Raw genomic sequence first — 57671 nt, 5'->3', positions numbered from 1 at the left:
GGCGACTCGTCGCGACCAGAGCACAGCGGGAGACGCTCGTGGCCTTCTCTGTCTTTTATTTCTTCGTCGGTGGGCTGACGAACTTCTTCCCGACGCTGCTGGTGGCTGGTGGATTTTCGGAAGCGATCGGTGGGGCGGGCTTTGCGTTGCTTTTCGGGACCGGGGCGCTGACGAAACCGGTTGCTGGGGAGGTGAGCGACCGGTTCCCCCGACTGCTCGTCGGTGCCGCCGGGCTGGTCCTCGCAATGTTCGGGCTAGCCCTGATTCTCGTTGCGCCGGCGCTCCCTGTCGTTGCTGTCGGGACGGTGCTGACCGCGGTTGGCTACAAGACGCAGTTTCCGATCGCAGATACGGTCGTGATGGATACCGCACCTGATGGTGCGATGGGTAGCGACATCGGGGCGGCGCGAGCGGTCTTTCTCACCGCGAACGCACTCGGTCCGGGAATCGTCGGTGTGATCGCCGAGATTGCTGATTTTCAGACTGCGTTCTGGGTGCTCGTGGGCTCGCTGTCGATCAGTGTCGGATTGCTCGGTCGACAGTATCTGCGTGAGAGGTAGTTCGGGATGGTGGGGTAGAATTTTCGAACAGCCAGAAAGCCCCGAGGCTCTGAACTCGGGGGGCTCGTTGCGCTCCTCATAATGTTTGTTGCGAGTCTTTACCGCCGTAGTGTAACAAGACATCGGTTACATGGCGTGAAACACCGATATTTGTAACGTGGTCACGAAAATTACCGCAACAAACACTATCACTCCCTCTGGTCGTTGCGGTGCTTACATCACCCGCCTTCGTTCAGAGCCTCGCCCCTTTCGGTCCCACCCATATCGGCTGGCCGGCCAAGCTGCGGGGATGGGTCTGATAGTGTTTGTTGCGGTAATTTTTGTGACCACGTCACAGATATCGGTGTTTCACACCGTGTGACCGATATCTTGTTGGACCGTCGCGGTAAAGACTCGCAACAAACACTATGAAAGGGGCCGGTCGCTTTCTTGTTGTCTCTAACGCTTTTTAATTCGGTTCTCTCATCGGATAGCTTCAGAATCGTCTAAATCCCCTCTCTCCCAGCACACCACTCAAAACCCACAAGTCCGTACAGCCCTTCTCTCAACCAAGACTGATGGGTGTCCTCGATCAACTCGCTGCCGAACAGTTACCCTTCGATCCCGCCGGTGTCTCCATCGACGATGAGGAGGTCCTGCAGCGACTGGAACCGGTCGTCCAGGAGTGGTGGATCGAGCAGTTCGGCGAGTTCGTCCCTCAGAACGAGGGTTTCTTCACCCCACCTCAAAAAGAAGCCATCCCACTGATCCAGGACGGGACGAACACGCTCGTCTGCTCACCGACCGGATCGGGGAAGTGTGTCCGACCAGATACACCAATACTCGTCGAAGAAGACGGCAATGCGTCGGTCAAGCGTGCGCAGAATATTCGCAAACAAAGTGGCGAAAAGTTATCTGACGTTGACGATGGAACACTGTACAATAGCAATTTTACGGCATATTCTTTGGACGAGAAAGAGGGAACAGTCACCAAGCAGGATGCGATGGTGTACACGGAGCCATACAAAGGGCGGTTGAATCAGATAAAGACGGAATACGGACGGATGGCAGAGGTAACGCCAGACCATCCACTTTTAGTCGAAACGAGTGATGGAACCGAGTGGCGGCCAAGTGATAACATCGAACCGGGTGACAAGGTTGGAATACCAAATCAAATTACCCTACCGGAAAGAGAAATCATATTAGATGTCGAGTCAGCGATTGAAAAATTACGCGAGCGACACCCGATAGTTCTCACAAAAAAAGACGGACAAGAACTCCAAGACGAACTCGCCGCCGCATCAGGACTGTCCGATCTGACGGAGACACAGCGGAGAGAGGCTATTGCGCTTACTGGAAAAACGTTCCACGAGATCGCAGCGAAAACTGGCATCGGAACAGCAACGGTGTACAAACTTTGCACAGGTGAATCCACGCACTGTGAACAGGAGTTTCTCGCTGTTCTCGAATCCAAACTCGAGGTACCGAGGGTAAATGAAGTAGTCGTCAAAACCAACGGGGGCAACGTTTCGCGGTTCACATACGAGGAGACGATGACGCCCGCAATCGCTCGCATAGCGGCATTCATTCTTGCGGAAGGGTTTATTGGAGAGTATGGTTCAAACGCGAGAGTCAGTATTTCGCAGTCGCTCCGCACGGAATTGCTCGATACGGTTTTGACAGATTTCGAGAAAATATTCGATGTTCCGTTCGAGCAAAAAAGCGATATCGATTACGTGATCAACAATACGGCGTTCGCACAGTTTTTGAGTGAGCTGCTCGGTATCGATTCAGGCAAGGGCCGGTCGGTGGAGTTACCGGACTGGGTTCTGAATGCGGAGAAGCATATAAAAAAAGCGTTCGTGTCGACGTTTCTTTCCCTGGAGGCAGAGATACGAGAAAACGAGCTTCGGCTGACCCAAGCTAACGAACTGAAGATCGAGCAACTGAATTACCTGTTACTGTCTTTTGGCATTATCTCAGCTCGGAATACAACAAGAAAAGCCGCAACGAATACTGACTCACAGACCGAGCGACAGTATTACGAAATTACCGTTCGGCAAAAAAAGAACCTCGAGACTCTGATTTCAGTGTTCAGCGTTCGCCATCCGAATCTCAGTGTGATGGAATCGTACGTAGAAAATGGGGGCGGCGGTGGGAATTACGTGGGCAAGTACGCATTCGACTACAAGGATATTCGTGCGCTATCCGAATACTATGACAGTGACGCGGAGTTCAATGACCGGGTGGGGAATATATATGAGGTTGTTCGCCGGTCCGGATACATTACGGACCGGGCGTTGTCAAAACTCTCCGAAGAGTTAGATCAGTTGCCGGCAGGCGGGCCAGCGGCAGACATCCGAGAGAAAATACATCGGATACAGTCACAGGAGATTGTCTGGCTCACAGTAGAGGAAATAAATTCTGTGGAATATGACGGTGAAATAATTGATCTCAGCGTTCCAGAGACACAAAATTACATCGGCGGTCGTGGTGGATTGTTCATGCACAACACCCTCAGCTCGTTCACCAGCATCATCAACGAACTGTTCCGGCGCGACCGGGCCGAGGGGCTGGAAAATAGCGTCTACTGCCTGTATATCTCCCCACTCAAATCGCTGGCGAACGATATCCACCGGAATCTGGAGGTTCCCCTCGACGGAATCACCGAGAAACTCGACGATCGCGGCGAGGACGTGGAGATCAGACACGCGATCCGCCACGGCGATACGAGCGATAGCGACCGACAGGCGATGCTCGGGGAGACGCCGCACATCCTCAACACGACACCCGAGACACTCGCGATCCTGCTCAACTCCCCGAAATTCAGGGAGAAGCTCCGAACTGTCGAGTACGTTATCGTCGACGAGATCCACAGCCTCGCCGAGAACAAACGCGGGACCCATCTCTCGGTCTCGCTGGAACGACTGGAAGCACTCGCCAACGAGTCCCCGACGCGGATCGGCTGTTCGGCGACCGTCGAACCCCTGGAGACGATGGCGGAGTTTCTGGTCGGCTGCGACGGCTGCTCGGATGACGACGAACTGCCCGAACCACGGGAGTACGAGATCGTCGATACTCGCTTCGTCCGGGAGTTCGACATGCAACTGACCTGTCCCACCGACGATCTCATCAACACACCCTCAGGACTCGTCAACGACCGCTTCTACACGGAACTGAACGACCTGATCGAAGAGCACACGAACACGCTCGTCTTCACGAACACTCGCTCTGGAGCCGAACGCGTCCTGCACAACCTCCGGGAGCGTTTCGATGGCTACGACGAATCCAACTCCGGCTGTCACCACGGCAGCCTCTCGAAGGATCGGCGCCAGGAGATCGAGGAGGCACTGAAGGCCGGCGAACTGGATTTCGTGACGACCTCGACGTCGCTGGAACTGGGGATCGATATGCCCGAACTGGATCTCGTCGTCCAGGTCGGCTCGCCGAAATCCGTCGCCTCGCTGCTCCAGCGGGTCGGCCGCGCCGGCCACCAGCTCGGCGAGACCGTCACTGGCAGAGTCTTCGCACTGGATCGGGACGAACTCGTCGAGTGTGCGGTGATGCTCAAGAAGGCCGAAGACGGTTTCGTCGACCGCGTGTTCATCCCCGAGAATGCGCAGGACGTCGCCACCCAGCACGTCTACGGGATGGCGATCAACGGCCCCCGGCCAGAGGCGGAGATCCGCCAGATCCTGACCAGCGCGTACCCCTACCGCAACTACGGCGACGAGGCCTTCGAACAACTCATGCGCTATCTCACGGCCGACTACGAGGGGATGGAAGACAAGAACGTCTACGCGAAAATCTGGCGGGACAGGAACGATCCGCCGGATGGCGAGCACCACTACGAGGACTTCGACGTCGGCGCGGAACTGATCGGCAAGCGTGGCCGACTCGCCCGCGTCATCTACATGACGAACATCGGAACCATCCCGGACTCCTTTAGCTGCGATGTCTTCACCCGGTCGAGTGACGACTGGGTGGGCCAACTCGACGAGGGGTACCTCGACACGCTCGAAAAGGGCGACGTGTTCGTGCTCGGTGGCGACCGGTTCGAGTACCAGTACCGTCGTGGATCGAAGGTGTACGTCGACCGGACGAGCGCCCGCCCGACGGTCCCCTCGTGGTTCTCCGAGCGACTGCCCCTCTCGTACGATCTCGCCCGGGAGATTCTGGATTTCCACAGGGAGTTGCTCGCCAGACTAACCAAGGATGGCAAGTCCGCTGTCCGGGTCTGGCTGCGGGAGTTCCCCCTCGACGAGAACAGCGTCCGAGCGATCACGCGGATGTTCGACGAGCAATGCCGGTACACCGGCCCGGAGAGTGTCAGTACGGACCGCCGACTCGTCATCGAGGAGGAACTGGACCACGACGAGTACGAGCGCCACTACTACGTCCACTCGAACTACGGTCGGCGGTTCAACGACGGTTTCTCCCGACTGCTCGCCTACCGCTGTGCCCAGGAAGCAAACGCCAACGTGAAACTCGCCGTCGCGGATCACGGCTTCACGCTCTCTTTGCCCCTCAATCGGAAGGTCGATTTGACGGGGATCCTCGAAGATATCGATCCCGAAGACGCACGCGATGACCTCCGCGCGAGTCTCGACGGGACCGATCTCCTCCAGCGCTATTTCCGGATCAACGCCACCCGGTCGCTGATGATCCTCAAGCGGTACAAGGGCTACGAGAAATCCGCGAGTGAACAGCAGGTCAGCAGCGAGATGTTGCTCGGATTTGCGGAGGATCTCGACGATTTCGCCGTGATCGAGGAGACCTATCGCGAGATTCTGGAGGACAAACTCAACATTACTGGAATCGAGACAGTCCTGGCCGGGATTCGGGACGGGGAGATCGAAGTTTCGACAGTTCACGTCGACTCGCCCTCGCCCAAATCGTTCGGACTGGCGACGCTGATGGCCTCGGACGTCGTCTTGGCCGAGGACGAATCACAGGTCCTCCAGGAGTTCCACCAGCGCGTGCTCGACGAAATTGAGGGGAGTGGGGAGTCTACGGCGGGTGACTAGGTGGAGTGATCTGTTGTACGATATCGGTTTCTGAGATTACTGCGAACAGCAAGAAAGCCCCCGCTCGTTCGCTGGCTGCGACTCGCTGCGCTTCACTGCGTTGCGGTGCTTACCTCGTCTCGCTTAGCTGGCCGGGGCTTTCTTGCTGTTTTGAAAAGCTCCTACTCAGTATCTCGAAGTGAACTACCCCACCCTGCTCGCGCTGACGCGCTCGCTGAGGGTGGGGCTTCCTGCTTCCAAGACGCGCTTTGCAGGAACAACCGCAGTTCCCGTAGGGAGCGCAGTCTCCACAGGCGTTGATTCGGAGTGACCCACTCCTAGTTTGGTGAGTCCGCGAGAAAGAATGTTCCACGCTGCGTTGGCGTCCCTGTCCGCCTCGAAGCCACAGGCAGGACAGGAATGTTCACGCACCCACAGCGGTTTCTCGGTTTCGACGCCACAGTTGGCACACTCTTTGGTGGTGCCCTCAGGGTCAACCTCCACGAAGTGCGTCCCTTCGCGTTTGCACTTGTATTCGAGTATATCGGTGAAGGTGTTCCACGCCGCAGACGCTGTGTTGCGGCTGTTTCTCGGCGATTCAAGCATGTCTTTCACCGTGAGGTCTTCGACAGCCACCAGTTCGTACTCCCGAGCGTAGTAGGCCGAGAGTTTGTGCAGGAAGTCACGCCGCTTGCGCTTGATTTGTCGGTGACACGCAGCGACACGCCGACGTTGTTTCTCCCAGTTGTTCGATTCATGCTCTTTGCGCGAGAGCTTCCGTTGCTCTCGTTCAAGCCTGTCGCGTTCCTCTGAGAGGTCGAGTGATTCGACCGCTGTGCCCTCTGTATCGTGGGCATACTTCAGAATGCCCACGTCAATCCCGACTATCTCGTCAGTGTCAATCTCCGCCAGCGGTGGCTTGGCTGGTGGTGCTGTGTCCATCTCGATACCGAAGATGGCGAACCACTCGCCGGTTTTCTCCTTTTTGAGTGTGACTTCTTTGACTGTGGCATCCTCGGGCAGCGGTCGATGAAATTCGAGAGGAATATCCGCGAGTTTCGACAGCGACAACACGGTCTGGCCACTCTTCTTGTCGAGTTCGAAGCCAGACTGATTGTAGGTGAAACTGCGAAACTCCCGAGGTGACTTCCACCGGAGTTCACCGATCTTGTAGCCCTGTTCTTTGAGCTTCCCGAGTGCGTTGATGTTTTTCGCAATCCGCATAACGGTGGGCTGAAGCACCTTCGAGTAGATATCAGTGAGTGCGTCCCACCAGTCTTTGAGGTCGGGAAGTTCGTCACGAATCGTGCGGACACGCTGTTTGACCGTGCCTTCGGATTCAGGAATCTGGTTGAATCGGTAGAGGGCGTGGTTGTAGAGTTGGCGACAGGTATCGCGGTGATAGTCCAGCGTCTCACGCTGATCTTCAGTCGGCGTGAGGCGATACCTGTAGTTGTAGTTCATGCCCCGTGGGTCATGGGAGGGGTGACTGGCATATCAACGTTGGCCGCCCGGAGTGAAAGTAGTCCATGGGCCTGTGAGCCAGCAACAAGAGCGTGCAAGCAGACGAAGACGACGGTGTATCCCCTTCCTACTGCGTTACTCGCTTCGCTGCGTTACTCCTTGAGGAAGGGGGCTTACCGTCTGCAATCAGCTAAACACTCCCAATCCAGCAGACAGATTTTCGTCTCTCCCGTCCGTACTCGAACCAACTCCTGATGCTCTCGAAACTCCTCAACTACATCCGCGGGCGGTTCCGGACCGGCAAGAGCAACGCCGAGATGAACCCGACCGAGGTCCCGCAGTACGGTGAGTCGGTCAACTACCTGCCCTGCGACGAATGTGGCGAGGGATCGATGCAGTACGATCCCGACGTCGGGGCGGCGAAATGTACCGTCTGCGGTGCCATCGACGAGGGCCCAGATCAGTAGACTTCCTGAAAGCAATCCTGTCGGTTATCTCGCCCAGTCGACCATCCGTCCGTAGGTATCATCTGTCGCCAACGCCGCCTCGTCACCGATCAACACGAGGGCCTTCTTCGCACGGGTGAGCGCGACGTTCATCCGCCGGTAATCCTCGAAAATCGGGCCGTCGAGCGAGCCGGTCGCCACGAAGGAGACGATGATCACCTCCTTGCTCGATCCCTGGAACCGGTCGACGGTATCGACCGCGACGTTCCCGGGCAGTCGGCTGCTGATCTCTGCGACCTGCGCGCGGTAGGGCGCGATGACACCGATCGACTCCGCCGGGATACCGGCCTGTCTGTATGCTCCGACCGCCTCGACGACAGCGTCGGCCTCCGTCGAATTCGTGTTTCCCTGCTGGTGGCCATCTGGGTCGACGAAGGCGACGGTATCCTGCAGATGGTCGGGTAGCGAGTCGAGCGACACGCCGGCGATGTCGTCGATCCGCTGGCCAGCCACCGCGCCGGTCGCCGGCCGGAGCTTGCTGTCGTAAAATTCCCTCGACGGAAATGCCTGGATGCGCTGGGCCATTCGGTACTGCTGGTCTAACATCGTCCCCGCCTCGGGCGCTAGCTCGGTGAGTCGCTCGAACAGCGAGGTGTCGAGATCCGCCTCGGACTGGACCACCGGCGGGAGCTGGTGGTGATCCCCGACCAGAACGAACCGATCCGCGAGGCCGACCGCCGCGAGTGTGCCGGGTTCGGTCAACTGCCCGGCCTCGTCGACGACCGCGACGTCGAACTCCTGCGTCCGAAGCGCCCGTGAGCCACAGGTCGCTGTCGTTGCCGCGACGATCCCGGCATCCTGGAGGTTGCTCGCACACTCCGCTGGCGGTCCCGACGTATCGAGCCGGTAGGACTGCATATCCTCCCGGACGCCACTCTCGGTCCCCACCCGGACCATCTCCGTGATGCCCTGGTCTTCGAGCGCTTCCATGGCGTTGTCGACAGCCCGGTTTGTAAACGCCGAGACGAGGACGCGCTCGCCACGGGAGCGGAGTTCCTCGATCAGTGTCGCGAGCGTGTAGGTCTTGCCCGTCCCGGGCGGGCCGTGGATCAGCGCGAAATCCTCCGCAGCCAGCGCCCGCCGGACTGCCTCGTCCTGGGCCGGGTTGTTGTCGATAATCTCCTCGTCGATTGCCCCGAACTCGGGCTCTCGACGGCCGAAGAGCGGGTCTTTCCACTCGGCGGGCTGGGTGAGCAAGGCGTCGTGCAGCGCGGTCAGCAGTCGGTCCGTCGACAGTTCGGAGGGGTAGACGTCGAGTCGCCGGAGTTCGACCGGCTCGTCGGCCGTGACGACGATCTCCTCGCCGCCGGTGCCGAGGCGTTCGACACGGGCGAGTTCGGCGTTGCCGCCGACAGGGTCGCCGTCGCTTGCCAGCACGAGATTCCCGACGCGGATCTTCGAGACTGCCCCGGTCGAACGCGCTCGAAGCTCCCACCGGCCGTCGTCGAGTTCAGTCTGCCCGGTGGGTTCGAGATTGACCAGCGCGCGGTCGTCGTCCGCCCGCTCGTCGGCGGTCTGTTCCCACAGTTTGGCGTACTCGCGGTGGATCGCCCGGCGCTCCGTCTCGATGGCCTCGTAGAAGCGTTCGAAGTACTCCCGTTCTTCCTCGGGGATCGCGGTGCCGACCTGGCCGGCCTTCGACTCCTGGGCGAGCCGGCCCGAGATCGCCATGCAGGTGTCCTGCTCGAAGCAGTACTCGCATTTCGCGTCGGCCTCGTATCCCGTCGGGATACCCATCCCGTGTTCCATCGCAGCGAGTTCGTTGCGCGCCCGGACGACGAAGGCGAGAAAGCCACCACTGATCGAGAAATCCTTCGCCGGCGAGAGATCGCCCGACTCCTCGGTCCGCTCGACGGCCGCATTTTTCGTATACAGGAGCGTGCCGGTATCTGGATGGCCGTCGCCACTGTTCTCGCCGAGGACGAGCGCGTAGCAGGCAGCCTGCACCTTGTCCTGAAAACGGGGGTCCCGTTTCGTGTTCTTGCCCGTCTTGAGTTCGACTGGCATCCCGCGGCGGACCGCGTCAGCACGTCCCTTGAGTCCGAACCGTTCGCTGACAAGCAACTGCTCTGACCGCCACTCGTCGCGTTCGGTTAGCGTCCCCTGCTGGAGCCAGCCCTCGATCGCCTCGGCGTGCTGGCGGACTGTCTCCGTCATCGCTTCGGGATCGATCCCGAGCAAGCCGAGGTCCAGTCCGGCCTCGGAGACGCGTTCGCTGACTGCCTGCTCGACGTCCGTCCCGCGCAGCAGATCGCCGAAGACCTCGTGGACGATCGTCCCCTTGACGACCGGTTCGGCGAGTTCGGTCCCGCCGAGTTTGTTCAGGTAGTACATCCGCGGGCACTGGATCCACGCACGGATGTCGGTCACGTCGACTAAAAATTCGGGTTCGACGACGACCATCGTCTCCGAACTCGTCGAGTAACGCGTCTCGCCCTGGTACTCTTTCTCGTCGGCCTCGTAGACGGCGAGTTCCATCCCAGGCTCGAGATACTCGCCGGTCTCGGTCCACTTGCCCCACAGCGTGACTGTCGTCGGCTCGGCGGCTCCCCGCTCCGGTCTGACCGTCACCTCACAGAGGTCGGACTCGCCGTACTGTGTGTTGACAGTTCGTTGCTCGCCAACCTCGGTGACGACGCCGCGAATGTTCACGCCCGAGCACACGGACTGCCAGTGAAAAACGCTGTCGGTCCGATCTGTCACCGGCTGTTCTTTCAGCTGACTAACCGTTACATTGATAATCGACACTACCCAAGCATGAGTGTGTCTCACAATGTCTATGGGAGCATACGACGACGAGGAGCACGAGCGTCGTGAACGGAAAAACAGCGAGGTCGACGCCAGCTTCGACGACGAGCGCCACGAGTATCGGGGGGAAGTAGAGTACGAAGGTGGCGATTCGACGGAGGACCTCCTCGACAAGTTTCAGGAGATCCAGTCGAAGTAAGCTGGTTTTTCCGAGCTGTCGGTACTGACTGCGCAGCGACTCCTACCTAACTCCGGCTCTACTTTCGGCCAGCAGTGAGCAGTATCTCTATATGTCGGCGGCTGGATACCGGGATATGGACGAACCGGAACTCGTCGATCAGACAGATCCGGAAACGGTATTCACTGCGCTTTCGGACAGCAGCCGTATCGAGATCCTCCAGGCGCTGCGGGAGATAGGCGGGACGGCGACGTTTTCGGAACTCAGAGAGGCTGTCGGGACGCGGGATTCGGGCAAGTTCAACTATCATCTCGACAAACTCGTCGGCCAGTTCGTCACAAGAACCGACGCTGGCTACGAACTCACACAGGCTGGAAAGCAGATACACGGTGCGATCGAGGCCGGGGCGTACACGGTCACTGCGACGATCGAACCGATCGAACTCACAACGCCGTGTCCGGTCTGCGGTGGGTCGCGAACGCTCTCCTACGCGGACGAGACTGTTACCGTCGACTGTGACTCCTGTGCGGCCGTGGCGGCGTTCGGCGTCCCGCCCAGTGTCTTCGCCGACTGTGACCGCGAGGCGATTCCGGACATCGCGGGCCGGTATCTGCGGACGACTTTCCGGAAGATTACCAGCGGCTTCTGTCCGTTCTGTGATGGCCCGATCGAACCGACCGTCCGTCCGATCTCCGAGGCATTCGATGGCCATCTCGAAGACACTGGCAACGACCTCGCAGCGCAGCCCGACGATATTCCACACGTCGAATACGATTGCACGCAGTGTGGCGCGACACCGACGGGTGGGCTCGGACTCGTCTGTTTCGATCATCCTGCCGTCGTGAGTTTCTACTACGACCGCGGCGTCGACGTTCAGGAGGAATCGATCTGGAACGTTATCGGCTTTCCGCCGGATCGCCAGACGATCCGGGCCACCGACCCCCTCGAAGCGGCTGTCTCCTACACCGCGGACGGGGAATCGATTACCGTCGTAGTCGACGAGACACTCGACGTCGTCGCGATCGAACAGTAGCCTGTGATCCCTCCACTTTTTGCGTCGGGTGCGCTCACTCCGTTCGCGCATCGCCCCTTAAAAAACGTGGGCGAAAAAAGCCGCGACTCACTGCGTTCGTCGCGGGAGAACCGCCTCGCTTCGCTCGGCGGATGCTAGTCGCCGACAGCTTCTTCTACAATCTCGATTTCTTCGTCGGTCAGCCCGTACAGTTCGTAGACGATCTCGTCGATCAGATCGTCCGTCCGCTGGATTTTTTCGTCCAGCTCTTCGGCCCTCTCTTTCGTCTGGAGATAGCTCTCCAGACCGCTCTCGACATCTGCCACGGCGGGGAGGGTCAGTCTCCGCAGGCGGTCGACCAGCGAGTTCGTCTTCGTCGCTGTCTCGCGGAAGTCGGCAAACCCACCGGCTTCGTCGACGGCGACGGGAACGAACGCCTCGATTAGCTCCGCCTCCGTCGCGGTGAGATCGGTGATCCGCAGCGCCGGCAGCGGCTCGGTCTCGGTGTATCCCCACCGGTCTGTCTCGTGGGTGTCTTCATCCTCGGGCTTGTATCTGGCTGTCAGCCGGATCTCGACCGTGCTGTCCGATTCGCGGGCAACGGTGGCCTCGCCGACGCGGAGGTTCGGGCGCTCTTGGGCGGTCTGCTGGAGAACGGAATCCGCCGAGCCCTCCGGCGGCTGGGTCAGGCCGATCTCTGCGAGTTGCTGGCCCTCGGAGTACGAACCGAGGTGGTCGCGGAGGGAGAGGTTGAGATTTAAATAATTTTCACGACTGTCCCGGATTGTTGCCGCTGCTTCGATCAGGATATCGTGGATTGGGTTCTCTGAATCAATCTCACTGGGTACTTCGATCTGTTCGTCTTTTAATGAGCGCTGTTTGTCGATATTATGAACTGGTATTCGTGCCAAGGCGTTCCCGTAGTATTCGTAGTATCCATCTCGTTTTAATTTTGCAGTGTTTTTGTGATAAAACTCTCCGAGAGTCGAATTTAAAATTGCAAGCGTGTATCTAAGATCGACCGATGCACCGTCATCAAATATTGCTCGTATGTCACCCCCATCATTGAACCGGCTTTCGTTGTCTATCGCAAATTTATTACTTGTTGACATAAATGGTGTGAGTATTCGAGCTTCTCCACTTGCGAACAAAGCAGCATTGCGCGGATTACTGATTTTCCACCACTCGGCATTCCGCTGTTTGATATCGTATCTCTCACGGAGTTCTTCTTTGTATTCGAGTAGATACTGTTTTGTATTGGGATACAGCTCAATATCCTCTACTTCTGTCCACAGTACATATTCACCTAGATCTTTGATCAAATATCTCCGTACGTTCTTTGTTTTTGCAAGCTTTTTTACAATCTCTCTTTCAATATTGTATTCTTCGATTTCCTCCTCGGTCACGACTAAAGCTTCGTTATGTCCCGTTTGCATTGATTGAACTATCTTGTATCGTTCTCCGAGTTCCCAACCACTGTCTTCCATCTTTTGTTTTATTTCCACGGTCTGTTCGTCTATTAGATTCCATGGATCCGATGACAATTCTGTAGAGTTCATCTCGATTTTTGAAAATATATCACCGTCTTCAGATTGCAGTCCATTCGCAATATCTTCTGCAGAGCAATCGTCTTGTTTGAGTTTCAGTATCGTTGTCTGATATTCGTCTATTTTCTTATTCTTTTGACAGAATACGATATTGGTCAGAACATCGACACCGGGAAACGCCTGGAAATTTCCAAAGTCCACTACTTTTGAGATCTTTCCTTTTTCGAGCAACTGGGCTCGTACTCCCGAACCATACTGTGCTGTTGCAAAATACCGTGCAACGATAAGACCAAACATTCCACTATCGCAGAGAACAGTCAGACTTTTTGTCAAAAAGTAATATAAAATATCACTGTTTCCAGCATACACATTCTGATACGCGTTAGATAGATACTTCTGTGTTTCATCGCCAACAGATGACATATTGACGTATGGTGGATTCCCGACGACAGCATCGAATCCGGCATCCTCGCGTTTGTTTCCGTCAACATCGAAGAAGGCCTCGGGAAATTCGAGTTCCCAGTGGAAGAAATCCTCGCCGCCGGCCATCGCCTGCGCGGTGGCAAAGTAGTCCGAATCCGCCCGGATCGATGCCCACTCGGATCCGTCTTCGATCGCGCCGGCCATCTGCTCGTAGGCCTCGGCGGGCACGTCGAGCCCGAACTGCTCGGCGGTGTGGACGTTCGTCAACTCGAAGAGGCGTTTGTAGAGGGGATCCGCACGGATCTCGTCGTAGATTTCCTCCATCGATTTGATGTCTTCGAGCGTTTCGTTGTCGATATCCAGCAACTCTTGCATCCGATCCATGACGTGATCCAGCGTCTGCCGGCGGGTCCGGGCAAACGCCTGCGTCAGCGTTAGCTGCCCACTCTCGCCGTCGCCGTCGGAGAGCACCTCCGTGATGTCCGACCCCACGAGCGAGTTCCCCGTCTTGAGGTGGTGATCCAGAAAGGCCAGTGGCTGGTCCGCAGCCAGCGTCTCCAGCCACATCGACAGCTTGGCGAGTTCGACCGCCATCCCGTTGATATCCACCCCGTAGATACACTCCTTGGCGATATCCCGCCGGAGCTGTTGCTCGTCGTAAGACTGGATCTCCTGCTCGCGGACGACCTCCATGACGTGTTCGGTCAGATATCCCGTCGCCTTCGTGAGAAAGTGGCCACTCCCCATCGCTGGATCGAGGATCTTCAGATCGAGGATGCGCTGCCAGAACCGCCGGAAATACTCGCTTTCGTGTGGCTCCAGCCCGTCCGCTTCCAGATCCGCCCGGATCTCCTCGACCAGCGGATCGACCGTCTCCTCGACGATGTACGCGACCACGTAATCCGGCGTGTAGTACGACCCCGTCGCCTTGCGCTCACCGTCGTCGTTGACCACGTACAGCTCTCCCGCGTCGACAGTCTCGACGGCGTCGGCGACGCTGACTTCCGTCGCTGGCTTCCAGATCTGCCCACCATCTTCGGCAACCGCGGCGTACTGCTCGGGTGCGATCCGGAACTCGTGTTCGAGCAACCCCTCGTAAATCGAACCCAGGTGGCGCGTATCCAGATCGGCGTAATCCGCCGGGACGAACGAGCCGTCCTCGTTTTCCGTCGTCGCAATCCGGTAGATCACTTCCGCGATATACCGATTCGAAACGGCGTTCTCCGAGAGAAACTCGTGGGTGTCGTCGTCGAACAGCCCGCCGTTGTACGGCGGCACACCCAGCGACTCCTCACCCTCGTCGATCAACCGGAACAGATCCTCCAGTTGGCCCCACAGCTGTGTGGAGTGCTCGCTGAAATCGGAAAACGCCGCACCTGCGGTAATTTCTTCGTGGATCTCGTGGCGCAGCCGGTCGAGACTAAAATTCACCTCGTACTCGTCTCTCGCGTCGGGGTCGTCCGGATGGATCAGGCCACGGGACTCCGCGTAGAGGACGAACATCAACCGGTAGAGCAACACCAGCGACTGCTCTCTTAGTTGCTCGCGGGCAGCCTCGTCCTCGGGATCGACATCCAGATTGTTCGTCTCGACGAACCCCTCGCCCAGCACACGCAACGCAGTAAAAACGTTGTCCTGGAGATCCTCACCCAGTTCCTGTGCTGCGGTCTCGCTTTCGGACCAGACTGTATCGAGAAACGACGTTCCGGCCGTCTCGTGAAACGCCTCGGGGCGGAAAAATGCAAAAAAGTACTTGAAACGCTCCAGATCGCCCGATTCGAGCAGTTCGGGGAGATCCACCTCGTAGTACGTCTCCGTCGCGTAATCCTTCGTCCCGTACAGCCGCCACTTGCGGCCGTTCGTGAGAATCCCCCAGTTTACCGCCTCGGGTGTCCGTTCGAGGTAGTACTTGATCTGGTGAGAGGCGTCCCGATACGATCGACGCTCGGCGAATCGCTTCGAAAACGTCTCGTCGTACTGTTTCGCTTCGAGTACCGCGGCGGCGAGGCTGTACATCGCCTCTGTGTCCCCCTCCTTTTTTCGGCGTGCACCCGTGCGCCGAGTCTCTGTCGAATCGAAGAGCAGTCTGTCGTTGTAGCCGTCGCTGTTGGGAAGTGTCGTCTCAGAAAGCGTCCCGAACCCGAGGACATCGAGGATTTCGTCGATCCAGGAGTCGAGTAGCTCGTCTTCGTTGTACGATTCGAGAAGTCCCCCTTCGGATTCCCAGAGCTTCTGTAGTGTCTCGAAGGCCACCTGTGCCTGCTGGTCACACTCCCACCCCTCCAGATCGTGAACCCGCTCGTCGAGATAGTAGCCCGAAAAAAGATCCGAATTGGTGTACGGATCACTGGGACGCGTCGCCTGACTCATCTGTCTGCTGGGTTAGCAGGCAAAAGCTAATAAATACCGGCACACAGAGCAAGTCCGACTTTTTCATTGGACAGGAAAGGTCGAAAACTTAAGCCGCTGACGGGCCAACACAGAGGTATGCAGAACGTATCGCCGCGCAGCCGCCCCGACAGTTCCACACCGACACGGCGATGACGACAGTCGACGATCTGTGGTATCTCGCCGAGGAGGCAAGCCAGCAGGCCGAACAGACCTACCACAGTCTCGTGACACAGTACGAACAGTTCTGGGAGTACGAGACGACCAAGCGCGTCCCAAGATATCGCTTCGAGACAGTCGCGCGCCGGATCGAGGACAACGGTGCACCCTACGGCGCGCACACGCTGACCTACCGCGAGACTGGCGACCTCCTGCTCGTCCGCCACGAGGGTGTCGACATGTGGGTGCTCCCGGGCGGCGAGGCCGACGACGACGAACGGTTCCGGGACGCAGCAGAGCGCGAACTCCACGAGGAAGCCGGCATCGAGGCCAGCTACGAGGGACTCGGTCTCCTCGGTCGCGTCACCTTCTACTCCGGTGAGTACTCGACCTGGGGCGTCTTGCCGATCTTCGAGGCCAGCCCGCGAGGCAATCCGACCGATCTCCGCATCGAGGACCCGGACGAGGAGATCTCCGAGGCGGCGTGGTTCGGGGAGCTTCCCGAGGACACCCGCGACCGCAGCCAGTTGCAACGCTGGCGGGAGCGCAAGTTCGACTAGCTATCGGGGCCGTGGGAGACTCCCTCTTGCTGGTCGGCCCGTTTCCGCCTGATCGCCGCCCGCGCGTTACCGGCCTCGTAGCCAAAGAGTACCGAGTCAGCGTACTCGCTGGCGACTTCCATCGCCTTGATGAGATTGTCGACGTCGATGTTGATCGCGTACAGTTCGATACTGAACGGGGTGTCGAGTCGATCCTCGAACCCTTTTGCGATCACCTCCAGCCAGTAGGTCGTCTCGTAGGCCATATCGTAGATCGGCACGACGAACTCGTCGACGTACTCCGAGAGCGCGTCGACGTCGATTCCACTCCGCTCGTCGAGATGACCGGGATACGGATCGGGATACAGTGTCAGGTAGAGTCGCCCAGGAACGCGCTCGCGAACCTCGGCGACAAACTCCGTGATGACGTTCCGTCGCCAGGCCGCCCGATCCTCGAACTCGCTTTCCTCGAACAGGTCGGTACACCGATCACAGTAACAGTACTCCGCGCGGGGAAAGCCGACGTCGTCGAGCCGGACGTCCTCGTTGACGGCGGCGGCATCCTCGACCATCTCCAGCACCCCCGACCGGTAGGTCTGCTGTGTCGGGCAGACGTAATCCCAGTCGAAATACGGTCGCTCCCGGGTCGCCGGCGCGCCGTTTGCACTCACCGCCGCGAGTGATGGATCTCCCTCGACGGCAGCGTTGTCGCCAAAGGCGGAGATCATGTTGACCGCATCGGCGACCGGATTCGTCGCCCGTCCGGTCACGTCTTTCATCTCGAAGAAGGTCCGGTCGAACTCCGACCAGGTCGTCTCCTCTTCGTTTCGCGTCACAATACCGTACATACACCGTGCAGGTGCTGGAGGACCCTAAGCGGTTCGAGAAGTAGTGGTTGGTCGGGCGGTGCGCGGGGGATCGGAGTCGCTCGTCCGTCGCTAGTCCTTGCTGACGAGTTTGTAGACAAGGGCTACAGCGACGATCGCGATGACGACTTTTGCTTTTGTGGACATCATCTCGTATAACGCAACACCGGGTAATAGAAGTACCGGGAACGGCCCATCTGTTGCCGGTGGTTGCACTGCTTGGCTGGGTCGTCGTATTCATACTGCCGGCTGTACAAAACTGATAAATTTCGCCACTTCGGGGTGGCACATATCTTTCCGAATGTACAGCCGGCAGTATCAGTAACCGTCACGTTCTGGCCACCAGCGGGGACTGTTATCAGAGGCGATTATGTGGGCGGTAGCTTAATCAATGTCCTAGCTGAACCCTCCTGAAAGGTGGGTCACAGATGGATATCTTCCGCTACGTGGTGGCTTCTGGACGAGCGATATTTATGACACAGTCTGACAGCGTGAACACGGGGGGACAGGAATGAGTAGTCCAACAGGCAACAACCGGGAAACCTCGGATCGAGACGAACGACTCCGCGAGTTCATCGCGGTCGTCGAGGCAAACCGCGGCGGTGACCTCGCACAGCGGATGGACGAAGATCACGACGACGAACTGCTCGCGGCGCTCGCCGAAACCTACAACGGTATGCTCGCAGACTGGGGAGACCGGTTCGAGACAGTCGAGGAGTTCGGCGATCAGGTCGTCTCCGCCTCGAACCAGGTGACGGTCCGCGCGGATCGCTCACAGCAGGCCGGCCAGGAGGTCAGCCGCGGGATCGGGGAAATCTCCGACGGTGTCGCCGAGCAAAACGAGTTCATCCAGGATATGTCCGACGAGATGCGCCAGCTTTCGGCGACCATCGAGGAGATCTCCGCCTCGGCCGACGAGGTGGCCGAGGCTGCCGACAGGGCCGCGGAGTCGGGCCAGAGCGGCCAGGAAGCCGCCACGGAGGCGATCGACGAACTCAACGCGCTCGAAACGCAGACCGAAGACACCGTCCAGAACGTCGAGCAACTCAACGAGTTGATGGAAGAGATCAAAGATATCGCCGAGTTCATCGACGATATCGCCGAGCAGACGAACATGCTCGCGCTGAACGCCAACATCGAGGCCGCCCGGGCTGGCGACGCGGGGGCTGGCTTCGCAGTGGTCGCCGACGAGGTCAAAAGCCTCGCCGAGGAGACCCAGGAGGCGACCGGCGAGATCGAAAACTCGATCCAGCGAGTCCGTGAACAGGCCGAGTCGGCCGTCGGCGATATCCACCAGACGCGAGAGAGCGTCACCGAAAGTACCGATACTGTCGACGAGGCCCTCGACGCACTCGAACGGATCGTCACCGAGGTCGAGGACGTCCGGGACAGCATCCACGACATCAGCGACGGGACCGACTCCCAGGCCCGCTCGACACAGGAGGTCGTCGAGATGGTCGACGAGGTCAGTTCGATCAGTTCGGAGACGGCCGCACAGGCCGAAACTGTCGCGACTGCGGCGGAAGAACAGACCTCCTCGCTGACCGATATCCGGACATCTGCGACAACGCTGGTCGAACGTGCCGAATCGCTCGCGGACGAACTGGACGATATCGAGACATCACGCAGAGCCGCGGCCAGCGCCGACGCGACGACGATCAACTTCTGGCACGCGATGAGCGGCGAGAAGGCACTGCTTCTCGACGAGTTTGCCAGGCAGTTCGAGGACGAATCCGACCGCGACGTCGTCGTCGATCTCAGCTCGAAAGGGAGCTATCAGGACACGATGTTCGCGGCGATCAACGCCGCCGAACGCGGCGATCCACCCGCGATCTCCCAGATCTACGAGATCGGGACCAAACAGGCGATGGACAGCGAGGCCTTTGTTCCCGTCGAGAAACACATCCCCCGCTCTACTGTCGACCTCGACTCGCTGCTCGATCCTGTCCTCAACTACTACCGGACCGACGGATTGCTGTACTCGATGCCGTTTAACTCCTCGAACCCGGTGCTCGCCTACAACGAAGATGTGTTCCGGGAGGCAGGACTCGATCCCTCCGATCCACCCGAAACGTACGATGCCATCCGCGAGGCCTCGAAGCGGATCGTCGACTCCGGGGCCGCCGACTACGGGATCACCTTCGCCAACTACTCCTGGTACGTCGAACAGTGGTTCGCCGAGCAAGATCAACAACTGGTCGACAAACGCAACGGGCGTGACGGCGATGCGACGGAGGCCCACCTCGACAGCCAGGCCGCCCAGAACATCTTCAACTGGTGGAACGACCTCGAAGAAGACGGCCTCTATCTCAACCCGGGGATCGAGGCCCGCGGGAAAGCCAAGGATGCCTTCCACGACGGCACCGCCGCCATGCTCATCGGCTCGACGTCCTCGCTTGCGGGGATCGTCGACGGGGCCCACGACGCCGGCTTCGACGTCGGGACGGGCTACTTCCCGGTGCCTGACGACCGCGCGGGCGTGTTAGTCGGTGGTGGCTCGCTGTGGCTGGCCGAAGACGTGCCACGGGAACAGCGCGAGGCCGCAGCCGAACTGATCGGCTGGCTCGCGAAACCCGAACAGCAGGTCCGCTGGCACCGCGAGACGGGTTACTTCCCGGTCCACAAGCAGGCCGTGACGGAACTGGATCAGGACGGCTGGTTCGAGCGGAACCCACACTTCTCGACGGCGTTCGAACAGCTCCAGAACACCAGAGAGACCGTCGCGACGAGTGGGGCACGGATCGGACCGTTCGACACCGTCCGGACGATGATCGCCGAATCCTACGAGGAGATGAGCAACGGTGCGGCTGTCGACGACGCGCTCGGCCGGCTCAACGACAAGGTCGAACGCCAGCTCAGCTCCTACGAACAGCGACGGTCCTGATACTGGTAGCTGTACGAATTTACAGCCACCAGTATGACCCTGCCTGCGGTCCCCCCACGAGATCTACCGTACACATCGCATTTTCCGCAGCTGATAGATACCACGGGATACCACTGACCGCTGTTCTTTTTATGACGTAGCTAGTAGTACAGGTAGGATGTTTCCGGAACCACCATGGATCTCGATGCGAGAATAAAACGGCGCCAAAACCGGAATAACAGGCCCCGTCTAATCCAGGATTACGAACCCCTCTCGCCAGTGGCACACATCGCGGAGCCGACGAACCGTGGTCCGGTGTTCGAGCGACTGCTCGATCATCTCGACCCCGCCTTCGACGGCCGACTCCCGCCAAATGCCTATCTGTACGGTCCGTTCGGTGCCGGAAAATCTGCGATCGTCAAGTCGTTGTTTTCACATCTCCAGCAGCTCTCGACCGAGACGAAATCTGTCATCCACACGAGTACGCGTGTCCGCTCACCCAGCCCGCCGGGCTTCGTCTACGTCGATCTCCGGGAGACACAGACGGGGTTTGCCTTCTATCACACTGTCCTCGACGCACTCGCCGACGAGTCGATCCCGGAACACGGCATCAGTACCGAGACACTTCGGGACAAACTCCGGACCGTTCTCGGGAACGAGCGAACCGGTGTCGTCGTCGCCGTCGATCACGTCGGTGAGGAGACGGACACCGGGGAACTCGTCGAGCTGTTTGCCGGGCTGCCGAGCAACATGAGCTGGCTCGCGATCGGACGCGGGACTCCCGAGGAGACGCGGCTTTCGGAGTACACCGCGACGTCGATCCACGTCGACCGCTACCAGCCCCAGATGCTCGTCGACGTACTGATGACACGTGCTTCCGAGGGACTCGCCCAGCAGGCCCTGAGCCACGAGCTGGCCAGACAGATCGCAAACTGGGCCGACGGGAGCGCCTACGACGCACTCGCGGCGCTGTTTATCGCCGCCGACCGGGCGAATCAGGACCAGCGAACGCGGCTCACCGAGGCGGATGTCGACGCCGCGATCGCGGAGATTCCCCAGCCCTCGGTCTCGCTCGGTCGGGTCCTCGCGTTACCGGACAACAAACAGCTCGTCCTCCGAGAACTGGTCGACCTCGACGAGACGAAACGTGCCTCGGTCACCGAGACGACGGAGGCGATCGCCTCCAACCCGGCTGTCGATCTCTCGCCGGGAACTGTCAAACGGTTTCTCTACGAGATCGCCGAGATCGGTATCGTCGAACGCGTCCAGGCCAGCTCCCGGGACGGGAAAGGCCGCCCGCCGAGCCGTGTCGAACTCCGCTTTCCCCCGACCGTCTTCCGGCGGCTCTACGACCTGAAAAATAGTGAGTAGTGGGTCGTATTTATTCCATCGGCAGTGTACCGGGCAGTATCAAAAACAGCAAGAAAGCCCCCGTCCGCTCGCAGGCTGCGACTCGTTGCGCTCCTCACCCTTCGGGTTGCGGTGCTTACGTCGTTTCGCTCTGCGAGCGGACGGCCCCTTTCATAGTGATTACTGCGAGTCTTTACCGCCGTCGAAACCAAAAACGTGTGTTACACACCTCGACGCATCGAAATCTGCGGCATGATCACGAACATAACCGCAGTAATCACTATCAGTCCCACCCAGCCTGGAAAGTTACATTGGGCGGGACTGAAGGGGCGAGGCTCTGAACTCGGGGCTTTCTTGTCGTTTAAACCGACAATACAGGACATCCACTTTAATTCAGATCCTCGTAGGAGTGACTCGAAGCACATATCAGTGTATTCTGGCAACATTCAGGTACGTGATCAGTTGTGAGCATCGAAGCTGGTGATCGAGTCTTACTCGACTACGTCGGTCGGTTCGAGGACGGGAGCGTATTCGCGACGTCGAGCTACGAGGTCGCGCAGGAACACGAACTCGAAGAGGCACAGGACAAGGAGGAAGCGGACTTCACACCCCTCGCGTTTACCGTCGGGGCCGACGAGGTCATCGAGGGGATCGACGAGGCGGTCCGCGGGATGGACGTCGACGAGAAACAGACCGTGACGGTCCCGCCGGAGAAAGCCTACGGCGAGTATCGCGACGACCGACTCCAGGAGTACGACCCCGAGACTTTCGAGGGGATGGTCGGTACGGCCCCGGAGATCGGCCTCCACGTCGAGGCGAAAAACGATCTTCACGGCGACGTCGTGGCGATCACCGACGACTCCGTCCAGGTGGATTTCAACCACGAACTCGCCGGCAAGACACTCGTTTTCGATATCCGCGTGCTCGCCGCAGAGTAAGCTCGGATTACGAACCTGGGGGTGTACGGTTCCAGTCGTAAAAAAGGTGTTGAGCAAATCTTATGATTGTGGATTCTGTATGTGGGGTAAGACAGAGTTCCCCGATAGCTGCGAGAAAGACAACCGTACACAAAAATGCGCATGGGAAACACATACGTTGGCGCGATCGATCAGGGCACGAAGGGAACACGTTTTATCGTCTTCGACCACAGCGGTACGGTCGTTGCCAACGCCTACGAGCGACATACACAGATCACCCCGGAGACCGGCTGGGTCGAGCACGACCCGATAGAGATCTGGGTCGATATCAAACAGGCTGTCTCCGATGCACTCACCGCTGCGGCGATCGACCCCGACAAACTCGCAGCACTCGGCATCACGAACCAGCGCGAGACGACTGTTATCTGGGATGCCGAGACGGGGAATCCGGTGTACAACGCCATCGTCTGGCAGGACCGGCGCACGACCGACCGCGCCGATCAGCTCGCTGCCGAGGGCAAAGCCGAGTGGATTCGCGAGAGGACGGGGCTGGAGTGTGATGCTTTCTTCTCGGCGACGAAAGCCGAGTGGATCCTCGACAACGCCGATCCGATCAAACAGCAACGCGCCCGGCCCCGCGATCTCCGCGACCGGGCCGAGGCCGGCGAGTTACTGTTCGGGACGATCGACTCCTGGCTGATCTACAACCTGACGGGCAACCACATCACCGACGTCTCGAACGCCTCCCGGACGATGCTGTTCGATATCGAGAAGCTCGAATGGGACGACGAACTGCTCGCGGAGTTCGACATTCCCAGAGCGATGCTCCCCGAGATCCGCCCCTCCTCCGACGAGCGAACGTACGGAACGACCGACCCGGAGAGTTTTATCGGTGCAGAGGTCCCGGTGACGGCTGCGCTGGGTGACCAGCAGGCGGCGCTGTTCGGACAGTGCTGTTTCGACGATGGAGACGTGAAAAACACCTACGGCACCGGCTCCTTTTATCTGATGAACACTGGCGACGAGCTGATCACCTCCGATCACGGGCTGTTGTCGACGATCGGCTTCCAGCTGTCGGGCGAACCGGTCCAGTACGCCCTCGAAGGGCCGATGTTCACGACCGGCGACGCGATCGCCTGGCTCGAAGACGTCGGCTTCGTCAACAACCCGATCGAAACAGAAGAACTCGCGAGCTCGATCGAATCCGCAAACGGCGTCTACGTGGTCCCGGCGTTTGCCGGGCTCGGTGCGCCCTGCTGGAATTCGCAGGCCCGGGGAACGATCCTCGGACTCACCCGCGGGACGAAACGCGAACACGTCGTCCGCGCGACGCTGGAATCGATCGCCTATCTCACCCGCGACGTGACCGAAGCGATGGAGGCAGACACTGGGTTCGACGTGACCAGTCTGCGTGTCGACGGCGGCGCGGTGAAAAACGATTACTTCAGCCAGCTCCAGTCCGACCTCGTCCAGACGGGGATCGTCAGACCGGCCGTCGACGAGACGACTGCGCTGGGTGCGGCGTACGCGGCGGGGCTCGCGGTCGGCTACTGGGACGACCTCGAAGAAGTCGAATCGAACTGGCGGGTCGACAGCCAGTTCAAACCCGAGATGGATCCCGAAAAAGCGGATTCGCTGTACGGTCGGTGGGCGGATGCCCGCGAGCGAGCGCTCGACTGGGCGGACAGTAGTTAGTTCTCTTCGATCAGTGCAGCTTCGAGCAGTTCGAGTGGGTGCCGGATATCGTAGCCGGTGCCGTGTTCCATCTGCATCGCACAGGTCGGACACTCGGTCATCCCGACCTCGCTTTCGGTCCCTTCCTCCATGTGCTCGAACATGTCTTCGGCAATCTTCATCGACTTCTCGTATTTTTCGGATTTCCAGCCGTAGGTACCGGAGATCCCAGAGCAGGAGTCCCCGACGTCTTCCATCTCCGCCCCTTCCAGGTCACCGAACAGTTCGACGGCCTGCCGTTCGAGGCCCTGGTTGCGGGCGTGACACGGCGCGTGGTAGCCAAACTCCGCAGCGAGTTCGCCGTCGACTTCGGCCGCTTCGATCTCACCTTTCAGATCCTCGTGGATCCGGAGGTACTCGACGGATTCGAAGGTGTTGTCGGATACCTCTTCGATACCGTCGATGTCGAACAGTTCGGGGTACTCCTGGCGTAGCGCCAGCGAACAGGAGGTACAGGAGGCGACCGCGTCGTACCCCTGGTCGACCAGATCAGACATCGAGGAGACGTTGACTTCGGCGTGTCGGCGGGCATCGGCTAGCATCCCGTTTGCGAACATCGGCGTCCCGGAACATTTCTGCTCGGGGACGACGACCTCGTAGCCGAAGTACTCGTAGACGTTGACGAGCGCTTTGGCCACCTCCGGCGTGTTGTAGTTCGAGTAACAGCCGTGGAAGTAGGCGACCTTCTTGTCGGCGTCGACCGGTTCGCCGCGGCGTTCGCGAACCTCTCTGGCCCGTTCCCGGGAACCGGTTGCCCCGCCCTGTTTGGCCCACCACTCCTGGAACGTCTCCGTGGCGAACTCCGGGAAGTCCCGCTCTTTGGGGACTTTCAACACCTTGTCCATCATCCAGCGGACTGGACCGAAGTTCATCATAAACGAAGAGGTCCGTGGGAACTTGCTCGCGAGCCACGCCGATGTCCGGTAGTTCGCGAGAATCCGGTTCCGGATGTACTCGATAGAGAATGTATTCAACTCCTCGCTGACGTACTCGCCACGGGCGGTGTTGTGCATCTGTCCCAGCGGGACACCCGACGGACAGGCGCTATCACAGCGCAGACAGTTCGAGCAGTCCATCACCGAGTCGTCGATCGTGTGCTCGCCGTCTGCCTGTTTCAGCCGCCACTGTTCGGGGCCCTGGAACTTCGGTCCCGGGAACTCGTCGTCGACCTCCGCGACCGGACAGTTCGTATCACAGGTAGAACACTTGTAACAGGAGTCCGACCCGGGTCGCAGATCGAAATCGTCACTGTCGGGGAAGACGTCGACGGGCTCGAACTCCTCGCCCGTGTTCGGTGCTGTTGGCTGGAAATCTGTTCCGTCCGCCGGATCGATATTAGATTCTGCGTCGCTCATTGTGCCTCCGTTGCCGCGTGGTTGCCCGCTTCGTAGCCTGTCGCAATCGAAACACCGCTGCCGGATTTCTCCGCAGCGAAGTCGTAACCGCCCAGTACAGAGCCTGCCGCCCGCAGATTCTCGAATTCGAGATCGCCCGAGCCGTCGAGCGGCCGGAGTCGGTCGTCAGTCGTCACACCGAAGCTCGCGAAGGGATGGTCACCGAAGGCCTCGGTGTCGAACCAGTCGTAGCGGTCCTCGGAGTGGTCGATGTGACAGTCGAAGATCGGCTCGAAGACGCCCTCGCGGTCGGAGTTGATCCCCTTGCCGACCAGACCGCCGGTCGCGAGGACGAACTCGTCGGCGCTGTAGGGCACCATGGCCCCGTTTTTCTCGACCAGCACGTGCTCGATGTGACCGTCCTCGGCCTCGAAATCTTCGACCGGGTTGCCGGTTTCGAACATGCCGCCGGCCTCGTCAAGGGCTTCGAATAGCCTGTCTTCGAGTCGCAGTCCCGGGAGCGACGGTGGCCCCATCGGGACCTCGAAGACGTCGGCCCCGATTTTCTCACCGAGTTCCTGGCGGATCTCCGCCGTGTGGTCGTCCCCGAGAACGGCGGGGAAGCCGACACGACTCTCGTTTTCGATCTCCGTGTTGACCAGCTCTGCGATCGCCTCGCGAACCGGTTTCTTTCGGCCCCGGACTGTGACCTCGCTGTTGGTGTCGAGCATCTTCGCGTACCGTGTCACCTTCGCGTCCGCCCGGAGCTCGCCGGGGAACCGGATCGTCTCGCCGCGGACGTCGAACGGGACGCCAGCCGCGTCGAGGTGCGCTGCGGCGTGTTCCGCGTTGAAGTCTGTCATCGATTCGAGTCCGACGAGCAACACGTCACGGCTGTCACTCGCTACTCCGGCACTCGCACCGGCCGGATACCGCGCCGTCGGCTTGATCGTCCCACCGTGTGTCGGGAGCAGGGCGTTCGTGTCCGTGTGCGAGCCACGGTACTGTGGCGTGACCTCGTCGAACAGCTCCATCGACTCCCGGACCGTCTCCAGTCCGACGGTCTTGTACGGATGCTCCGACGGCAGATCGGGAATCGCGTCGTAGGGGTCGGTCAGTGGCCCCTCACCGTTGGGGGTGTAGCCGAGAATATCGACCAGCCCCGACGCGTTTCGGAGCGTACTCTGTTTGTAGGAGACGAGTCGGACGTCCGCGCCCGACCGGGCCGCCGACAGCGCGCTCGTGAGGCCGGCGAGGCCGCCCCCGATGACGAGTACGTCAGACTCAATCGCCATGCTGTCCTCCGTCCGTCGCGACGTCTGTCGCACCGGCGTCGTCGCCTGTCGTCACTGCCTGCCCGTTGTCGAACGCCGAGAAGTCGATCGGCGTGCCGTCCGCTGGGTCGTTGTCGCGGTTCTGGGTGGCCGCGTGCATCGCGTAGTTGAGCATTGCCTGCGAGAGCTGCTGACCCCAGAGGGCGTGGCGCTGGCCTTTCCAGCGCTCCTGCAGCAGTTCGTCCCAGGCTTCCCGGGTCGTCAGTTCGTCGTACTCCCCGTACAGCTCGTTTGCCATCCGGTGACAGCAGAAACCACCCTGACAGTTCCCCATCGAGGAGCGCGTCCGGATGCGGACGGCGTTGAGATCCGAGCCGGACTGATCGATTGCGTCCTGCACCTCCGCGCGAGTGACGCCTTCACACTCACAGACTGTCGGGTTCGGCCCGTCGGTTTTCAGCACTTCGTCGGCCCGCGAGCCGAGCCGTTCGACACTCCGGCGGCCGATCGGCGAGCGAAGACCGAACTCGTCCATGTAATCGCGCAGCACCGAGAAGTCCTCGCTGCCGGGCAGCGGCACGTCGGCGGTCCGACACTCCGCGTCGATGCCGAACTTCTCGCAGACGTGGTCGCTAATCTCCTCGCCCATCATCCGGTAGGTGGTGAACTTCCCGCCGACGATGGAGGTCATCCCCTGCAGGTTGTCACGCTCGTCGTGGTCCAGCAGGAAGTAATCCCGCGTGATGTCCGTCGGATCGTCGCTGCCGACATTTGGCGGCTCGTACAGCGGGCGGACACCCCAGAACGAACGGATCGTCCGGGCGTCCTCGAGCATCGGTACGAGTTCCGAGAGTGTGTCGATCATGTGATCGACCTCCCACTGTTTTTCGGGGTAGTCCTCCGGATCGTCGACCTCCTCGTCGGTCGTCCCGAGAATCGCGGTCGTCTCGTGGGGGACGACGATGTCCGCGTCGCCTTTCGGCTTGCAGCGGTTGATCACGGTGTCGACCTGCCGGATGTTCATGATCGTCATGACACCCTTCGAGGGTCGAACCTCGATGTCGACGCCGGCCATGTCGCCGATGCGGCCGGCCCACGCTCCCGTCGCGTTGACCACGTAGTCGGCGTAGATCTCCTCGGTGCCGCCCTCGACACCGTGGACGTGTTTGCCGGCTCCCGAGGCGTGCTCGACTTCGATGCCAACGACCTCGTCGTCTTCGACCAGGAGATCGGTTACCTTCGTGTGTGTCTCGATCCGCGCGCCGTGTTCCTTGGCGCTCGCTGCGTTTGCGACCACCAGCCGGAAGGGGTCGATCGCCCCGTCCGGAACTGTGATCGCCTTGTCGATATCCTTCGCAAGGTGGGGCTCCATCTGGCGTGCTTCCTCCCTGGAGACAACCTCCGCCGGGATGCCACACTCCTTGCAGCCCTCCAGTTTCTTCTGAAAGTACTCTTCGGTATCTTCCGGGCGTTTGACGAACAGGCCGCCAGTCATCTCGACACAGTGACTGGCGATATCCCTGAGAACGCGGTTTTCCTCGATACACTCCGTTGCGCTTTTCTGGTCAGCAACGGCGTACCGGCCCCCGCTGTGGAGCAGGCCGTGCATCCTGCCAGTCGTCCCGTGAGTCAGGTTCCCCTGCTCGACGAGTGTCACGTCCACCCCGCGCATCGAAAGATCCCGAGCGATGCCTATTCCGGTCGAACCGCCGCCAATAACGGCGATGTGTGGTACCGAGGCCATCTGTAAACCGGTTAGGAATCCACCTACTTTATTTTATCGACGATTTCCTCCTTCTGGTAAATATATTGAATATAGCTACTGGACCAGCAAGAAAGAAACACCTCCCGTCTGATTGTGGCCCGATCTATCGGGCGAAACAGTACACAGTCGGTTGCTATCCTGTGATTTCTCTCTTCGTCACTCGGGCTGTTCTCGGTTGTAGCTACCGAGACCTCGTCGACTACCCGTCGTGTTTATGACGAGAATGTGGTACAATCCTATTGGAAATAATAAATCTGTTGGTTCTCGATAGGACTAACATAGTATTCCCTGAAGCGCGTGTACGCCCAAACTAGAAAATAAATTTAAATCAGGTCGCACGCTCTATCAATCGAGTTGACAGTTGTGCCGAACTGGTGTCTGCTGTCGGCATATCTATTAGATGATTTATGCGATTTTATTGCCATACACCACACTGCTTTTGGTTTATTTAATAGTATTGTTATATATCTTCCAGACACTCTTTTTCAGTTGTCAGTACGTATCTGTCCTGATAATCTCCCATATATTAGTAACTTTTATAATGGTACCCAATATTGTTCACCAACAGGGCGGAGGTACCGATAAACTATCCGCCTTCATGAGGGATACAATATGGCAAATACTTACGTTGGCGCTATCGACCAAGGCACAACGGGGACACGATTCATGGTCTTCGACCATGGTGGTGAAGTGGTCGCTAACGCTTACGAAAAACACGAACAGATCTATCCAGAACCAGGCTGGGTAGAACACGACGCAAACGAAATCTGGGAAAATACGAAGCAGGTCGTCACGGAAGGGCTGGCTGACGCTGGTGTCGACGCCTCGCAACTCGAGGCACTCGGCATCACGAACCAGCGTGAGACGACGATCGTATGGGACGCGGAAACTGGCGAACCGATCCACAACGCGCTCGTCTGGCAGGATCGGCGAACCACGGACCGTGTCGAAGAGATCCAGGAAGAAGACAAAGTCGAGTGGATCCGTGAGAAAACGGGGCTGGAATGTGACGCCTATTTCTCTGCGACGAAGACCGAGTGGATTCTCGACAACGCCGATCCGATCGGGACGGACCGAAGCACCGACGCGCTTCGGGACCGGGCCGAGGAAGGCGAACTCCTGATGGGGACGATCGACACGTGGCTGATCTACAACCTCACCGGGAACCACATCACGGACGTCTCGAACGCATCGCGGACGATGCTGTACAACATCGAGGACCTCGAATGGGACGACGAACTCCTAGAAGAGTTCAACGTGCCAAAAGCGATGGTTCCGGAAGTCCGCCCGTCCTCGGACGAGCAGACCTACGGGACGACGGACGCAGACGGCTTCCTCGGTGCGGAAGTTCCTGTCGCAGGTGCGCTGGGTGACCAGCAGGCCGCACTGTTCGGCCAGACCTGTTTCGACGAGGGGGACGCGAAGAACACCTACGGGACCGGTTCGTTCTACCTGATGAACACCGGCAACGAGGCAGTCGCATCCGACCACGGACTGCTGACGACCATTGGCTTCCAGCGCTCGGGTGAACCGGTGCAGTATGCCCTCGAGGGCGCGATCTTCATCACTGGTGCCGCGATCGAGTGGCTGGAAGATATGGAACTGATCGACGACGCCGCAGAGACGGCGAGTCTCGCCCGCTCCGTCGATTCGACGGACGGTGTCTACTTCGTCCCAGGCTTCACGGGGCTCGGTGCCCCACACTGGGACGGTCGTGCCCGGGGTACCGTCGTCGGGATGACCCGCGGGACGCGCAGAGAGCACATCGTGCGAGCGACGCTCGAATCGATCGCCTACCAGACACGCGACGTCGCCGAAGCGATGGAGGCCGACTCCGGCGTAGACACGACGAGTCTGCGTGTCGACGGTGGGGCAGTGAAGAACAACTTCCTCTGTCAGCTCCAGGCTGACGTCATCCAGACGGAGATCGTTCGCCCAGTTGTCGACGAGACGACGGCGCTCGGCTCTGCGTATGCAGCCGGTCTCGCCGTCGGTTACTGGGACGATCTGGACAGCCTGCGCGAGAACTGGCAGGTCGACAAAGCGTTCGACGTGCAGATGGACGAAGCGGAAGCAAACGACATGTACAGTCGCTGGGACGACGCGGTCGAACGATCCCTTGAGTGGGCGGAAGACGACGGAGGTGACTAACCATGGCTATTGAACTTTCACCAGAACTCACACTTACAGCGATTGACGCACTAGCACAGGCAGGACCACCAGACGGCGGATTCTCCGCCGGTTCGATCGATCGAGTGACAGACGTCCTCGTCGACACACCAGAAATCTGGATCGGCGCGGCAGCGGGTGGCGCGTTCGGTGCCGCGATCGGTGCACTGCCAGCATTCATTTTCACCGGCTTCCTCGTGATCGCCGGTGCGCTCGGCGGCCAGGGCGCAACCGGTGTCGGTGCCGGTTTCGGTCCGGTCTTCGGTCCACACATTTCGTTCGCAGGTGGTGCCGCTGCGGCTGCCTATGCAGCGAAGCAGGGCTATATGGAATCTGGATTCGATTACCATAACGGGAAAGATATCGGGTTCGCATTGGGTTCGAAACCCGATATCCTGGCATCCGGTGCCGTCTTCGGTCTGTTCGGCATCGCCTCGGAACAGCTCCTGCGCAACATGGGCTTCCCGACTGACCCGATCGCGATCACGGTCGTGATCAGCGCGCTCGTTCACCGACTCGTGTTCGGCTACAGCGTGCTCGGTGCCGTCAGCAGCAAAGCGAACGGCCGCTTCGATATGGGTCCATTCGAACGTGAGGAGATGCGCGACGCCGGTACAGTTCCGGGTGACGGCGACAAATCCGGTGAGGACCGACTCGCAGTCGAGCCGTGGCTGCCGAACATGTACAAGTGGTCTCACGTCGCAGCAATCGGTATCGTCGCTGGCGCGATGGCGGGATACATCACCGGTGTTGGCGGTGTGTTCTTCGGCTTCGGTCTCAGCGCGGCGTCGCTGATCTTCCTGAACCTCGGCGTCGAGCGGATCCCGGTCACACACCACATGACGCTGCCCGGTGCGACCGCCTACGTCGCGGTCACCACGAGCGGTGACACCGCGATCGCCGGACTCGGTGCGGTGCCAGCACTGGTTTTCGCCGCGCTGTTCGGCATGATCGGTGCACTCATCGGCGAGGCGTTCCAGCGGATCTTCTACGCCCACGGTGACACTCACGTTGACCCACCGGCTGCGGCAATTTCCCTCTCTGTCAGTATCATCGCAGTGCTGGCGATCGTCGGTGTCCTGCCGACCAGCGTTTGGGTCCCAGGCACCTACGGCGGCTTCTAACTACTGACACTCTCAGTTTTCGTTCTTTTTATTACAACCCGCGTAGTCGAAACACGCCCAGTTTTATTGGCAGATCGCTGTCCCGATAATCAATATTTAAGCCAGTCGACCCACTGTGCTGTTAGTATGTCTGAAACAGGGATCGCCGACTCGGTCGAGCGAGCCGATCGCTTGAGCAAAGTGATCGCGCTGCTTTTTGCACTCGGCGTCTACTATCTGATCTTCCTTGCCACGGACGAGGTCCGGTTCAGTATGATTATCGCGGCGGTCTCGGCGATCGGGGTTCGCTTCTACATTCCGTACCACGCCAGTGTCCAACTGACCGACACGGACGAAGGCGGTATTCACGACCACCCCGCCACGGGTGATTACAACCACGGTGCGGTGGCCGTTGCGTGTTTCCTCGGCCCTGCCCTCGCAGTCGCGCTCCTGCTCGTCTCGTCGGACACGGCAGTGGCACTGTACGGTGGCATCGGGTTCAGTGTCGTCACGTATCTCATCTTCCGACGGATTCTCGATCCGGCGTAATCTGGTGCCAGCGAACAATCAGGACTCTTTCAGTCGGTGTCTCGCTCGGCTTTCAGAAAAATAAACGAACTATTCACCGCGTTTGTCCGACCGCCGACTGACGCCGAGTGGTTTCCGACACTCCTTGCATAGATAGAGATCGTTGCTCCCCCAGAGGTTGAAAGAACCGTCACTTTCCACTTCGACCTCCGGGACTTCGTGTTCTTCGAGGTCGTCGGCCGATTCGATTTCGTGGCCACAGTCGTCACAGGTCAGGGTATCTCCCATAGTTGTATGTAAGACAGTTTACTGTATAAACGCCGCTCCTACCTGCGAGACAACTACACTTCTGAGGAAGCTTCTTATAGAAGGATGCAACTCCAGAAACCACAATGCTGAAATGACTACCCCCAGTCCTTCCAGTATGCTCGAACGGTTCGGGATCGACCAGGACGATCTCCGAAATATGGGGGTGGTCGTCGTCGTTATGACTCTCATAATGACATTTTTGATCGATGCGCCGATCGTTGCTCGTCTTATCGTCGCGTCGATCATGGGCCTGACCTCTGCGACCGCCTTTCTCGTCGTGACTGTTCTCATCAACAAGTTTGGACCGGAGTCCTACTGATCGGCTGCCGTATCTACCAGTAATAATAATTATAGAAAGGGTTATGCCACGAGACTGTCAGCAATATACCAATGGCAGTGAGTCGTCGGGCTGGTGACAGGCGATGAGAGAGTCGAGACGGATTCGGCGTGTTTGTGTCACGATGGGCGCAGTGGCGACGACTGCGCTGTGGTGTCTGTCGACTGCTATCGCGACGACCGATCGGTCGGGTTCGGCCGAACAACTGGACGGAGATGGCTACATCCTGCTGGACGAGACGGCGACTGTTCTGGAGGCCGACCCGTGCGCACAGCGGCTGTTTCCGGCCGCCGAACTGACGCCTGGAACCGAATTGCCCGACGTACTCCCCGAGATAGAACCCCTCGTTTCCGAGGGTCGTCCAGTGGAGCGGACGATTCAGCCGGCTGATCGGCCGGTCAGGGCGACGTGTGAGCGTTTCTCCAGCGACGGCCACCAACTGCTCGTTTTGCAGCCAGCTCCCACCGATCTCCTCGAAGTGCTCCCCGACCACAGCCTGATCCTCGATAGCAGCGGACGTATCACGTTTGCCGACCCCACGTTCGCGGACGAACTCGACTGTCCACCCGGCTCGTTAGTCGGCTCGCAGCTGGAATCGGAGATCCACCCGGAAGAGGTGGACGAGCTCCGACGGATCCTCACACAGCTGCGTGCAGATCCCGACACCCAGCAGCGTATCGAGTTCAGAATTCAGACCAACACCGGCGAGTGGCGGGTACTCGAAGCTGCTGGACGCAACCGCCTCGACGAGGCACCGATCGACGGGCTCGTCTTCAACTGCCGGGATGTCACCGACCGTAAACAGCGCGAGAACATCCTCCGGGAACAGAAACAGCGACTGGAGCGGTTCGCCGAGATCGTCTCCCACGACCTCCGGAGCCCACTCCAGGTCGCGACAGGCCATCTGGAGCGGGCAGCCGAGACCGGGAACGAGGCCGCCTTCCAGAAGGTCAGGCAGGCCCACGACCGGATCGACACCATCATCGGTGACGTCCTCACACTCGCCCGGCAGGGTCAGAACACACAGGAGACGGAACCTGTCTCACTGGCGTCGATCGCACACGAGGCGTGGGCTACCGTCGACACGAAAGAGATGTCGCTGGCTATCAGGGCCGACCGGGAGGTCGAGGCCGACCCCGACCGACTCCAGCAGCTGTTCGAGAATCTGTTCCGGAACGCAGTCGAACACGCCGGCGAGGATGCGACCGTCACGGTGGGGCCGGTCGATCCGATGCATACGTCGACACGGATCGGCGAGCAACTCCCCTCCGGCTTCTACGTCGCCGACGACGGCCCCGGCATCGACGACACACACAGGACGAGCGTCTTCGACTCCGGATTCACGACCGAGGCGGACGGCACTGGCTTCGGGCTGGCGATCGTCGCACAGATCGCCGAAGCGCACCAGTGGAACGTCGAAATACTGGATAGCCGGGCCGGGGGTGCCCGGTTCGAGTTCACCGAACAGCCGGTCGACGAACGCCTGAAACCGAACTGAGTTACTCGCTGTCGAGCTGTTCTTCGGTCCCGATCTTCGGTTCCCATTCGTCCTCCGCGCTCGAGTCGTCCTCGTCGTCCGAACTCTCGTCGTCACCAGCGAATGCCTCCTCGATACTGTCCACTGATTCGTCTGGCTTCGGCTCCGCTTCTTCGATCGCGGCGTTCGCCTCGGCGACAGTGTCCTCGATACTGCCTTCGGCACCCTCTTGCTCCGTTCTGTCTTCACTCGTGGTCGCTTCTTCGTCGCTGTCTGTTTCATCGACGACCTCCTGTTCGTCACCGTCTGTTTCGCCAGCAGTCTCCGCTTCGTCGCTGGCATTGTTCTCGGCGTCTTCGACGGGTGAATCGAACGCGCCTTCCCGAGCACCTGTCGCCGTCGTGGGCGTCGGCTCGTCGTCTGCCAGGCTGTTTTTGTACGCGACGGCACGTTTCTGGAGGTCGTCGATCCGGGGGACCTCGGTGACGTTCGTCAACAGGACCGAGGCGGCGATCAGTGAGTCATCCATCGGCTCGTCACCGGCCCGAACCTCGACGGTGTCTGTCTCCTGTTCGAGCCAGTACCGGCCCGTCTCGAAGCCTTTGCGCGAACAGACGTCCCGTGGCCCGGAGAGGACGAGCATCCCCTTCTCGGTGCTCGTGATCTCGCTCGGGAGGGTCATCTTCGTCTGGACTGTCGACTGGATGAGTTCCTTGATCTGGGTCGCGTCCGTCACCGGCTCGTCATCGTCGGTGGAACGGAAGTACGAGAGCAGCCGGTGGAGCCACCCATCGGGGCGGTCCAGCTCCGTCGTCGCGTAACCGAGCGTCGAGACGCCGCCGGGTTCGAGTGTCCGGATGATGTCACTCGCATCCATCCTGTTCTCTGCGATCGGTGCGTTTTCGAGTTCACCTGCCGCGAGGACGGCGATCACCCGTGTCACCAGCTCGACGTTCAGCCGTTTGTAGGTCTCTTCCAGCTCGCCGTCGGCCCCGTCGTCGTACCAGGCGTTGTTGTCGAACAAAATTGTGTTGTCGCCCAGCTCGACGTACGATTGTAGCGACCGGGAAGCGTTGTAGGCTGCCTTGTCACCCTCGCTATCGTCGGGGAGAACCCCGAGTACGTAGACGGGGCTGTCGGTGATCGACTGGAGGCCATCCAGGATCACCGGCCCGACACCGCCGCCGGTTCCGCCGCTGAGTCCGGCGACGAACAGCGTCGCGTGGACCTCGTGTGTGGCGAGTTTGTCGAACTCCCGGAAGATTTCGTCCGTGTCCTCCCGGGCGACCTCTGCACCCAGTCCGATATTGCCGTCGAGTCCCTCGCCGCGGATATCCGGGTGGGTATCACCCACGAGGACGTGTTTGTCCGGCGAAATATCGGGACACTCCTGGAAGGCTTCCTGTGTCGTATCGAAGACCAGATGCTGGTCTCTGGTGAACGCGCGATCACTCTCTTTTTCGACCTTGGCGAGGGCGTTGACGATCCGTCCACCGGCCCCACCGACGCCGACGAGTGCGAATTTCATATGGCTGGACCCACGCTTAGATTACTGGGTCGAGTTCGTCGTTTTCGTCTGTAATCAGTTCGCTGATCTCCTCGTCACGGACTGCTTCCTGTGCCTGGATCTTGTTCTGTGCGTCGACAGCCTGGTTCTGGATCTCGTCGATCCGTGGCGTCTTCGTCACGTTCGAGAGCAGGACGACGGCAGCGAGATGATCTGCATTGTGACGGGGGTCGTCACCGGCGAGCACCTCGACGGTGTCTGCCTCCTGTTCGATCCACTGCCGGGCGCTTTCCAGCCCTTTCCGGGCGAACGTCTCCGGCGGTCCGGAGAGGACGATCAGTGCACGGTCCGTACTCGATACCTCGCCGGGGATCGTCAGCCGGGAGTTGACGGCTCTGCGGACGAGTCCCTTGATCTTCGCTGCGTCGCTGGCCTCGTCGTCGAACTCCTCACCGTTGCCCTTGAAGCGTGTGAGCAGTCCTTTCTGGCTGTCGACGGCACTCGACGCGTAGCCGATCGAGGAGACACCACCGGTATCGAGTGTCCGCATGATGTCACTGGAGTCCATCGCGTTCTCGGCGACGTCCGTCTCGTCCTGTTCGCCTGCCGCGAGCAGCGTGACGATCCGTTTCGCCAGCTCCTCGTTCATCTCGTCGTACCCTTCCTCGATCGTCTGATCGCGGGCCCGCCAGGCGTCGTTGTCGAAGGCCATGAAATTGTCGACACCGTTGACGAAAGACTGCAGCGACCGTGCGGCGTTGAGCGCCGGTCGACCACCCTCGTACTCGCCGGGGAGGACGCCAAGCCCGTAGACGGGTTCGTCGTACATCTTCTGGAGTTCCGAGATCACGACCGGGCCGGCACCACTGCCGGTCCCGCCGCCGAGTCCAGCGGAGACGAACAGGGCATCGACGTCGTGGATCTCGACGTCGTCGAACGCACGCCGGATCTCCTCGATATCGGTTTTTGCGACGTCGGCACCGACGTCGACGTCACCGCCGACACCGTGGCCTTTCGCTTCCTGGTGGGTATCGCCGATGAGAACGCGCCGGTCTTCGGGAATGAAATCCGGCTTGGCGAGATCCGTCCGGGCGGTGTTGATCGCCAGCGCGTGCCGGCAGAGGTTACGGTTCGTTTCCTGTTCGAATTCGAGCATCCTGTCGAGTATCTTGGTCCCGGCATTGCCGACACCGATTGTTGCGAGTTTCATAGCTATCTTGGAGGTTTAGACGGTGTACCGCTCTTTGACGGGGACGTCGTGTGTCTCTTTCGGCCCCCTGATCTGACCGCGTCGGTCCACTCTGTCGGATTTCTCGTGTTCCACGTATTTGAATGTGTGTCTGTCAGAAACATTTTTGATAATCATCTGCGTTTCATCCCCTGTTTCTCGAACGTTTATGTAGTCGCTGACGCTACCTCCGGCCATGAACCGACTGACACTGTGGGTGAGTCAATGCCCGATCTCGTGACCGTCGGCGAGGGGTTGCTCCGGCTCTCTCCACCCCACGGCGACCGGCTCGAAACGACAGACCAGCTCGATTTCCGGGTTGCGGGCGCGGAAAGCAACGTCGCGATCGCTGCCCAGCGGCTGGGCGTCGACGCCACGTGGCTCTCGAAACTGCCCGACTCCGTGCTCGGCAACCGCGTCGTCGCGCAGATCCGTCGCCACGGCGTCGACGTTCGTGCCGTCCGCAGCGAGGATGGTCGCCAGGGGACCTACTACCTCGAACAGGGTGGCAGGCCACGCGGGACGAACGTCATCTACGACCGGGCAGATGCGGCGGTGACGACGGCCACGCCCGAGGAACTCGACACGGGGGTCATCGACGAGGCCGCGCTACTGTTCACGACTGGGATCACGCCCGCACTCTCGGAGACACTCGAAGAGACGACCAGTCAACTGCTCGAAACCGCCGACAGAACAGGATTCGACCTCAACTACCGGAAGAAACTCTGGTCACCCGAAGAGGCGCGGGAAACCTACGACGGCCTCTTGCCGAAAGTTGATCTTCTCTTTGCGCCCGCGCGAGACACACGCCGTATCCTCGATTTCTCCGGCGACGCCGAAACCCTCGCCAGAGATCTCCGTTCGACCTACGACTGCGAGACAGTGGTCGTGACACGGGGCGACGAGGGTGCACTCGCCTGGACTGGCGAGGAACTGCTCGAACAGCCAACCTTCGAGACGGAGACGACCGATCCGATCGGGACCGGTGACGCCTTCGTCGGTGGCTACCTCTCCCAGGAACTGACTGGTCGTTCTGTCGGCGACGCGCTCCAGTACGGCGCGGCGACTGCCGCTCTCAAACGGACGATTACAGGGGATCTCGCCGTCGTCGACGAGCACGAAGTCCAGGCGGTGCTCGAAGACGACGAGGGCGGTATCGACCGCTGAACGGTTCGGTACTGTCGATGGCACCGATACTGTACTAACCTCACACGAGGGAGCTATCATTAAGTACTCAGCCAGGTAATCCCGACTGTGTCGCTCCCGCTGACCCCTGTTTTCTTGCTCTTTCTCGGCGCTATCATCCTCGTTGCAGGCGTAGTCAACGGCCTCGCAGGATTCGGCTTTGGCGTCGTCGCGACGATGGGGCTGGCGACGGTCATCGAGCCGGCGACGGCGGTCGTTTTCATGATCATCCCCATTCTCGCAGTGAACCTCTCGCTCGTCCGCGAACTCTCCGGATCGCAGCTTCGCACCTGTGGTCAGCGGTTCGGTCCGCTGCTCGGCGGCGCACTCGTCGGGATGCTCGTCGGGATGGCCGTTCTCGATTCGCTTCCACAGGCACCGCTCCGGGTCGGACTCGGGGTCGTCACGCTCGCCTTCGTCACGAGCCTCCAGCAGGCAGTTCCGATTCCCGGACTCGACCGCGCGAAGGCCGGCTGTTTCGTCGAGAGTCCTGCTGCGATGATCGGTGTCGGGAGTGTTTCGGGTGTTCTGTTCGGCGGGACGAACGTCGGTGTCCAGCTCGTCGCCTACCTCAAAAGCTGTGAGCTTCCGCATGGACTGTTTGTCGGCGTCGTCGCGATGCTTTTCGTCGGTCTCAACGGTGTCCGCGTCGCGACTGCTGGCGCGCTCGGCCTCTATCCGGATACGACTGTCCTGGCGCTCTCCGTGGTCGCCGCAGTGCCGGCTGCTGTCGGTGTGCTCGGTGGGCGAAAACTTCGCAGTGTGGTTACAGAACGACAGCGCCGAGTGGCTGTGCTCGGGTTGCTCACGAGCATTGGCCTCCGCCTCGTCCTCGGCGGACTGGGCGTCGTCTGATCGGAGTGGATTCTGTGGTCGGATGGGATTGCTACTCGACGGACAGAAACTGGTTCCGAGAGTCAGGCTACCGGTGTCTCGAACACCGGTTCGGGCTCGACTGTTCTCGTTTTTTCTGATGTGCGGGAGAAACACTCCGCGACAGTACGGACAAGCTTCAGTTCCACCCCGGTTTGCGAACCTTCTTGAATGGGCGGGCATTATCTCTGCTTCACCAGATGGCCCGTGCGGATGACACAGAACTGATCGACTCGTTCGAGGAGTTCTACAGGAGTTACTACCGAAACGAGATCGCCCAGCTCGCCCAGAAGTATCCCAACGAGCAGAAATCGCTGTACATCGACTGGGGGGATCTCTACCGGTTCGATTCGGATCTCGCCGACGACTTCCGAAACAAACCCACACAGCTCCGCGAGTACGCCGAGGAGGCGTTGCGGCTGTACGATCTGCCCGTCGACGTCTCGCTGGGGCAGGCCCACATCCGGGTGCAGAATCTCCCGGAGACGACGGGCATCCGCGAGATCCGGGCGGACCACCGCGGGATGTTGATCTCGGCACAGGGGATCGTCAGGAAGGCGACCGATGTCCGTCCGAAGATCACGACGGCGGCCTTCGAGTGCCAGCGCTGTGGGACGCTCACCCGCATCCCCCAGGAGGGCGGCGACTTTCAGGAGCCCCACGAGTGCCAGGGCTGTGAACGACAGGGTCCGTTCCGGATCAACTACGACCAGTCGGAGTTCATCGACGCACAGAAACTCCGCATCCAGGAATCCCCCGAGGGACTCCGTGGTGGCGAGACACCACAGAGCATCGACGTCCACATCGAAGACGACATCACCGGCGAGGTGACCCCTGGAGACCACGTCACTGCGACGGGAATTCTCAACCTCGAACAGCAGGGTAACGACCGCGAGAAGTCGGCGATGTTCGACGTCTACATGGAGGGACTGAGCATCGAGGTCGAAGACGAGCAGTTCGAGGAGATGGATATCTCCGAAGATGACAAAAAGGAGATCGTCGAACTCTCGAACACACCCAACATCTACGAGGAGATGGTCGGCGCGATCGCGCCCTCGATCTACGGCTACGAGATGGAGAAAAAGGCGATGGTCTTCCAGCTGTTTTCGGGTGTGACGAAGTTCCTCCCCGACGGCTCGCGGACACGCGGGGATTTGCATATTCTCCTCGTTGGCGATCCTGGTACCGGGAAGTGTGTAAAGGGGGATACGACAGTTACGCTTGGTGACGGTCGACGGAAGCAGATCGGTAAACTCGTCGAGGAGAACCTCGATGATCCCGTCCCAGTTGACGATGGGGTGTACAATACAGTCGACATTCCAGTCCCGTCATTAACCGACGACGGACGAATTGAGAACCGAAGCGCGACGAAAGTGTGGAAACGTGAAGCGCCCGAAAAGATGTATCAGATTACGACTGCGAGCGGCCGTGAAATCGAAGTCACACCATCTCATCCGCTTTTTGTTCAGTCTGATGGGGAATTTGTGCCTCGTGAAGCTGAACATCTCCGTACAGGTCAATTTATTGCCATTCCTAGACAGATATCGACCACTGCAGAGACAAACCTTGATATTGATTATCGTCGCTCTCAAGCGAACAATGCTGTGCGTCTAAACCTTCCCGACACCTGGGAACCGTGGCTCGCTCGCCTCATAGGTTATATCATTGCAGAAGGCCATGTCTCTTTGAGTGATGATCATACAGGGACTGTCTCGATCACTAACAACGATTCTGAGATCTTATCCGATGTGAGACAAGCCTTCGATAAATTAAATCTCTCATACTTCGAGCGAGATGGTCGTGATCACAAAACAGCAAGTGAAATAAATTGTACAGCAGGTGAGTTCGTTAGTTTCCTCGAAAACCTCGAACCCGCGATTCTGAAATGCTCCGCAGAACAGCGGGTCCCCGAAAAAATAGCAGTGGCGGATACACAGACTCGGCAGAACTTCTTACAGGCATACATAGAGAGTGAAGGACACGTTTCTACCAAACAGCGTGAAATCGCAGTGTCATCTATGAGTCGTGAACTGCTTGAGGATGTTCGCTCCCTTCTCTTGTCTGAGGGTATTCATAGCAGGTTGGAACAGCGTGAAAATGGCAGTCACCGCCTCAGAATTAGTGGAAACAACTTCGCGACGTATGTTGAAGAAATCGGGCTCATAACGGAACGGAAGTCAGGAGCTGCGGCAGCTTTCGATGGAATTTCACAGAATACGAATACCGATGTTGTCCCTGGCGTTGGCGAACTGTTACGGGATGTCCGTGAGTCGCTCGCTCTTCCGCAGTCTGAGTGTGGTATCCTGCGCCAAACATACCAACACTACGAACGTGGCGACCGGAACCCGAGCAGTGACCGTCTCAAAACTGTTGTCCGTGAATTCTCGACCCGAATCGAACAGTTGCATGACTTGCGAAAGCGTGTCGAAAACAACGAGTGGGGCGCAATCGAATCTGCGAGAGAGGAACTGAATCTCTCTCAACGAGTACTTTCGGAGGGAATGAACGTTACGCAAACAGCTATAAGCTACTACGAACGCGAAAACGTCGCACCAGACGGAGGAAAACTCGACGATGCACGATCAATTATACTAGATCGCATTGATGAGGCACTTGCGGTCACAGAGACGGTTCAAAAGCTGGAAACGCTTGCTCAAGGTTCTGTTCACTGGGAGAAAATCAACTCAATAAAGATCCTTGAACCAGATTACAACTGGGTATACGACCTCGAAGTCGCTGATACGCACAATTACATCTCGAATGGAATTATTTCCCACAACTCCCAGCTCTTACAGTACATCAAGAATATCGCGCCACGCTCGGTGTACACCTCCGGGAAGGGGTCGTCGGCGGCAGGGCTCACCGCTGCGGCTGTGAGGGACGACTTCGGCGAAGGCCAGCAGTGGACCCTCGAAGCGGGTGCACTCGTGCTGGCAGACCAGGGAATTGCGGCAGTGGACGAACTCGATAAGATGAGGAGCGAAGATCAAAGCGCCATGCACCAGGCGCTCGAACAACAGAGTATTAGCGTCTCTAAGGCCGGAATTAACGCAACACTCAAATCACGCTGTTCACTCCTGGGTGCAGCGAACCCGACGTACGGCCGCTTCGACGAGTACGAACCGATCGGTGAGCAGATCGATCTCACGCCGCCGCTGATCTCCCGGTTCGACCTCATCTTCACCGTCACCGACAAACCCGACGAGGAGAAAGACTCCGAACTGGCAGAGCACATCCTGCAGACCAACTACGCGGGCGAACTCAACACCCACCGGACGGAGACGAGCGCGTCGAACTACACCCAGGAGGAAGTCGAGCGCATCACAGACGATGTCGCGCCGACGATCGAACCCGACCTCCTCCGGAAGTACGTCGCCTACGCCCAGCGGAACTGCTATCCGACGATGACCGAGGATGCGAAATCCGCGATCCAGGAGTACTACGTCGATCTCCGGTCGACGGGTGATACCGAAGACGCCCCAGTCCCCGTCACAGCCCGAAAACTCGAAGCGCTCGTCAGACTCTCGGAGGCCAGCGCACGCGTGCGACTCTCCGATACGGTCGAGGAAAGCGACGCACAGCGGGCGATCGATATCGCACAGTACTGTCTGGAAGATATCGGGCTCGACCCCGAGACGGGCGAACTCGACGCGGATATGATCGAGACAGGCACCTCGAAGAGCCAGCGCGACCGGATCAAGAACATCAAACAGCTCATCTCGATGATCGAGGAGGAGTACGACGAGGGTGCACCCGTCGACATCATCATCGAACGCGCCGAGGAGGAGGGGATCGAAGAGAGCAAGACCGAACACGAAATCGAGAAACTCAAACAGAAAGGCGAAGTGTACGAACCACAGCAAAACCACCTTCGCACTACCTGATCTTCACCCGAACACTCCACCTGACACAATGGACCGAATCTCAGCCCTCCGGAACATCGAAGACGCACTCACACAGTACGAGAACAACGAACTCGCACTCCCGGAGTTAGAAGGCGAGGTCCGGGGGATTTTACGGACCTACGCGACCGAGTTCGACGAGGCGACGGCGGCCTACCGTGCCACCGGCGACGAGCGTGCCGAAGGGCTAGTCGTCGTTGCCGCCTCGAAGACCGAGGCACGCGACCAGATCGAGGAGTTACTTCCCGATCCTGGGGCGGCGACCTTCGAGGTCGAGCCCATGGAGTGAGATTGCAGTTCCTGCTACCCGGGGCCGACTTTTTTATTCGAAAGCGCGGCCAGTAGGCCTATGCACTCGTTTCGCGACGTCGAGGCAGCGGCCTACTGTCCCCGAAAGCTCTACTACCGGCGCACGAGTCCCGACGAGACCGAACCACCGGAGATCGTCGGCGAGCGCCGTGAGATTGCCTTCGAGTACGACAAGTTGCTGGCCGATACGGAGCGACTGAAATCAGCGCCTATCGACGTAACTCCGACGCAGTTCCAGTCCAGACTGGGCTGTGCAAAGGCCCGCCTCGACCGGTGGGACGATCTCTCCGATCCAGCCGACACCGAGCTATTCCTCAGCGGACGGGAGTGTCGCGGGATCGCGCACAAAGTGCTCGACTCACCGCCGTCACTATCGCTTGTCTTCGCAGGCGAACCCCCCGAGGAGGGGATCTGGCGGCCACAGAGCGCGCGACTGATGGCTGCCGCGAAAGCACTGTCCTGGGAACGGGAGACGGCAGTCGACACTGTCTACGCCGAGTATCCAGCCTACGGAATCGTCCGGAAGGTCGACGTCGATGCCCGCCGGACAGCAGCCTACCGCGAGGCTGTGCGGATCGCGGATTCCATCGACGGGCCACCCGCGAGAACTTCCAATCGTTCGAAATGCGAGCCCTGTGAGTACCAGCCACAGTGTGGCGTCAAAACCCGCTCGCTGCGGAGTCTCCTCGGCGACTGACCCGAACAGTGCCAGCGACGGTCAGTGCTCGGACAGCCAGGCGTCGATCTCGTCGGCGCGCGCACCGCGTCGGTGGATCTCGTCGTTTTCAAGATCGACGACAGTCGAGCCCCCACCCGGCGTCTCGCCGCTATCGAGGACGACCGCGGTGGCGTCCTGGATCGCCTCGTCGAGTTCTTCGACGCTGCGTGCACTGCCGGTCCCGCTCACGTTGGCACTCGTCGCGGTGATCGGGCCCGCCTGTCGTGCCAGTTCGAGTGCGACCTCGTGGTCGGGAACCCGGATGCCGACACGCTCGCTGCCCGCGGTGAGCACGTCCGGGACCATCGGCTTGCGTTCGAGAACGACAGTCACTGGTCCGGGGAGAAACGCCTCGATGAACGCTCGCTCGCGCTCCGTGGGTCTGGTGTACTCGCGGACCGTCGCGAGATCGGCCACGGCCATCGAGAGCGGGTCGGAGCGACCCCGGCCTTTCGCCTCGAACACCGACTCGACGGCCTCGATGTCGAGTGCATCGGCCCCCAGTCCGTACACTGTCTCCGTCGGGTAGACGACGAGCTCTCCGGCCTCGATCGCCCGCGCGGCACGTTCGATATCGATATCGTCGGATGGGACGGCTGGCATATCTCGGTCAGTCGCCGGCGGCGTCTTCGACAGCCGCCTCGAACTCGTCGTAGTCGGGGAAGTCGGGGTGTTCACTCGCTACCCAGGCGTACTGGATCGTCCGTTCGTCGTCGATGACGAACGTTGCCGTGCGCGGCTCGTCGATCCCGGTCATCCCGTCGAGATCGTTGACGATGCCGTACTGCTCGGCGACTTCGTTCGATGGGTCGGAAAACAGCTGGATCTCGGTGTCCTCGAGTTCCCGTTCCTGGAGGAGCGTCTTGTGCTCGTAGGGCGTCGAAATCGAGAGTCCGACGACAGTGATCTCGTTGCTGTCGATGTCGCGGTCGCGCAGTTCGTTCCAGATGTAGGTGGCGGGGAAGGCACCATCCATCGGATAGAAGATCAGTGCGACCGGCCCCTCGTCGGTCAACGCCGACAGTGACGTGTCCTCCCAGTACTCGTCGTTGACGAGCGGTCGTTCGAAATCCGGTGCTGTCTCGCCTTCTTCTGGGTTGTCCGGTTCGTCGAGTTCGACGACGTCGAATTCCAGCTCCATCGTTACGACCGCTCACCCGCGACAGAGCCTGCTGTTGCCGTGGTGTCTGTCCCTGCGCTCCCTGCCCGTTCGCCGTAGGCTCCGTCGAGATACTCGACGATATTGGCGCTTTCGGCCATCGTTACACCGGTGTTCTCGTCGACGATGACCGGGACGGTCCGGACACCGCTTTCGCGTTTGACGACGTCCCGATCCGAGTGCATCGGTTCGACGAACCGTGAGGTGTACTCCAGATCGTACTCCTGGAGTTTCCTGACTGCGCGTTCACAGAACGGACAGCTCTGTAATCTGTAGAGAGTGATTGCTGGTTTACTCATAGGTTCGGTAGGGGCGAGAGCAGTGTAATTGCTTCGGTGAAACAGGAAACGCTTAATCGTTATCGCCGTGAACTGTAGGATCGATGCACTATTTCGCTGCTGACAGCCTCGCGACTGCACTCCCCCTCTCTATCGACGTGTTTGGGTTGACGATCTCCGAAAATCTCTTCGCCGGACTGGGAGTACTCGCGATCGCTGTCCTGATCGCGCTGTCGGCCTTTTTTTCGTCCTCCGAGATCGCGATGTTCTCGCTTCCCGACCACCGTGTCGAGACGATCGCCGAGGAGGGCAAACACGGGTCGAAATCGCTCAAGCAACTCAAGGAGGATCCACACCGACTGCTCGTGACGATCCTCGTCGGGAACAATCTGGTCAACGTCGCGATGTCCTCGATCGCGACTGGATTGCTCGGCATCTACGTCGGCAATCAGGGTGTTGCAGTGATCGGCGCGACCTTCGGGATCACGGCACTGGTCTTGCTGTTCGGGGAGAGTGCGCCGAAATCGTACGCCGTCGACAACACCGAATCCTGGGCGCTGACGATCGCCCGGCCGTTGCGGTTTGCCGAGTACATTCTGATGCCGCTGGTCTGGCTGTTCGATCATCTGACGCGGCTGGTCAACAAGATCACCGGTGGCCGATCCGCGATCGAGGAATCCTACATCACGCGCCAGGAGATCCGGGATATTATCGAAACGGGCGAGCGCGCGGGCGTCCTCGAAGAGGAAGAACGGGAGATGCTCCAGCGGACGCTGCGATTCAACCGGACGATCGTCAAGGAGGTGATGACGCCGCGGCTGGATATGACTGCCGTCCCAAAAGATGCGACGATCGACGAGGCGATCGAGACCTGTGTTCAGAGCAACCACGAACGGCTCCCGGTCTACGACGGCGAACTGGACAACGTGATCGGCGTCGTCCACGTCAGCGACCTCGTCCGTGACCGGACCTACGGCAACGACAACGTCGAACTGGAGGATCTCATCGAACCGACCCTGCACGTCCCCGAGTCGAAAAACGTCGACGAACTGCTCGCCGAGATGCGCGAAAAACGACTCAACATGGTGATCGTCATCGACGAGTTCGGGACGACAGAAGGGCTGGTGACCGTCGAAGATCTCGTCGAGGAGATCGTCGGCGAGATTCTCGAAGGCGGCGAGGCAGAGCCGATCGAGTTCGTCGACGACGATACGGCGATCGTCAAAGGCGAGGTCAACATCGACGACGTCAACGAGAAACTGGAGATCGAACTGCCAGAGGGTGAGGAGTTTGAGACGATCGCGGGCTTCATCTTCAACCGCGCCGGCCGGCTCGTCGAACAGGGCGAGTCCATCGCCTACGAAGGACTGGAGATCCGCGTCGAACAGGTCGAGAACACGCGGATTATGAAAGCGCGGATCACCGGGCTGGAATCGTATCCGCAGAGTCCCGAGGAGCCAGTCGACGAAGCTGTGGAGTAAGCTGTTATAACAGCGCAGTGACTGCCGTGAACACTCCGTAGCTGATCAGGAATGCACCGACGAGTGAGCCGACCCAGGCGAGGACCGTGTACCCCATCTTCGAGCTACTGACCTCTCCTTCCTCGTTGCTCGCCGCGTAGCCGCTGCCGATGATCGCCGAGACGATAATCTCGTTGAAGGAGACGGGAATCCCGAAGAAGACGGCCGTCTGTGCGATCGCAAACGAGGGGATGAGTGCGGCGATCGATCGGTTGGGTCCCAGTGAGGAGTAGTCCTGCGAGATTGCCTTGATCATCCGTGGTGCACCGGTCCAGGAGCCGATGAGCAGGCCGAGACCACCGAACAGCAGGACGACGATGATCGGTGTCTCGAAGCTCCCGAGGAGTGGGATCAGGGGGCCGATTGCGAGTCCGACCTGGCTTCCGCCAGCCGAGAAGGCGACCAGCCCGCCCAGCACGAGCAGGAACTGGCGCTGTGACTTGGCCGGGTCGGCGACCGTTCGTCGCCAGAGGATAAAGACGGAGATGGCCGCGACGAGTACGGAGGTCGCAGCGTAGGTCGCGACACCGCCACCGACCGACGTGACGGCGGCCGACGAGAGCGAGGCCTGCTCGCTCCCGGGCGCGAAGAAGACGAACTGGATGTTCGCGAGAATCAGGCCGATCACGCCGCCGAGCAGCGGGACCGTCACCGTCGACGAAATGCGATCTGTCCGGAGCAGGCGTGCTGTCGAATAGGCGAGTCCACCGCCGATAAATGGTGTCAGAATCCAGAGTGCAGCGATCTCCTGGTATTTCGCCCAGGCCGGATCACCACCCATCGCGAGCCCGACACCGACGACCGCCCCAGTGACGGTGAAGGCTGTCGCGATCGGGTAACCTGTGAAGATCCCGATCGCGACCAGCGTCGCGGCGATTAGCAGGGCTATCGTTGCCGCTGTGGCCGTAAGCTCCGCTCCCATGATGAGTTCTTCACCGACAGCTTCGGTGACGTTCGCGCCCTGTAACACGGCACCGAGCAATCCGAGAATCCCGACCAGAAAGCCCGCGCGCATGATCGAGATCGCGTTGGCCCCGACGGCCGGCGCGAAGGGTGTCGACCCCGACGAGCCCGCGCCGATCGCCCACGCCATGAAGAGACTCGCGAGTCCGGCGACGAGAAGTGTCGCGATAACCGTCGTGGCAACCATCTGCGAAAGTGGTATACAGTGCATCAGTAAGAGGGTGCCGATTGCGGCGTGATCCTTGTTTTGCGGTTAGTTTCATAGTGATTATTGCGAGTCTGTACCGCCAAGTTCAGATAGAACTGGTCTAGGAGGGCCGAAACAGCCTCGGTTTCGCTGCCGTGCTGAAAATTACCGCAATAATCACTATCAGCAGTCGATGGAAACCAGGCTCTCTGACAACGCGGCAATCTCCGTGCCACCCGTACAGATTCGTACCAACTCCTCTGACCGAATATTGATTACCGGGGCGACGAAGTGGTGCGTATGTATGCGGTAGTCGGCTGTAGCGACTGTCAGGCGCTGTGGATCGTCGACGGTCGCCCGGAGCGTAGCGAGTGCCCGCGCTGTGGCCGGAGCAAAAAGTACGAGAAGCGCAAGCAGTTTGTCACGACCGACGACGAGGACCACGCCCGCGAGGTCCGCGCGTCGATGCTGGCTGCTCGGCAGGGCCAAAGCGATGCTTTCGCCGAGATTGGGACCTTCGCGGAACTGGAGGAGATGGTCGACGCATCCGGGATCGACGACGAAACCTATCTCTCCGAATCGGGGATCGACCCCGACGAGGTACAGGCAGCCGCCGACGACGAGACCACGAGCAAGAGCCGTGACGAGATCGTCCGCGAGGCGATCCGGGAACTCTCTGCCCCGACCGAGGAGGCTATCGTCGAATACGCCGACGAGCACGGCGTTTCACAGTCGTATACGGAGAAGGCTATCCGGAAACTCGTCCGGGCGGGCGAGGCGAGCGAGAATCGGGGTACGTATCGGCTGGTGTAGGCGTCCGAGTCGTGTTTCGTTCTGGCACAGACTCGTTGGATTCTGGATGAGGACTCTGGAGTGGAAGTAACCAGATGCCGTGGACAGCAAGAATGTCTCAAGGAAACCACGAATCCGAGAATACCGCTACGAACAGCAAGAAAGCCCCGAGACTCTGAACTCGGGGGACTTGCCACGTAGCTTGACCCGTAAGCCGATACGGGCGGGACTGAAAGGGGGCTTTCTTGCTGTTGTTAGCAGTACCCCCGAGTTTGTTTTCTCGAGAGATCGGCGGGTTCGTCCTTTCGGTACTCACAGACGATTCGCTTCGCTTATCGTCTTGTTCGCAATAGAAACACGCCATCGCCAGAAATCAAAGATTTCTGGCTGTCCGTGAATTTTCTCCGAAAATTCACGCCATCGCGAGACTCCGTCTCGCGTTCCGTAAAATCGCGGAGCGATTTTACGCCACCGCCAGGACTCGAACCTGGGACAACCACGTTAACAGCGTGGTGCTCTACCAACTGAGCTACGGCGGCTTGCACTCTCTGGTAGTCGGATGCATTTGATAGGCGTTTCGCTTCCGTCCCGCATCGACACGCTTTCACGTACCTGTGGGCAACCCACTCCCATGAGCGATGAGTTCGACGCCACGGTCGACGTGATCCGCGACCGCGTCGAGCCCGATTCGGCCGAACGCGAGGCACTCGACGACGCCGTCGCGGATCTCGTCTCCCGCACAGAGGCTGCTGTCGAGGAGTTACCCGTCGACGCCGAGATCGTCCAGGTCGGCTCGACGGCTCGGGATACCTGGCTCGCTGGCGACCGTGATATCGATCTGTTCGTCTGCTTTCCACCGGATATCGAACGCGAAAAGCTCGAAGCACTCGGACTCCAGATCGGCAGCGAGGTGCTCCCAGACGGCCGCGAGGAGTTCGCCGAACACCCATACACAGTCGGCGAACTCGACGGCTTCGACGTGGATCTGGTTCCCTGCTACGACGTCGAGGCTGCACGGGAGATTCAGTCCGCCGTCGATCGCACACCGTTCCACACGCTGTACATCGCCGACGAACTCACACCCAAGCTGGCCAGCGACGTTCGCGTCTGCAAGCAGTTTTTCACCGGCATTGGCGTCTACGGCAGCAATCTCAAGACGCGAGGCTTCTCGGGATTTCTGACCGAACTGCTCGTCCTCGAATACGGCGGCTTCCGCCCGCTGCTGGAGGCCGTCGCTGACTGGCAGCCACCAGTCCGGCTCGATCCCGAAGACCACGGGACAGAGACGTTCGACGACCCACTCGTGGTGATCGATCCGACCGATCCGGAGCGCAACGTTGCGGCCGTGCTCTCGGCCACCAATCTCGCACGCCTCCAGCATTTCGCCCGGGAGCTACTCGCAGATCCCCGTGAGTCGCTGTTCGTTCCCGTTGAACCTGCTCCGCTCTCCGCATCGGCGATCCGAGCACAGTTCGACCGCCGCGGGACGACCCCGGTCGCGATCCAGTTCTCGACGCCGGATATCGTCGACGATCAGCTCTGGCCCCAGCTCGAACGTTCGCGTGAGGGGATCCGTGACGAACTCGACCGGCTGGGGTTCGACGTGCTCCGGACGGCGGCGTTCGCCGACGAGATGGCGGTCCTGCTGTTCGAACTCGCTGTCGCAGAGCGACCGGCCATCGAGCGCCACGACGGTCCACCTGTCCACGTTCGCGAGCACGCGAGGCGGTTCTACGAGGCCTACGAGGAGGGTGATGCCTACGGACCGTTTATCTCCGACGGGCGGTACGTCGTCGAACGCGACCGCGAGTGGTCGTCCGCGGCGGCGTTTCTCGACAGTGACGCTCTCTTCGACGTCGCACTGGGGGTACGCATCGAATCAGCGCTCGAAGACGGCTACGACCTGCTGATCGGGGACGAACTCGGAGCCCTGGCGGACGACTTCGGCGTCGAACTGGCGCGGTATCTTTCGCCGACGCCGCGTGGCCCGTAACTATTGTCGGAGTGCCGCGAGCGCCTCGGCTGCTTCCCTGGCGGCCGCGAGCTGCTCTTTGGCCTTCCGTGGGTCTTCGGTCGCTTCTGCCTGCTGACTGAATCGGGTGAGCGTCCGGACGAGTGACTGCTCTGCGGCCGCAAGATTGCCCTCCCCGGATGTAGCTGCAGGGGTCTTCTGGGGCTGACTATGTGCCTGTCGTGTCTCCGGTCGCTGCTTTGCCTCGGGCGGCTGCTGTGGTTCCGGTGCTTGCTGTGGTTCGGTGTGTCCAGCCCGCTGATCCGGCGTCTGCTGGTGTTGGTCCTGTGATTGCTCGGCTTGCTGGGTGTCTGGCTGCTCCTGTGGCTCGTCCGCCCCGGCGGAGCCGAATTTGACCTGCGCCTCGTCGCTCGGTGATCGGACCTGAATGCTGTCGTCGTCTGTCTCGCCTGCATCCTCGCCGTTTTCCGGCTGGCTGTCGATCGGTTTCTCGCAGGTCGGGCAGAACTCCTGTCCGTCGTACCGGAAGATCGGGTCGCCACACTCCGAGCAGTGGCTGTTGGTCATCGTCGCACCCTGGAGGAGGAGTTCGCTCATCTGCTCGGTGGCCTCCCGCTCTTGTTTGTCTTTCTCGTATTTTTCTCGTAGCTTCTCCCGTTCGGCTTCCTTGTCGAAATCGTCACTCATACCTGTTAGAACGCGACGGCGGGGAAAATGTGTTGTGACACTCTCGTCGGTGGTAGTTCGTACGCTCGGAACAACTGCCAGTAGCACGACACCAACATCTGGGGTCCGGTAGAAGTTATGTACGTGGACACGTTACAGAGTGGTAGCCGGATATGAGTGAAGGGGAACAGAAACTCGTCGACACCCAGGGAGATTATCTCTACGCCGTCAAAAACGGCGAGCCAGTACCTGACGCCAGGTGGCGGTCGTGTCGGATCGTTCTGACCAGCGAGCGACTGGTCCTCTCGACGGGTGACAACAAACAGGCGATCCCCCACTCGCAGATACTCGTCCCCGACGAAGACGAATCGGTCGTTCCCGACGAACTCGACGCGATGGGATCGACAGCGCTCAAAATCGGGAACAACGTCATCCTTGTCGACGCCCAGGAACTCACCGACTTCGAATCCGAATACTGCCGTGCAGCCCTCCACGACGAAGTCATCCTCGTCAAATATCCAGCGATCATCGGCGGTGTCGTCCAGGACGACGCCTCGTGGTCGAAGGCCCGCTTTCGTCTCGACGACGATCAGGTCAACCTTGGACTTCCCGACGGCGAGACGGTCAGCTTTCCGCTCGACGATGTCGGCACGGTCGAGACCTCGACCGGACAGGTTGCCGGCGAGAACCGGGAGATCGTCCAGGTCGAACACACCGACGAGGAGGGACGGAGTGTCGAAACGCACTTTTCGGGCGTCGAGTGGCACCCAAAGGCCCTGTCGGCACTCCTGCACGCGACAATCGAAAAGCGGCAGGACGAGTACGAACTCGACGATGTCGAAAATCAGGTGTTGATGGCACTGTACTCCGGAGTCTCGCCGTTCGAGATGGCCGATTTCGTCGGGATCGAAGTCGAGAAAGTCGAGGAGATCTACGGGAGACTCGTCGAGGCCGGTGCCGTCGACAAGGTCCGTGAACGGACCGAGGTAACCCTCAACGCGAAGGGCAGAAACCTCGCAAGCGAGGCAATGAACGAACAGTAGTCTCGGCTTTACTGATTGGCGGGATGACAGGATCTGGCGGTAGACGTGGTCACAACGTATAATTGCCCCTGTGCCGTAGATTGTCTCAACGACGTCTCTGTCATGAGCAACACCGAGAAAAAAATCGAGGATACCCAGGGGAAGTATCTTCATGCCGTCAAGGGTGGCCGGGAGCTGACCGACGCGGAGTGGCAAAACTGCCGGATCGTCCTGACGACAGCGCGGCTGATGATCGTCACCGACAGCAAGATCACGATGCCCCTGGAGAAAATCGACGTCCTCGACGAGCGCGTCGACGTCAACCGGAACGCAGCATCCGAGTCCTACTACACCGCACTCGACATCGACGGCGACGTGATCCTGGTAACGACAGCCGACTACCAGGGGTTTCGGACGAACTTCTTCCGGGCGATTCTCGACGGTGCGGTGATCTACGTCAAACACCCCGCGGTCGTCGGCGGCGTGATCCAGGGAAGCGAGTGGCAGCGCGGCCGTCTGACAGTCACTGACGACACCGTCCGGATGGTGCTGGAGGACGGACAGAAGTTCATCATCGAACGCGACGACATCGGCGAGATGGAAACCGACCAGCGCGAGGTCGCAGAGGAGGAACGCAGCGTCATCGAGGTCGAACACACAGACGAGGAAGGAACGAGCCTACAGACCTACCTCTCCGGCAGACAGTACCACATCTCTGTGCTCAAACAACTACTCGAAGAAGGTGCCGAGCGCAATCGCGCCGATCTCGATCTGACTGCGACCGAACAGCGTGTCGTCATGGCGCTGTATTCCGGCGTCTCGCCGTTTGCCATCTCGGAGTTCGTCGGAATCGACGTCGAACGAGTCGAGGAGATATACGATCAACTGATCGAACTCGACGTGATCGAAGTGGTCCGCGAGCGGAAGGAGGTTTCACTGACACCACAGGGACGAACTGTTGCTGGCGAAGCGATGGGCGAGCAGTAACGATCTCTCGTCTGGTATCCACTTCTGTAGGAGTATCCTACTATTGTACTACTCTAGTTATAGAGTTACTACTGATAGATACATCTACTTGTATGGTTAATAATTAATATATACAAATATCATTTTATATTATATTCTTGCTTCAATAATACTTATAAAACAGGATGTCCTTGGATGCGCCAGGCCATGGGGAAAAAGTATAAGACTAGCTTAACGCGCCGGCAGGCGCTATCGGCAGTTGGTGTAGCGGGCCTTGCTGGGTTTGCAGGGTGTACGTCAGGTGACAGTGGTTCCGAGATTCCCAAACCGTCGGAGGAAGTTCGGTCCCGGGAGGAGGGCATCGAGGTCTGGGGTACCGAACTGAACCGGCACGCCAGAGAGGCCGGGATCGACTGGCAGATGTTCGAGGGAGAGGGTATCGAGCTGAACTTCTTGATGGGGCTCCACAAGTATTCGACGACGACGGAGCCCATGATTCCATATTTCGAGGATCTAACTGGTATCTCGGTCAACTACGAGGTCGTTCAAGAGGACAACTACTGGAAACGGGTCAGAGAGGCGATGCGAAACGAGGAGGATTTCGACGGCTACATGATCGGGAACTGGCCCGCTGGCGAGTACCACGAACCGGGCTGGGCCGTGGATCTGAACAAGTTTATCGAGGACGAGGAACTCACCGATCAGGACTGGCTCGCGATGGACGATTTCATGGATCAGACGATCGATTTCATGACGTTCCCGGACGAGAACGGGGGCGAATCGTTCATCGGCTTCCCGAACGGGATCGAGGTGTACGGCTGTGTGGGGTGCGACCGGGAGACCTACGACACGCTGGGTCTCGACGACCCGGAGACGTTTGCGGATCTCGAAGCGAACGCACAGGCTATCTCCGAGTCCGACGAAGTCGACCAGGAGGGAATGGTTTCCCGGGCCTCGACCGCGACACTCTCGGCTGCGAACTTCGGGACGATGTTCCGATCACACGACGCGAGGTGGATCGACCGCAGACTCCTTCTGGAGGAGGACGATCCGGATCCAAGCGAAGTCGCACTGCTCAACTCCGATAACGGGGTCGAAGCGCTGGAACGGTTTGGAAGTATCCTCTACAACTACGGACCCCAAGACGCTTCGCGACAAGACTGGTACGGCAACAACGCGACGTACAACAACGGCGAGGTCGGGATGATCTACTCGACGCCCCAGACATCTGGATTCATCGATACGGATCGGATCGGCGAGACGAGGTGGCTGCCCCCACTCGAGACAGAGGACGGCCGAGAGCGCGTCGGCGATACGTGGGTCTGGTCGACCGGTATCAGTTCGCACGTCTCCGAACAGCAACAGAAGGCAGCGTGGCTGTACCTCCAGTGGGTCAACTCCCGGGCAGCGAATTTCCTGCTGTCGACTCACCAGTGGGCGGATGACGAACCGCGTGCCGGCCACGCCCGCTTCGAGTGGATCTGGGACCAGGATATGTACACGTACCCGAAAGTTGATGGCAACATGAACTACGAAGAGGTCTTCGAGGAGGGGATGGATCTGGTTCCGACCAGCCCGCCACCGATCCCCGCAGACACGCCACAGAATATGGAGATCATGAGCCAGGTTGCCAACGCGATGAGTCGAACCGTCGCAAATGGGGCGAATAACGCGGAAGCAGAACTCAACGCGATCGAAGAAGGTGTCGGTACCGCTGCCAAACGGATCCCAGACCGATACATTGCCCGCCACGCCGAATGAGCTCATATAGGTGATATACTATGTCAAATGATAATTCAGATGAAACACAGAACGGAGACCACGCAGTCGAGGGGAACAGTATCTTCCCGCAGTTTATCGCCGGTAGCTTTCTGACGAAGTTCGTCATCTCGTTGCTGCTGGTGCTGGTACTCGTCGGCGGTGTGAGCGCGTTCACGTTCACACAGACGTCAGACCAGCTGTCGGACGAGGTTGAAACCGAGTACACCGGTGTTGCCGAACAGAGCGCACTTCAGCTCGACAACTGGCAGGACGCGCGTGGTGACACTGCGGTCCGCCTCTCGAATCTCGGTGATATGGAGGATGGTGATGTCGAGACCATCCAGGCGCGTATCGACGAAGAGATGCAGCGGCTTCCTGACGACGTCACTGACGTCCACTATATCAACATGGACAATGGTCGAGCCATCGCGACGAGTCGCGACCAGCTCCAGCCGCTTCAGCTCGAAGATGGATCGTACGACTTCAACACGCTCTCGAGTAACGAAGCGCCGTGGGTCACACAGAATATCGAAGACCTGACCTTCGGGGATAACGACCTGTTCATCTCCGAGCCAGTGTTCGCCCTGCAGCAGTCGAACATCTACTTCATCAGTCCGGTCGAGACCAACGACGACAGGGATATTGTCCTCGCGATGCAGGCGAACCTCGATGCGCTGGCCGGTGACCTCGGAACGAACGAGGAAAACCAGTTCACGCAGGTCGTCAACGAACAGGGTGACGTCGTCGCCGACTCCTCGGAAGAAGACGTGCTGTCGCTCGAACAGGGTGTCAATTTCCCCAAATACATCGAGGGACAGAGTAGCTTCCCGAGCTTTATTCAGGACTCCTCGGGGTTCGTCGAATCGGTCGATAAGGGCGGCGCACTCGAGGAAGACCACGTCGCTGGATACGCGACTGTCTCCGACAGCGACCTTGCAGTCGTCACGCACGTCCCGTCCGCACAGGCGTTCTCGCTCCGATCGACGGTGACGAACAGCCTCGCTGTCCTCGTCGCGACTGTGTTGCTCGGCTTCCTCTTCGTCGGGCTCCTCTTCGGTCGTGGGACGGTCAACGCCCTCTCCCGGCTCACGACCAAAGCAGAGGAACTCGAGGGCGGCAACCTCGATGTGGATTTGTCGGTCGAGCGCTCCGACGAGTTCGGGCGACTGACGGCGGCCTTCGCGGGGATGCGTGACTCGCTTCGTGACCGGATTCAGGAAGCCGAACACTCCCGCCGTGAGGCCGAAATCGCACGGACCGAGGCAGAGCAACTGGCGGCGTATCTCCAGGAGAAAGCCGAAGAGTACTCCGATGTCATGCAACAGGTCAGTGCCGGTGATCTGACCCAGAGCATGGATATCGACAAGGAAAACGACGCCATGGACCAGATCGCATCCGACTTCAACGAGATGGTGACGGAACTGGAAAAGACAGTCGGCCAGCTCCAGTCGTTCTCCGGCGAAGTGATGGACTCCGGTGAGTTCGTCCTGTCGAGTACCGAAAACATCCGGCAGGCCTCCGAGGATGTCGCCGACTCCGCCCAGCGGATCTCCGACGACGCCCACCAGCAACAGAACCGGCTGCAAACTGTCGTCTCGGACATCGACACGGTTATTGCGGCGTTCGAACGACTCCTCGACGAGAATCCGGATCTCGATATCGACGAGGAACTCGACCAGCTTCGTGAGTTCAAAGGTGAACTCGAAGCCGCTGCCGAGACCAGCGACGGGCTGTTGACCGAAACCGAGAATGTCGCCGGCGCTGCCGAAGAACAGGCCGCCGAACTCAACGAAGTCTCGGCCCGTGCCGACCGGCTCAAACGCTACGCACAGCCACTCGGAGAGATTGTCAACAAGTTCGATACGGACGAAGAACACGAGTTCGTCTTCTCGACCGGTCCGACGGAGTCGCCGACGGAAACTGGCGACGACTGATCTCGGTTTTTTTGGCTCTGTTGAAACCCTTAAGAACTGATAGGATCGGCGTGCGAGATACAGAGGATGACGGCACCGTAGAAAGGGTAGTCGATAAGTGATTGGAATTCATCAGAGAACTCTGTTCTAACTTTGATCTATAATTTTCATAGGTTATTTACATCAGCGTCCCGTTAAATCAATAAACTGGTTGA

42 protein-coding genes and 1 tRNA gene (1 of these 43 running past the window's edge) are annotated in these 57671 nt (G+C 59.5%); 27 read left to right on the top strand and 16 right to left on the bottom strand.

Annotated elements, in window-relative coordinates; translation table 11 throughout:
• Both EOW68_RS07320 and EOW68_RS07315 read left to right on the top strand, forming a co-directional pair.
• On the top strand, positions 1-560 hold the 3' portion of the coding sequence (locus EOW68_RS07320) for an MFS transporter (protein ID WP_431358797.1). 625 nt of this gene lie to the left of the window's left edge; the window shows 560 of its 1185 coding nt (coding positions 626-1185); its start codon lies beyond the left edge, outside the window; its stop codon occupies positions 558-560.
• 557 nt (positions 561-1117) lie between these two features.
• Entirely contained in the window at positions 1118-5566 is a 4449-nt protein-coding gene (locus EOW68_RS07315; protein ID WP_128224507.1) for an ATP-dependent helicase, read from the top strand.
• A 183-nt stretch (positions 5567-5749) separates the two neighbouring features.
• Here the strand turns inward: EOW68_RS07315 and EOW68_RS07310 are convergent, their stop codons facing one another.
• The gene (locus EOW68_RS07310) at positions 5750-7009 is read right to left on the bottom strand and encodes an RNA-guided endonuclease InsQ/TnpB family protein (RefSeq protein WP_128224506.1); all 1260 of its coding nucleotides are present in this window, start codon (positions 7007-7009) and stop codon (positions 5750-5752) included.
• 254 nt (positions 7010-7263) lie between these two features.
• Between EOW68_RS07310 and EOW68_RS07305 the strand changes: the two genes are divergently transcribed.
• Positions 7264-7476 (top strand): hypothetical protein, encoded by a 213-nt coding sequence (locus EOW68_RS07305; protein ID WP_128224505.1) that lies wholly within the window; start codon positions 7264-7266, stop codon positions 7474-7476.
• A 24-nt stretch (positions 7477-7500) separates the two neighbouring features.
• On the opposite strand, the gene EOW68_RS07300 is transcribed toward EOW68_RS07305, so the two are convergent.
• On the bottom strand, positions 7501-10167 hold the full coding sequence (locus EOW68_RS07300; protein WP_128224504.1) for an AAA domain-containing protein: 2667 nt from the start codon (positions 10165-10167) through the stop codon (positions 7501-7503).
• Positions 10168-10288: 121 nt separating this feature from the next.
• Here EOW68_RS07300 and EOW68_RS18565 point away from each other — a divergent pair, with 121 nt between their 5' ends.
• Positions 10289-10462, top strand: coding sequence for a DUF5786 family protein (locus EOW68_RS18565; RefSeq protein WP_431358796.1), 174 nt, complete (start codon positions 10289-10291; stop codon positions 10460-10462).
• Positions 10463-10577: 115 nt separating this feature from the next.
• Positions 10578-11474 (top strand): DUF7351 domain-containing protein, encoded by an 897-nt coding sequence (locus EOW68_RS07295; RefSeq protein ID WP_431358795.1) that lies wholly within the window; start codon positions 10578-10580, stop codon positions 11472-11474.
• A gap of 134 nt (positions 11475-11608) precedes the next feature.
• Here the strand turns inward: EOW68_RS07295 and EOW68_RS07290 are convergent, their stop codons facing one another.
• Positions 11609-15793 carry an Eco57I restriction-modification methylase domain-containing protein gene (locus EOW68_RS07290; RefSeq protein ID WP_128224502.1) on the bottom strand — a complete coding sequence of 1395 codons (4185 nt, stop codon included), beginning with the start codon at positions 15791-15793 and terminating at the stop codon, positions 11609-11611.
• 170 nt (positions 15794-15963) lie between these two features.
• Between EOW68_RS07290 and EOW68_RS07285 the strand changes: the two genes are divergently transcribed.
• The gene (locus EOW68_RS07285) at positions 15964-16530 is read left to right on the top strand and encodes an NUDIX hydrolase (RefSeq protein ID WP_128224501.1); all 567 of its coding nucleotides are present in this window, start codon (positions 15964-15966) and stop codon (positions 16528-16530) included.
• Here the strand turns inward: EOW68_RS07285 and EOW68_RS07280 are convergent.
• On the bottom strand, positions 16527-17357 hold the full coding sequence (locus EOW68_RS07280) for a glycoside hydrolase family protein (protein ID WP_128224500.1): 831 nt from the start codon (positions 17355-17357) through the stop codon (positions 16527-16529). The genes EOW68_RS07285 and EOW68_RS07280 overlap by 4 nt on opposite strands.
• Before the next feature lie 529 nt (positions 17358-17886).
• Here EOW68_RS07280 and EOW68_RS07275 point away from each other — a divergent pair.
• From EOW68_RS07275 to glpK (EOW68_RS07260), 4 genes are all read left to right on the top strand, one after another.
• Positions 17887-20259 carry an extracellular solute-binding protein gene (locus EOW68_RS07275; protein ID WP_128224499.1) on the top strand — a complete coding sequence of 791 codons (2373 nt, stop codon included), beginning with the start codon at positions 17887-17889 and terminating at the stop codon, positions 20257-20259.
• Positions 20260-20433: 174 nt separating this feature from the next.
• Positions 20434-21609: a Cdc6/Cdc18 family protein gene (locus EOW68_RS07270; protein WP_128224498.1), complete on the top strand. Its 1176-nt coding sequence runs from the start codon at positions 20434-20436 to the stop codon at positions 21607-21609.
• Positions 21610-22052: 443 nt separating this feature from the next.
• Entirely contained in the window at positions 22053-22526 is a 474-nt protein-coding gene (locus EOW68_RS07265; RefSeq protein WP_128224497.1) for an FKBP-type peptidyl-prolyl cis-trans isomerase, read from the top strand.
• 141 nt (positions 22527-22667) lie between these two features.
• The gene (glpK, locus tag EOW68_RS07260) at positions 22668-24200 is read left to right on the top strand and encodes a glycerol kinase GlpK (RefSeq protein WP_128224496.1); all 1533 of its coding nucleotides are present in this window, start codon (positions 22668-22670) and stop codon (positions 24198-24200) included.
• On the opposite strand, the gene EOW68_RS07255 is transcribed toward glpK (EOW68_RS07260), so the two are convergent.
• The 3 genes from EOW68_RS07255 to glpA are packed head-to-tail and all read right to left on the bottom strand — an operon-like array spanning position 24197 to position 28591.
• Positions 24197-25594, bottom strand: coding sequence for an anaerobic glycerol-3-phosphate dehydrogenase subunit C (locus tag EOW68_RS07255; RefSeq protein WP_128224495.1), 1398 nt, complete (start codon positions 25592-25594; stop codon positions 24197-24199). The two genes, glpK (EOW68_RS07260) and EOW68_RS07255, sit on opposite strands and share 4 nt — an antisense overlap.
• A complete protein-coding gene (gene glpB, locus EOW68_RS07250) occupies positions 25591-26868 on the bottom strand; it encodes a glycerol-3-phosphate dehydrogenase subunit GlpB (RefSeq protein ID WP_128224494.1) in 1278 nt (425 codons plus the stop codon). Before glpB ends, EOW68_RS07255 begins: the two co-directional genes overlap by 4 nt.
• Positions 26858-28591, bottom strand: coding sequence for an anaerobic glycerol-3-phosphate dehydrogenase subunit GlpA (gene glpA / locus EOW68_RS07245; protein WP_128224493.1), 1734 nt, complete (start codon positions 28589-28591; stop codon positions 26858-26860). Before glpA ends, glpB begins: the two co-directional genes overlap by 11 nt.
• A gap of 633 nt (positions 28592-29224) precedes the next feature.
• On the opposite strand from glpA, the gene glpK (EOW68_RS07240) reads away from it, so the two are divergent.
• The 3 genes from glpK (EOW68_RS07240) (at position 29225) to EOW68_RS07230 (ending at position 32433) form a co-directional block, all read left to right on the top strand.
• Positions 29225-30763 (top strand): glycerol kinase GlpK, encoded by a 1539-nt coding sequence (gene glpK, locus EOW68_RS07240; RefSeq protein ID WP_128224492.1) that lies wholly within the window; start codon positions 29225-29227, stop codon positions 30761-30763.
• A gap of 2 nt (positions 30764-30765) precedes the next feature.
• Positions 30766-31905, top strand: coding sequence for a DUF7973 family transport facilitator (locus EOW68_RS07235; RefSeq protein WP_431358794.1), 1140 nt, complete (start codon positions 30766-30768; stop codon positions 31903-31905).
• 126 nt (positions 31906-32031) lie between these two features.
• On the top strand, positions 32032-32433 hold the full coding sequence (locus EOW68_RS07230; protein ID WP_128224491.1) for a hypothetical protein: 402 nt from the start codon (positions 32032-32034) through the stop codon (positions 32431-32433).
• 69 nt (positions 32434-32502) lie between these two features.
• Here the strand turns inward: EOW68_RS07230 and EOW68_RS07225 are convergent, their stop codons facing one another.
• Positions 32503-32700 (bottom strand): hypothetical protein, encoded by a 198-nt coding sequence (locus EOW68_RS07225; RefSeq protein WP_128224490.1) that lies wholly within the window; start codon positions 32698-32700, stop codon positions 32503-32505.
• A 136-nt stretch (positions 32701-32836) separates the two neighbouring features.
• Here EOW68_RS07225 and EOW68_RS07220 point away from each other — a divergent pair, with 136 nt between their 5' ends.
• Both EOW68_RS07220 and EOW68_RS07215 read left to right on the top strand, forming a co-directional pair.
• Entirely contained in the window at positions 32837-33040 is a 204-nt protein-coding gene (locus tag EOW68_RS07220) for a hypothetical protein (protein WP_128224489.1), read from the top strand.
• Positions 33041-33143: 103 nt separating this feature from the next.
• Positions 33144-34556, top strand: a complete 1413-nt coding sequence (locus tag EOW68_RS07215) for an ATP-binding protein (protein WP_128224488.1) — start codon at positions 33144-33146, stop codon at positions 34554-34556.
• A gap of 1 nt (position 34557) precedes the next feature.
• Here EOW68_RS07215 and EOW68_RS07210 read toward each other — a convergent pair whose 3' ends face one another.
• Positions 34558-36063 (bottom strand): tubulin/FtsZ family protein, encoded by a 1506-nt coding sequence (locus EOW68_RS07210; protein WP_128224487.1) that lies wholly within the window; start codon positions 36061-36063, stop codon positions 34558-34560.
• Positions 36064-36079: 16 nt separating this feature from the next.
• Positions 36080-37252, bottom strand: coding sequence for a tubulin/FtsZ family protein (locus EOW68_RS07205; protein WP_128224486.1), 1173 nt, complete (start codon positions 37250-37252; stop codon positions 36080-36082).
• Between the two features lie 243 nt (positions 37253-37495).
• On the opposite strand from EOW68_RS07205, the gene kdgK1 reads away from it, so the two are divergent.
• The 5 genes from kdgK1 (at position 37496) to EOW68_RS07180 (ending at position 44236) form a co-directional block, all read left to right on the top strand.
• Positions 37496-38437: a bifunctional 2-dehydro-3-deoxygluconokinase/2-dehydro-3-deoxygalactonokinase gene (gene kdgK1 / locus EOW68_RS07200; protein WP_128224485.1), complete on the top strand. Its 942-nt coding sequence runs from the start codon at positions 37496-37498 to the stop codon at positions 38435-38437.
• A gap of 87 nt (positions 38438-38524) precedes the next feature.
• Positions 38525-39310 (top strand): sulfite exporter TauE/SafE family protein, encoded by a 786-nt coding sequence (locus EOW68_RS07195; protein ID WP_128224484.1) that lies wholly within the window; start codon positions 38525-38527, stop codon positions 39308-39310.
• A 218-nt stretch (positions 39311-39528) separates the two neighbouring features.
• Positions 39529-43212 (top strand): LAGLIDADG family homing endonuclease, encoded by a 3684-nt coding sequence (locus tag EOW68_RS07190; RefSeq protein WP_128224483.1) that lies wholly within the window; start codon positions 39529-39531, stop codon positions 43210-43212.
• A 28-nt stretch (positions 43213-43240) separates the two neighbouring features.
• Positions 43241-43519, top strand: a complete 279-nt coding sequence (locus EOW68_RS07185; protein ID WP_128224482.1) for a DUF7854 family protein — start codon at positions 43241-43243, stop codon at positions 43517-43519.
• Positions 43520-43579: 60 nt separating this feature from the next.
• Entirely contained in the window at positions 43580-44236 is a 657-nt protein-coding gene (locus EOW68_RS07180; RefSeq protein WP_128224481.1) for a CRISPR-associated protein Cas4, read from the top strand.
• Positions 44237-44257: 21 nt separating this feature from the next.
• On the opposite strand, the gene EOW68_RS07175 is transcribed toward EOW68_RS07180, so the two are convergent.
• From EOW68_RS07175 to EOW68_RS07165, 3 genes are read right to left on the bottom strand one after another with little or no spacing between them, the layout of a single operon-like run.
• Entirely contained in the window at positions 44258-44860 is a 603-nt protein-coding gene (locus tag EOW68_RS07175; RefSeq protein WP_128224480.1) for an L-threonylcarbamoyladenylate synthase, read from the bottom strand.
• Positions 44861-44867: 7 nt separating this feature from the next.
• A complete protein-coding gene (locus tag EOW68_RS07170; RefSeq protein ID WP_128224479.1) occupies positions 44868-45398 on the bottom strand; it encodes a redoxin domain-containing protein in 531 nt (176 codons plus the stop codon).
• A 2-nt stretch (positions 45399-45400) separates the two neighbouring features.
• Positions 45401-45715, bottom strand: a complete 315-nt coding sequence (locus EOW68_RS07165) for a glutaredoxin family protein (RefSeq protein ID WP_128224478.1) — start codon at positions 45713-45715, stop codon at positions 45401-45403.
• Between the two features lie 83 nt (positions 45716-45798).
• On the opposite strand from EOW68_RS07165, the gene EOW68_RS07160 reads away from it, so the two are divergent.
• Complete coding sequence (locus EOW68_RS07160) at positions 45799-47175, top strand: hemolysin family protein (protein ID WP_128224477.1); 1377 nt, start codon at positions 45799-45801, stop codon at positions 47173-47175.
• Positions 47176-47179: 4 nt separating this feature from the next.
• Here the strand turns inward: EOW68_RS07160 and EOW68_RS07155 are convergent, their stop codons facing one another.
• On the bottom strand, positions 47180-48364 hold the full coding sequence (locus tag EOW68_RS07155) for an inorganic phosphate transporter (protein WP_128224640.1): 1185 nt from the start codon (positions 48362-48364) through the stop codon (positions 47180-47182).
• A 300-nt stretch (positions 48365-48664) separates the two neighbouring features.
• Here EOW68_RS07155 and EOW68_RS07150 point away from each other — a divergent pair, with 300 nt between their 5' ends.
• The gene (locus EOW68_RS07150; protein WP_128224476.1) at positions 48665-49177 is read left to right on the top strand and encodes a DUF5817 domain-containing protein; all 513 of its coding nucleotides are present in this window, start codon (positions 48665-48667) and stop codon (positions 49175-49177) included.
• A gap of 445 nt (positions 49178-49622) precedes the next feature.
• Here the strand turns inward: EOW68_RS07150 and EOW68_RS07145 are convergent.
• Positions 49623-49695: transfer RNA gene (locus tag EOW68_RS07145), tRNA-Asn, on the bottom strand.
• A gap of 92 nt (positions 49696-49787) precedes the next feature.
• Between EOW68_RS07145 and cca the strand changes: the two genes are divergently transcribed.
• Complete coding sequence (cca, locus tag EOW68_RS07140; RefSeq protein WP_128224475.1) at positions 49788-51149, top strand: CCA tRNA nucleotidyltransferase; 1362 nt, start codon at positions 49788-49790, stop codon at positions 51147-51149.
• Here cca and EOW68_RS07135 read toward each other — a convergent pair whose 3' ends face one another.
• Complete coding sequence (locus tag EOW68_RS07135; protein ID WP_128224474.1) at positions 51150-51815, bottom strand: Sjogren's syndrome/scleroderma autoantigen 1 family protein; 666 nt, start codon at positions 51813-51815, stop codon at positions 51150-51152.
• 152 nt (positions 51816-51967) lie between these two features.
• Here EOW68_RS07135 and EOW68_RS07130 point away from each other — a divergent pair, with 152 nt between their 5' ends.
• The 4 genes from EOW68_RS07130 (at position 51968) to EOW68_RS07115 (ending at position 57477) form a co-directional block, all read left to right on the top strand.
• On the top strand, positions 51968-52837 hold the full coding sequence (locus EOW68_RS07130) for a CheF family chemotaxis protein (protein WP_128224473.1): 870 nt from the start codon (positions 51968-51970) through the stop codon (positions 52835-52837).
• 102 nt (positions 52838-52939) lie between these two features.
• Entirely contained in the window at positions 52940-53803 is an 864-nt protein-coding gene (locus EOW68_RS07125; protein ID WP_128224472.1) for a CheF family chemotaxis protein, read from the top strand.
• Between the two features lie 186 nt (positions 53804-53989).
• Positions 53990-55543, top strand: coding sequence for an ABC transporter substrate-binding protein (locus EOW68_RS07120; RefSeq protein WP_431358793.1), 1554 nt, complete (start codon positions 53990-53992; stop codon positions 55541-55543).
• Positions 55544-55563: 20 nt separating this feature from the next.
• Positions 55564-57477 carry a HAMP domain-containing protein gene (locus tag EOW68_RS07115; protein ID WP_128224470.1) on the top strand — a complete coding sequence of 638 codons (1914 nt, stop codon included), beginning with the start codon at positions 55564-55566 and terminating at the stop codon, positions 57475-57477.
• Positions 57478-57671: the final 194 nt, after the last annotated feature.

This window comes from Halovenus amylolytica, assembly GCA_004015825.1.
Classification (GTDB): domain Archaea; phylum Halobacteriota; class Halobacteria; order Halobacteriales; family Haloarculaceae; genus Halovenus; species Halovenus amylolytica.
This window is presented reverse-complemented; position numbering and strand designations above follow the sequence as displayed.

Bases quoted from the DNA above. Each gene is read 5' to 3' on its own strand.
- EOW68_RS07125 (WP_128224472.1), top strand. From the start codon at position 52,940: ATGAGCAACACCGAGAAAAAAATCGAGGATACCCAGGGGAAGTATCTT.
- EOW68_RS07285 (WP_128224501.1), top strand. From the start codon at position 15,964: ATGACGACAGTCGACGATCTGTGGTATCTCGCCGAGGAGGCAAGCCAG.
- EOW68_RS07280 (WP_128224500.1), bottom strand. From the start codon at position 17,357: ATGTACGGTATTGTGACGCGAAACGAAGAGGAGACGACCTGGTCGGAG.
- EOW68_RS07235 (WP_431358794.1), top strand. From the start codon at position 30,766: ATGGCTATTGAACTTTCACCAGAACTCACACTTACAGCGATTGACGCA.
- EOW68_RS07190 (WP_128224483.1), top strand. From the start codon at position 39,529: ATGGCCCGTGCGGATGACACAGAACTGATCGACTCGTTCGAGGAGTTC.
- EOW68_RS07120 (WP_431358793.1), top strand. From the start codon at position 53,990: ATGGGGAAAAAGTATAAGACTAGCTTAACGCGCCGGCAGGCGCTATCG.
- EOW68_RS18565 (WP_431358796.1), top strand. From the start codon at position 10,289: ATGTCTATGGGAGCATACGACGACGAGGAGCACGAGCGTCGTGAACGG.
- EOW68_RS07130 (WP_128224473.1), top strand. From the start codon at position 51,968: ATGAGTGAAGGGGAACAGAAACTCGTCGACACCCAGGGAGATTATCTC.
- EOW68_RS07175 (WP_128224480.1), bottom strand. From the start codon at position 44,860: ATGCCAGCCGTCCCATCCGACGATATCGATATCGAACGTGCCGCGCGG.
- EOW68_RS07275 (WP_128224499.1), top strand. From the start codon at position 17,887: ATGAGTAGTCCAACAGGCAACAACCGGGAAACCTCGGATCGAGACGAA.
- EOW68_RS07170 (WP_128224479.1), bottom strand. From the start codon at position 45,398: ATGGAGCTGGAATTCGACGTCGTCGAACTCGACGAACCGGACAACCCA.
- EOW68_RS07135 (WP_128224474.1), bottom strand. From the start codon at position 51,815: ATGAGTGACGATTTCGACAAGGAAGCCGAACGGGAGAAGCTACGAGAA.
- EOW68_RS07210 (WP_128224487.1), bottom strand. From the start codon at position 36,063: ATGAAATTCGCACTCGTCGGCGTCGGTGGGGCCGGTGGACGGATCGTC.
- EOW68_RS07180 (WP_128224481.1), top strand. From the start codon at position 43,580: ATGCACTCGTTTCGCGACGTCGAGGCAGCGGCCTACTGTCCCCGAAAG.
- EOW68_RS07185 (WP_128224482.1), top strand. From the start codon at position 43,241: ATGGACCGAATCTCAGCCCTCCGGAACATCGAAGACGCACTCACACAG.
- EOW68_RS07150 (WP_128224476.1), top strand. From the start codon at position 48,665: ATGTATGCGGTAGTCGGCTGTAGCGACTGTCAGGCGCTGTGGATCGTC.
- glpB (WP_128224494.1), bottom strand. From the start codon at position 26,868: ATGGCGATTGAGTCTGACGTACTCGTCATCGGGGGCGGCCTCGCCGGC.
- EOW68_RS07160 (WP_128224477.1), top strand. From the start codon at position 45,799: ATGCACTATTTCGCTGCTGACAGCCTCGCGACTGCACTCCCCCTCTCT.
- cca (WP_128224475.1), top strand. From the start codon at position 49,788: ATGAGCGATGAGTTCGACGCCACGGTCGACGTGATCCGCGACCGCGTC.
- EOW68_RS07310 (WP_128224506.1), bottom strand. From the start codon at position 7,009: ATGAACTACAACTACAGGTATCGCCTCACGCCGACTGAAGATCAGCGT.
- EOW68_RS07290 (WP_128224502.1), bottom strand. From the start codon at position 15,793: ATGAGTCAGGCGACGCGTCCCAGTGATCCGTACACCAATTCGGATCTT.
- EOW68_RS07295 (WP_431358795.1), top strand. From the start codon at position 10,578: ATGGACGAACCGGAACTCGTCGATCAGACAGATCCGGAAACGGTATTC.
- EOW68_RS07255 (WP_128224495.1), bottom strand. From the start codon at position 25,594: ATGAGCGACGCAGAATCTAATATCGATCCGGCGGACGGAACAGATTTC.
- EOW68_RS07205 (WP_128224486.1), bottom strand. From the start codon at position 37,252: ATGAAACTCGCAACAATCGGTGTCGGCAATGCCGGGACCAAGATACTC.
- EOW68_RS07225 (WP_128224490.1), bottom strand. From the start codon at position 32,700: ATGGGAGATACCCTGACCTGTGACGACTGTGGCCACGAAATCGAATCG.
- EOW68_RS07220 (WP_128224489.1), top strand. From the start codon at position 32,837: ATGCTCGAACGGTTCGGGATCGACCAGGACGATCTCCGAAATATGGGG.
- EOW68_RS07230 (WP_128224491.1), top strand. From the start codon at position 32,032: ATGTCTGAAACAGGGATCGCCGACTCGGTCGAGCGAGCCGATCGCTTG.
- glpA (WP_128224493.1), bottom strand. From the start codon at position 28,591: ATGGCCTCGGTACCACACATCGCCGTTATTGGCGGCGGTTCGACCGGA.
- kdgK1 (WP_128224485.1), top strand. From the start codon at position 37,496: ATGCCCGATCTCGTGACCGTCGGCGAGGGGTTGCTCCGGCTCTCTCCA.
- EOW68_RS07315 (WP_128224507.1), top strand. From the start codon at position 1,118: ATGGGTGTCCTCGATCAACTCGCTGCCGAACAGTTACCCTTCGATCCC.
- glpK (WP_128224492.1), top strand. From the start codon at position 29,225: ATGGCAAATACTTACGTTGGCGCTATCGACCAAGGCACAACGGGGACA.
- EOW68_RS07270 (WP_128224498.1), top strand. From the start codon at position 20,434: ATGGATCTCGATGCGAGAATAAAACGGCGCCAAAACCGGAATAACAGG.
- EOW68_RS07115 (WP_128224470.1), top strand. From the start codon at position 55,564: ATGTCAAATGATAATTCAGATGAAACACAGAACGGAGACCACGCAGTC.
- glpK (WP_128224496.1), top strand. From the start codon at position 22,668: ATGGGAAACACATACGTTGGCGCGATCGATCAGGGCACGAAGGGAACA.
- EOW68_RS07305 (WP_128224505.1), top strand. From the start codon at position 7,264: ATGCTCTCGAAACTCCTCAACTACATCCGCGGGCGGTTCCGGACCGGC.
- EOW68_RS07155 (WP_128224640.1), bottom strand. From the start codon at position 48,364: ATGGTTGCCACGACGGTTATCGCGACACTTCTCGTCGCCGGACTCGCG.
- EOW68_RS07215 (WP_128224488.1), top strand. From the start codon at position 33,144: ATGAGAGAGTCGAGACGGATTCGGCGTGTTTGTGTCACGATGGGCGCA.
- EOW68_RS07165 (WP_128224478.1), bottom strand. From the start codon at position 45,715: ATGAGTAAACCAGCAATCACTCTCTACAGATTACAGAGCTGTCCGTTC.